The sequence below is a fragment of the Vibrio sp. 10N.247.310.17 genome (assembly GCF_041466605.1).
GTDB lineage: Bacteria > Pseudomonadota > Gammaproteobacteria > Enterobacterales > Vibrionaceae > Vibrio > Vibrio tasmaniensis_A.
In genome coordinates this window covers 115,344-160,143 of the sequence record NZ_JBFSTC010000002.1, presented here as the reverse complement: position 1 = coordinate 160,143, position 44,800 = coordinate 115,344, and the positions used below count along the sequence as shown (strand labels likewise).

General features: G+C 44.6%; 39 protein-coding genes (1 of these 39 running past the window's edge). 20 read left to right on the top strand and 19 right to left on the bottom strand.

All coding sequences use genetic code 11. From position 1 onward, the window contains the following. Window positions 1-161: 161 nt before the first annotated feature. From fruA to fruB, 3 genes are read right to left on the bottom strand one after another with little or no spacing between them, the layout of a single operon-like run. Window positions 162-1,904 carry a PTS fructose transporter subunit IIBC gene (fruA, locus tag AB6D80_RS01440; RefSeq protein WP_372187604.1) on the bottom strand — a complete coding sequence of 581 codons (1,743 nt, stop codon included), beginning with the start codon at window positions 1,902-1,904 and terminating at the stop codon, window positions 162-164. A gap of 15 nt (window positions 1,905-1,919) precedes the next feature. Then, window positions 1,920-2,897: a 1-phosphofructokinase gene (gene pfkB / locus AB6D80_RS01435; RefSeq protein ID WP_054547030.1), complete on the bottom strand. Its 978-nt coding sequence runs from the start codon at window positions 2,895-2,897 to the stop codon at window positions 1,920-1,922. 9 nt (window positions 2,898-2,906) lie between these two features. Continuing rightward, window positions 2,907-4,040, bottom strand: coding sequence for a fused PTS fructose transporter subunit IIA/HPr protein (gene fruB / locus AB6D80_RS01430; protein WP_372187603.1), 1,134 nt, complete (start codon window positions 4,038-4,040; stop codon window positions 2,907-2,909). Between the two features lie 373 nt (window positions 4,041-4,413). Here fruB and cra point away from each other — a divergent pair, with 373 nt between their 5' ends. Next, window positions 4,414-5,418 carry a catabolite repressor/activator gene (gene cra / locus AB6D80_RS01425; protein ID WP_372187601.1) on the top strand — a complete coding sequence of 335 codons (1,005 nt, stop codon included), beginning with the start codon at window positions 4,414-4,416 and terminating at the stop codon, window positions 5,416-5,418. Window positions 5,419-5,491: 73 nt separating this feature from the next. Here cra and AB6D80_RS01420 read toward each other — a convergent pair whose 3' ends face one another. The 4 genes from AB6D80_RS01420 to nirB form a co-directional block, all read right to left on the bottom strand. Beyond that, window positions 5,492-7,282, bottom strand: a complete 1,791-nt coding sequence (locus AB6D80_RS01420; RefSeq protein ID WP_372187600.1) for a protein kinase domain-containing protein — start codon at window positions 7,280-7,282, stop codon at window positions 5,492-5,494. Between the two features lie 167 nt (window positions 7,283-7,449). Next, the gene (locus tag AB6D80_RS01415; protein ID WP_372187599.1) at window positions 7,450-8,919 is read right to left on the bottom strand and encodes a NarK family nitrate/nitrite MFS transporter; all 1,470 of its coding nucleotides are present in this window, start codon (window positions 8,917-8,919) and stop codon (window positions 7,450-7,452) included. A gap of 142 nt (window positions 8,920-9,061) precedes the next feature. Further along, window positions 9,062-9,406 carry a nitrite reductase small subunit NirD gene (gene nirD, locus AB6D80_RS01410; RefSeq protein WP_372187598.1) on the bottom strand — a complete coding sequence of 115 codons (345 nt, stop codon included), beginning with the start codon at window positions 9,404-9,406 and terminating at the stop codon, window positions 9,062-9,064. Window positions 9,407-9,545: 139 nt separating this feature from the next. After that, window positions 9,546-12,128, bottom strand: a complete 2,583-nt coding sequence (gene nirB / locus AB6D80_RS01405; RefSeq protein ID WP_076648524.1) for a nitrite reductase large subunit NirB — start codon at window positions 12,126-12,128, stop codon at window positions 9,546-9,548. Between the two features lie 472 nt (window positions 12,129-12,600). Between nirB and AB6D80_RS01400 the strand changes: the two genes are divergently transcribed. From AB6D80_RS01400 to AB6D80_RS01355, 10 genes are all read left to right on the top strand, one after another. Next, window positions 12,601-15,198 carry a molybdopterin oxidoreductase family protein gene (locus AB6D80_RS01400; protein WP_372187596.1) on the top strand — a complete coding sequence of 866 codons (2,598 nt, stop codon included), beginning with the start codon at window positions 12,601-12,603 and terminating at the stop codon, window positions 15,196-15,198. Window positions 15,199-15,595: 397 nt separating this feature from the next. Continuing rightward, the gene (locus AB6D80_RS01395) at window positions 15,596-16,087 is read left to right on the top strand and encodes a GNAT family N-acetyltransferase (protein ID WP_108099257.1); all 492 of its coding nucleotides are present in this window, start codon (window positions 15,596-15,598) and stop codon (window positions 16,085-16,087) included. 88 nt (window positions 16,088-16,175) lie between these two features. Further along, window positions 16,176-16,532 (top strand): DUF6404 family protein, encoded by a 357-nt coding sequence (locus AB6D80_RS01390; RefSeq protein ID WP_108099255.1) that lies wholly within the window; start codon window positions 16,176-16,178, stop codon window positions 16,530-16,532. A 192-nt stretch (window positions 16,533-16,724) separates the two neighbouring features. Next, window positions 16,725-17,306 (top strand): GNAT family N-acetyltransferase, encoded by a 582-nt coding sequence (locus tag AB6D80_RS01385; RefSeq protein ID WP_108193120.1) that lies wholly within the window; start codon window positions 16,725-16,727, stop codon window positions 17,304-17,306. Window positions 17,307-17,375: 69 nt separating this feature from the next. Next, window positions 17,376-17,774 (top strand): DUF952 domain-containing protein, encoded by a 399-nt coding sequence (locus AB6D80_RS01380; protein WP_372187594.1) that lies wholly within the window; start codon window positions 17,376-17,378, stop codon window positions 17,772-17,774. A 137-nt stretch (window positions 17,775-17,911) separates the two neighbouring features. Continuing rightward, on the top strand, window positions 17,912-18,262 hold the full coding sequence (locus AB6D80_RS01375) for a cupin domain-containing protein (RefSeq protein ID WP_065105466.1): 351 nt from the start codon (window positions 17,912-17,914) through the stop codon (window positions 18,260-18,262). 159 nt (window positions 18,263-18,421) lie between these two features. Next, a complete protein-coding gene (locus AB6D80_RS01370; RefSeq protein WP_108193122.1) occupies window positions 18,422-18,901 on the top strand; it encodes a lecithin retinol acyltransferase family protein in 480 nt (159 codons plus the stop codon). A gap of 85 nt (window positions 18,902-18,986) precedes the next feature. Beyond that, on the top strand, window positions 18,987-19,757 hold the full coding sequence (locus AB6D80_RS01365; RefSeq protein ID WP_372187592.1) for an alpha/beta fold hydrolase: 771 nt from the start codon (window positions 18,987-18,989) through the stop codon (window positions 19,755-19,757). A gap of 127 nt (window positions 19,758-19,884) precedes the next feature. Next, on the top strand, window positions 19,885-20,835 hold the full coding sequence (locus AB6D80_RS01360; RefSeq protein ID WP_108193124.1) for an RDD family protein: 951 nt from the start codon (window positions 19,885-19,887) through the stop codon (window positions 20,833-20,835). A 134-nt stretch (window positions 20,836-20,969) separates the two neighbouring features. Then, complete coding sequence (locus tag AB6D80_RS01355) at window positions 20,970-21,521, top strand: hypothetical protein (protein WP_108193125.1); 552 nt, start codon at window positions 20,970-20,972, stop codon at window positions 21,519-21,521. A gap of 67 nt (window positions 21,522-21,588) precedes the next feature. Here the strand turns inward: AB6D80_RS01355 and AB6D80_RS01350 are convergent, their stop codons facing one another. Next, window positions 21,589-21,987, bottom strand: a complete 399-nt coding sequence (locus AB6D80_RS01350) for a hypothetical protein (protein ID WP_371705960.1) — start codon at window positions 21,985-21,987, stop codon at window positions 21,589-21,591. Window positions 21,988-22,182: 195 nt separating this feature from the next. On the opposite strand from AB6D80_RS01350, the gene AB6D80_RS01345 reads away from it, so the two are divergent. Beyond that, window positions 22,183-22,662: an Sbal_3080 family lipoprotein gene (locus AB6D80_RS01345; RefSeq protein WP_372187589.1), complete on the top strand. Its 480-nt coding sequence runs from the start codon at window positions 22,183-22,185 to the stop codon at window positions 22,660-22,662. A gap of 133 nt (window positions 22,663-22,795) precedes the next feature. On the opposite strand, the gene AB6D80_RS01340 is transcribed toward AB6D80_RS01345, so the two are convergent. Next, a complete protein-coding gene (locus AB6D80_RS01340; RefSeq protein ID WP_102561386.1) occupies window positions 22,796-23,149 on the bottom strand; it encodes a hypothetical protein in 354 nt (117 codons plus the stop codon). 130 nt (window positions 23,150-23,279) lie between these two features. Between AB6D80_RS01340 and AB6D80_RS01335 the strand changes: the two genes are divergently transcribed. Continuing rightward, window positions 23,280-23,405 (top strand): hypothetical protein, encoded by a 126-nt coding sequence (locus AB6D80_RS01335; RefSeq protein WP_372187588.1) that lies wholly within the window; start codon window positions 23,280-23,282, stop codon window positions 23,403-23,405. A gap of 129 nt (window positions 23,406-23,534) precedes the next feature. On the opposite strand, the gene AB6D80_RS01330 is transcribed toward AB6D80_RS01335, so the two are convergent. Further along, complete coding sequence (locus tag AB6D80_RS01330) at window positions 23,535-25,112, bottom strand: EAL domain-containing protein (RefSeq protein ID WP_372187587.1); 1,578 nt, start codon at window positions 25,110-25,112, stop codon at window positions 23,535-23,537. Window positions 25,113-25,445: 333 nt separating this feature from the next. On the opposite strand from AB6D80_RS01330, the gene AB6D80_RS01325 reads away from it, so the two are divergent. Continuing rightward, a complete protein-coding gene (locus AB6D80_RS01325) occupies window positions 25,446-25,868 on the top strand; it encodes a lysozyme inhibitor LprI family protein (RefSeq protein ID WP_372187585.1) in 423 nt (140 codons plus the stop codon). 170 nt (window positions 25,869-26,038) lie between these two features. Then, window positions 26,039-26,830: a carbon-nitrogen hydrolase family protein gene (locus AB6D80_RS01320; RefSeq protein ID WP_372187584.1), complete on the top strand. Its 792-nt coding sequence runs from the start codon at window positions 26,039-26,041 to the stop codon at window positions 26,828-26,830. Window positions 26,831-26,939: 109 nt separating this feature from the next. Here AB6D80_RS01320 and AB6D80_RS01315 read toward each other — a convergent pair whose 3' ends face one another. From AB6D80_RS01315 to AB6D80_RS01280, 8 genes are all read right to left on the bottom strand, one after another. Then, window positions 26,940-29,399 carry a CHASE3 domain-containing protein gene (locus AB6D80_RS01315; protein WP_372187582.1) on the bottom strand — a complete coding sequence of 820 codons (2,460 nt, stop codon included), beginning with the start codon at window positions 29,397-29,399 and terminating at the stop codon, window positions 26,940-26,942. A gap of 224 nt (window positions 29,400-29,623) precedes the next feature. Further along, on the bottom strand, window positions 29,624-30,625 hold the full coding sequence (locus AB6D80_RS01310) for a substrate-binding domain-containing protein (protein ID WP_004730338.1): 1,002 nt from the start codon (window positions 30,623-30,625) through the stop codon (window positions 29,624-29,626). A gap of 153 nt (window positions 30,626-30,778) precedes the next feature. Then, window positions 30,779-31,723 (bottom strand): ribokinase, encoded by a 945-nt coding sequence (rbsK, locus tag AB6D80_RS01305; protein ID WP_372187581.1) that lies wholly within the window; start codon window positions 31,721-31,723, stop codon window positions 30,779-30,781. 216 nt (window positions 31,724-31,939) lie between these two features. Further along, window positions 31,940-32,818 (bottom strand): ribose ABC transporter substrate-binding protein RbsB, encoded by an 879-nt coding sequence (rbsB, locus tag AB6D80_RS01300; RefSeq protein WP_009844904.1) that lies wholly within the window; start codon window positions 32,816-32,818, stop codon window positions 31,940-31,942. A 149-nt stretch (window positions 32,819-32,967) separates the two neighbouring features. Beyond that, window positions 32,968-33,954, bottom strand: coding sequence for a ribose ABC transporter permease (gene rbsC, locus AB6D80_RS01295; protein WP_004730344.1), 987 nt, complete (start codon window positions 33,952-33,954; stop codon window positions 32,968-32,970). Next, complete coding sequence (gene rbsA, locus AB6D80_RS01290; protein WP_372187579.1) at window positions 33,951-35,456, bottom strand: ribose ABC transporter ATP-binding protein RbsA; 1,506 nt, start codon at window positions 35,454-35,456, stop codon at window positions 33,951-33,953. The genes rbsC and rbsA overlap by 4 nt, the downstream gene beginning before the upstream one ends. 89 nt (window positions 35,457-35,545) lie before the next feature. Further along, window positions 35,546-35,965 carry a D-ribose pyranase gene (gene rbsD, locus AB6D80_RS01285; RefSeq protein ID WP_029405037.1) on the bottom strand — a complete coding sequence of 140 codons (420 nt, stop codon included), beginning with the start codon at window positions 35,963-35,965 and terminating at the stop codon, window positions 35,546-35,548. Between the two features lie 279 nt (window positions 35,966-36,244). After that, window positions 36,245-36,559 carry a winged helix-turn-helix domain-containing protein gene (locus tag AB6D80_RS01280; RefSeq protein WP_009844908.1) on the bottom strand — a complete coding sequence of 105 codons (315 nt, stop codon included), beginning with the start codon at window positions 36,557-36,559 and terminating at the stop codon, window positions 36,245-36,247. Between the two features lie 392 nt (window positions 36,560-36,951). Between AB6D80_RS01280 and AB6D80_RS01275 the strand changes: the two genes are divergently transcribed. Next, window positions 36,952-37,587 (top strand): porin family protein, encoded by a 636-nt coding sequence (locus tag AB6D80_RS01275; RefSeq protein WP_009844909.1) that lies wholly within the window; start codon window positions 36,952-36,954, stop codon window positions 37,585-37,587. 150 nt (window positions 37,588-37,737) lie between these two features. On the opposite strand, the gene AB6D80_RS01270 is transcribed toward AB6D80_RS01275, so the two are convergent. Further along, a complete protein-coding gene (locus tag AB6D80_RS01270) occupies window positions 37,738-38,781 on the bottom strand; it encodes an endonuclease/exonuclease/phosphatase family protein (RefSeq protein WP_372187577.1) in 1,044 nt (347 codons plus the stop codon). Between the two features lie 392 nt (window positions 38,782-39,173). Between AB6D80_RS01270 and AB6D80_RS01265 the strand changes: the two genes are divergently transcribed. The 4 genes in view from AB6D80_RS01265 to yejF are tightly spaced (at most 31 nt apart) and all read left to right on the top strand, a layout consistent with a single transcriptional unit that may run on beyond the window. Next, the gene (locus tag AB6D80_RS01265; protein WP_269335102.1) at window positions 39,174-41,069 is read left to right on the top strand and encodes an extracellular solute-binding protein; all 1,896 of its coding nucleotides are present in this window, start codon (window positions 39,174-39,176) and stop codon (window positions 41,067-41,069) included. Window positions 41,070-41,081: 12 nt separating this feature from the next. Further along, window positions 41,082-42,170, top strand: a complete 1,089-nt coding sequence (locus AB6D80_RS01260) for a microcin C ABC transporter permease YejB (protein WP_372187575.1) — start codon at window positions 41,082-41,084, stop codon at window positions 42,168-42,170. A gap of 31 nt (window positions 42,171-42,201) precedes the next feature. Then, window positions 42,202-43,224, top strand: a complete 1,023-nt coding sequence (locus AB6D80_RS01255; RefSeq protein WP_012600800.1) for an ABC transporter permease — start codon at window positions 42,202-42,204, stop codon at window positions 43,222-43,224. A 9-nt stretch (window positions 43,225-43,233) separates the two neighbouring features. Continuing rightward, window positions 43,234-44,800, top strand: the 5' portion of a protein-coding gene (yejF, locus tag AB6D80_RS01250) for a microcin C ABC transporter ATP-binding protein YejF (RefSeq protein WP_371701076.1). The gene runs 86 nt beyond the window's last position; 1,567 of the gene's 1,653 nt are visible here — the first part of the coding sequence; the start codon lies at window positions 43,234-43,236; its stop codon lies off the right edge, out of view.

Below are 44,800 nucleotides of genomic sequence, written 5' to 3'. Positions count from 1 at the left end.
TCCCAGCCAAATATCCGTTCAGGTTCAAGCAATAATGCTTATCCGAACGGCATTACCTCAATTGAGGAGCCTTTTGCTTTACCAAGGAACAGTTTTAACAAGGGACTGTTTTATCAAGAGCCTCTGTTCGTCAGCCTTAACCGCTAAACAGAGTAGGGGGATTAAGCCTCTGCAGTCACTTTAGAATCGCTCATCTTTTTAAGAGCTGCATAACCAAAGCCTGTTACTGCTGTACCTGCTGCAATCGCCACTAGGTACATAAGCACTGGAGAGATAGCGCCAGGAATCAGTAGTACGAACAAGCCGCCGTGTGGAGCCATTAGCTGAGCACCAAACATCATTGATAGAGCGCCAGTTAGTGCGCCACCTGCCATACAAGCTGGGATAACACGCATTGGATCTTTCGCTGCGAATGGGATTGCACCTTCAGAGATGAAACATAGACCAAGAACGAATGATGCTTTACCTGCTTCACGCTCGCCTGCTTCAAACTTGTCTTTCACTAGGAAAGTCGCAAGGCCCATACCTAGAGCTGGAACCATACCTGCTGCCATGATTGCTGCCATTGGTGCGTAAGTTTGCGAAGCCAGTAGACCAACACCGAATGTGTAAGCCGCTTTGTTTACCGGACCACCAAGGTCGAAACACATCATAGCGCCTAGAATCACACCCAGAAGAATCGCGTTAGACGTTCCCATGTTGTTTAGGAAAGTTGTCATTGCGCTCATCACGCCAGATACAGGGCCACCCACGATGTAAACCATCACAAGACCAGTGAACAAACTCGCGATAAACGGAATGATCAGGATAGGCTTGAGGGCTTCCATGGATTGTGGAAGTTGAACCTTGTCGGCAATGAATTTCGCTGCGTAACCCGCAATGAAACCCGCTGCGATACCACCTAGGAAACCTGCGCCCGTTGAGCTAGCCAACATACCGCCGATTAGACCAGGAGCTAGACCCGGACGGTCAGCAATTGAGAATGCAATGAAACCAGCAAGAACAGGAATCATCAGTGCGAATGCAGAACCACCACCGATAGTCATCAGTGCTGCTGCTAACGTGCCTTCTTCTTTAAACGCTTCGATACCGAATACGAAAGACAGTGCAATGATCAAACCACCCGCAACCACCACAGGAAGCATGTGAGAAACACCTGTCATTAGGTGCTTGTACACGCCTTTCTTCTCGTCAGCAGGTGCTGAATTTGAAGAAGCTGTGTGTTGGTATGGTTTAGCTTCTGCGAATGCTTTTTCCATCTCTTGCTTTGTTTTCTTCAAAGCAGGGCTTGTTGTTGTTTTGTATAGCGCTTTGCCGTTAAAACGATCCAGTGGAACGTCGATATCTGCTGCGATGATAACTAGATCAGCGTCTGCGATTTCTTGGTCTGTCAGTTGGTTTTTCGCACCTACAGAACCGCGAGTTTCCACTTTGATTTGGTGGCCTAGGCGTTTGCCTTCAGCTTCAAGCGCTTCAGCCGCCATAAAGGTGTGTGCAACACCCGTTGGGCAAGCGGTAATCGCTACGATCTTTTTGCTGCCCGTCGTTGGTGAAGTGCCAGTAACCGCAACTGTTTTTTCAACTTGAGAAGCGTCTAATACTGTTGCTTCTGCTACCGCTTTCTCTAGGAATGCTTTTGCATCCGCAGTGCATTCAGATATAGCCGCTTGGTACACTTTTTTGCCGACAAAGCGCGCTTTATCAACGTTTGTGTTGGCTGCGATAACCACAACGTCGCTGCTGTCGATAGCGTCTTGCGATACGGTTGAGTCTGGTAGCACGCTTGATTGACATTCAATAGCGGCGTTCCAACCCAGTGCTTTTGTCGCTTGCTCTAACAAGCCTGCGGCGATGATGCTGTTTGCTACGCCACTAGGGCAAGCTGTGATAATGGTAATATTCATAATAAACCTTTTGTCCTATTTGCTTGTGTCTAACTGGCTAGTTGGAGCACTAAGCGACTGTAATTGGATATTTTGTAGTACTGAATCCAGCTCTTGTTGGCTGGTGATGCCCACGCCTACCTGTGAAACTGCTAGAGCAGATAGGGCGGTTGCGAATTTAATAAGTTCTGGTTTTGGCATCTGTTGCATGTGACCCCAACATAGGCCAGCGACTAATGTGTCACCTGCGCCTACCGTGCTTACCACTTGCATGCGTGGTGGTTGAGCATGTAACCATTCACCTTGGTTTAGCCACATCACGCCTTCTGCGCCAAGTGATACCACGATGTTATCGATGCCTTTTTCACTTAGGGCTTGGCCTGCGTGTTGGCATTGGTCACGAGTTGTCAGTTCTGCATTGAACAGCTGAGACAGCTCTTCATCGTTTGGCTTAATCAACCAAGGTTGCGCATTGATACCGGCTTTAAGTGCGTCACGGCTGCTATCAAATAGCACCTTCTTACCTAAATCGTGTAAGCGTTGAACCCAAGAAGCGCAAAGCTCAGGAGAGATGCCTTGTGGCAAGCTGCCTGCAATTACGAAGTAATCGTGTGTTTCAGCAAGCTCTAACAAGGTTTCTTCAAACGCTTTGATAGCGTCAGCATTAACAGGAACACCTGGGAAGTTGATGTCGCTTACTTGGCCTGAGTTCTCTACCAGTTTTACGTTGATGCGAGTTGCACCGTCGACACGGATAAAGCGGTCCGTTGCGCCCATCTGTTCAAACAGTTGGCAGAACGCTTCTTCGTTATTGCGACCAAGGAAACCCGTTACGGTCACTTTAGCGCCAAGCTCTGAAAGTACTTTTGCTACGTTTACGCCTTTACCTGCCGCGTGTAGAGAGCCTTTGTTTACTAGGCTCACTGAACCCACATTAAGTGCGTCGATAGCGCCAGTTAGGTCGAGAGCTGGGTTTAGCGTAACGGTAACGGCTTTGATTTGTTTATCAGACATATCGATTCCTTAACCTTCACTAAGGCCTGAAGCGATAGCTTTGCCAATCGATTCAAGTGCTTGTGCTGCATCTTCACCTTCAGCAACAAACTGAAGCTGGTGGCCGTGTTTAACGCCAAGCGCGATGACTTTCATCAAGCTCTTCGCGTTCACTTCTTTTCCGTCGCCATCTAGGTTTGAAACGCGGATAGTTGATTCAAACTTCTTCGCTTCAGCGACTAGCATTGCGCCCGGACGAGCGTGCAGGCCGTGTGCGTTTTTGATTTTGAATACTGCGCAGTTGTCATCGTCTTGAGAAGCTGTAGAAACCGCTTCACCTTTCAGAAGACCAATCACTTGCGCTGCGTCAGCGGTTAGCAGTTGTTGCTGTTTACCTTCGAAAACCATCTTGCTTAGGTTTGCCAGAATAGATTGGTGCGCGCTGTTACAAGCGGCGAATGCCACCAATGCTTTAACTGGTGTGCCTTCGAATTCACAATCGTTCGCTGTTGAAACGAACGATACGCCAGTGCGTGTTACGCCTATGTCGCTGCCCAACAACCACAGGCCTTGGCCTAGGTGAGTCGGTGTTTTCGTCACTAGGTCGGCAACGAATGCGTTGTCTGTGCAACCAGTGTTCTTAAGAAGGCCGCCCGCAACGGCAGACATTTGAATCATGTCGCTTGCAGGGAACAGTAGCTGAACTAAAGAAGCGTCTAGGTCGGCTTCTAGCTGAACTTCGCCGTTAAGTAGGGCGATGATTTCGTCTTCTGATTTCGCTTGCTTTAATTTCTCTTCGACACCGTCTGCCGCTAGCACTTTCGTTAGCTGCTTAAGAATGCCTAAATGCTCGTCAGATTTCGCCGCAATACCAATTGCTACGTAAACACGGTTGCCGTCTGCCCAATCAATACCTTCTGGGAAGTGGTGTACCGCAACGCCTGTCTCTTTTACTAGGCCACGCGTGTCAGTGGTGCCGTGAGGAATCGCGATGCCGTTACCTAGGAACGTAGAGTTCTGGTTTTCACGGTTCAGCATTCCTTCAACGTAGCCAGAGTCAACTAAGCCTTTCGCGGTCAGGTCGCCAGCAATGTTCTGGATAGCTTTGAATTTGTCTTCGGCAGTTTGGCCTAGAGTGATGTCAGATTTTGATAATTTAAGCATGGTGCCTCTTTAGCGTATCGCTTGAGAATTTGTGTATCGCTACGATTCAGTCTAGAGCAAGATTTATGGAGCTGAACTCTTCGCCTTACGCTTGCTGAATCGGTTCAGCATTCAGTGTAAAAAAATTCAGCAAAGCCGATTTTGGTTTTCAAAATAGTTTTGCTGCGTGTCGTAATTCCAGTTTCGTTAATAACGAGAAGTTGAATCACAACAAATGACGCTCAATCCATTCAAAAGGATGATTGAAGTCACTTTTCAGATTTTGCTGAATCCTTTCAGCTTTTATACTGAATCGATTCAGCATATAATTCAACTAATCCGAGGATCAGATCATTGGTTATATGATCCTACGCACAAAATACAGGTCACCCATATGACACTTGATGAAATTGCTAAATTGGCTGGAGTATCGAAAACCACGGCCAGTTATGTCATCAACGGCAAGGCGCAGAAATACAGAATCAGTGAAAAGACTCAGCAGAAAGTCATGGCGGTTGTGGAAGAGTATAACTACCGACCAGACCATGCTGCTTCGTCGCTGCGCGCTGGTAATAGCCGTTCATTTGGTTTGATTATTCCTGACTTGGAAAACAGCAGTTACGCGCGTTTAGCAAAATTGATAGAGCAGAACTCACGTAAAGTGGGCTATCAGATTTTGATTGGCTGTTCAGATGATGACGCTGAAACCGAACGTAAAGTTGCGGAAGCGCTTGTTAGCCGTCGTATCGATGCCTTGCTGGTGGCGAGCTCAATGCCAGACGCCAATGAGTTTTACTTAAAGCTGCAAAACTCAGGCACGCCAGTCATCGCGATTGACCGTCCTTTAGATGATGAGCACTTTGCCTGCGTGATCAGTGAAGATTTCGAAGCCGCATTTGAACTGACGCACTCGATTCTTGATGACAGCATTCACAGTGTTGGCCTTATTGGCGCACTACCTGATCTGAACATTTCGCGAGAACGTCAGTTGGGTTTTGAAGCGGCGAATAAAGCACATACTCAACAAACAGGGCTAACAGAAAACAAGCCGATGGTTGTCGGTTATGGTGAGCACTTTGACCGAGAATCTGGACGCGAGGTTTTTGAAGAGTGGATTGCTAAAGGCACAGTTCCTGATGCGGTCGTCACTATGTCTTATACCTTGTTAGAGGGTGTGCTTGATGTGATGGTCGAAAAGCCAGAACTGATCAGCCAAGTAAAGCTGGCAACCTTTGGTGATAATCGTTTATTGGACTTCTTACCTTTTAAAGTCCATTCACTGCCACAGCAATTCGAAGTGATTGCAGACAGCGCCTTTGCACTTGCTTTGAACGCGTCAGCTAAACGCTATCAAGCGGGTATTGAACTAGTGCCAAGAAGCTTAGTAAAACGAGGCTAATTCCAGTTAGTTTACACAAGCTAGGTTAGACTTGGACACTTAGCTCGAACTTGGCTTTAACTCGAACCTGTAATTAACTCGAGCTAAGCAATAAGCCCATTTCTACAATGGCAACAATGCCGAGTAACAAAGCCAACACCTTCCAAAACTGGATCGGGTTTCGGTTTATCAAAGGTTGCTTGGCTTTGCTTTTCACCAAGCTTTGGTTTGGTGTGTAAAGGTCTGCCACAAAATCTCCCAACACTTGATGACGTTCGCTTGGCGATTCCGCGCAGGCTTTTTGTAACACCAAATCTACCCAACTGGGTAAGTCCGCTCGTTTCTGAGTGATGGGTTGGTATTCCCACTGATGATGACGAGATTGCTTAAGCGATTGTGCCGTCATTTCAGAGTAGGGCAATGCACCGGTTAGCATCTCATAACCGATCACGGCGATAGAGAACAGATCTGAGCTGGTGGTCGCGCTGTTGTGCTTGATGGTCTCGGGTGCAATGTAATTGACCGCGCCTAATGGTGTGTCGTCTTTGTCGGTGAGCTCTCCCTCTTCAAGGCCTCTCACTAACACTGCACCAAGGTCGATGATTTTTACCTCACCATCACGTTGAATCATGATGTTCTCGGGCTTTAAGTCTCGGTGCACCATGTCTGCGCGTTGTAATACTCGAATACCTTGTGTGATTTTTTCTAGTATGTCGCGTACTTCATTGAGTGACGGTTTTGGATTGTCGTACATCCATTGTCTTAGCGTGATGCCTTCTACCCATTCGCAGATTTGATATAAGAATTGCGAGTTCTCTGGCGTAGGGTAGACCTTCATTACCTTCTTATTGTTCAGCAAGATCCCCGCCCATTGTTCATTAAAGAAAGCTCTGAGTTGCGAAGGGCTATCGTGATATTGAACGGAAGGGACTTTTAGCACGAACTCGGTTTGTGTCTCTTTCTGCATCACACGATACACATGGCTTCTAGAGCCTGCATACAACACCTCAAGCACCATGAAGTTGTCGATACTTTGCCCGAGCTTTAACGCGGGTGGGATGGCACGTTTAGCCAGCTTTTCATGGAACTCAATCAGCGAAGGTTTAGGTAGATGGCTGACTTGCACAATCAAACAGCTCACGTTATCTGAGCTATTGTGGCTTAAAGCGGTGTTACAGATCGTTTGTGCTGCGTATTCAAAATCCGCTCCAGGCTTATCGATGTGTTCATTGAATGTGTTGGGCGAGACAAACTCGTGCACACCATCCGAAGTGAGGATAAAGCAGTCGTTTTTCTTGATAGGCAGGGTTTGATAATCAACGTTGAGTTGGTTGTCCATGCCTAAGGCGCGTGTTAAGTAATGCTTCTGCCCCATATTTTTACGGGTGTGGTCGCGTGTCAGTTGTCGTAATTCTCCATCTCTTAGTAAGTAAATGCGACTGTCGCCAACGTGGAATATATGCGCGGTGTTTGATTTGAGTATCACGCTGCTGAACGTCGAAACGAGGGCGTTGTGGTTCACTTGTTGTGCAGGATGAATGTTAGAAACAGACGTGTTGAAGAGCCAAGAATTGAGGGACGTTAAGACTTTCTGTGCAGAGCGCTGAATGCTCCAGCTATTTGGCGTGGCGTAATAGTCGTCGATAAACTGCATCACGCTAGTGTGACTGGCTTTCTGGCCGTGTTCACTGCAACTTGCCCCGTCTGCTATGCAGGCGACACTGCCTTTCAACTCTTGCTCAGTACGAGTTTTGGGGTGCTTTACAATGATGGCGTCTTGGTTTTCATCACGTATGCCTTTATTCGAATAACCACCAAACTTAAGCGTTAACTGGTTGTTGGATTCTGGCGTGACGACTTGCCCTTGGCTGAATGAAATTGTCATAACTGGTCTTCTTTTAACTGTTCTTCTTCCCGCTTCCTTGACAGAACATCCTAGGAAGAACAAAAGCTCTAGTGAACTTAGAGCCTTTGAACGAAGCACCTAGCGTTGATGTATCCGCTAAGGTGCCTCTCCCGATTCAATAATATCAATGCTTCTTAGTACAGACCCTAGCTTGAAACATTAATTAGCGTGACACTGCCGTCGTCGTTTACTTCGGCGATTTGACCGTTAGGCTCTTCCATGAACAGTAGAGTTACAAAGCCAAGTACCGCTGTTGCAGCAATCACTAAGAAGAACGTTTGGTAGCTCACGAATGACAACACAGTTAGGTAAACTACCGCACCCACGTTACCGTAAGCACCTGTCATACCAGCAATCTGACCTGTCATACGACGCTTGATTAGAGGAACTGTTGCGAATACTGCACCTTCACCCGCTTGCACGAAGAAAGAACACGCCATCGCAGCGACAACCGCTAGCCATACAGGCCATGTGCTGTCGACTTGACCCATTGCGAAGTAACCCACAGCAAGACCAATCGTTAGAATAAGCAGTGTTGGTTTACGACCGAATTTGTCTGAAATCCAACCACCACCTGGGCGAGACATTAGGTTCATAAAGGCATAAGCCGATGCAACCATACCTGCAAGAACCGGTGTTAATTCAAAGGTGTCAGAGAAGAACAGTGGCAGCATAGAAACAACAGCCAGTTCAGAACCAAATGTCGCGAAGTACAATACGTTAAGTACCGCAACTTGCTTGAATTTGTACTGGTGAATCTCTGGTACTTCTTCTTTAAATACGTTCTTGTTTACTTTCCAAACTTGCGATACTTCGTACACGTAAAGCGCAGCCAAACCTGCGTAAACCGAGTTAACCGCCATGTCAGAAAGCATATTGATGTTGCTTGGTGATAGCTTCCAAGTCAGTAGCGCTAAAGCGGCATACATTGGGATCTTCATAATAAGTAGGAAGAAAAAGTCACCCTTTGATGTCACTTCCATTGCCGTTACTTGAGCTGGTTTGAAGTAAGTAGAACCTTTTGGTGTATCCGTTACGTTTTTGTAGAACACAAACGAGAACGCTAAGCTCATAAGGCCAGTAATACCAACCGCATAACGCCAGCCGTCTTCACCACCAAACGCTAAAGCCAGAGTTGGAAGTGTGAATGCTGCCGCTGCTGAACCGAAGTTACCCCAACCGCCGTAAATACCTTCTGCAGTACCCAATTCATTGTGTGGGAACCACTCAGACACAAGGCGAATACCGACAACGAAGCCAGCGCCAATGAAGCCAAGTAGGAAACGAGCAATTGCCGCTTGAATGAAAGAGTCTGCCATGGCAAACATAAAACAAGGGATTGAACAGACAGCGAGTAGCGAAGAGTAGACCAATCTTGGGCCGTATCTGTCGGTTAACATACCAATGGCGACACGCGCCGGAATGGTCAATGCGACGTTGAGAATAAGCAGTGTTTTGATCTCTTCAGTGGAAAGACCAAGCGACGTTTTTACCATTTGCAGTAGTGGGGCAAAGTTGAACCACACAACAAAGGTGATAAAAAAGGCCATCCAACTTAGGTGTAAGGTTTTCATCTTACCCGTAAATGAAAGCAGCGAAAATTTTGTGTTATCCATGGTTTAAATCCTTTAAATCTGGAAAATTACCCGGCTTTAGCTCGTGCGTTACTTCCGAAATTCGAACGCATTAATGTGGCTAAACCCTGTGCCGAAATTGCTCACGCCTATAAAGCGTTTACATGATGATGTCGGCGATTAGTTAACTGGCGATAGCAAGCGGTGCGAGAACCTGAACCTGTTCTCCTTGCGTGCGAACTTCAAATTTCACGAGCTTGAGATCGGGTTGTTCAAGGCACGCGCCAGTTTCTAAGTGGTAATGCTGCTTGTATAAGGGTGAGGCTACGTAAGGCTCACCGCTTAATGAACCAATGATACCACGTGACATCACATTCGCCTTGCCAACAGGATCGTAATTAGAGAGTCCATAAAGCGTGTCACTGCGCTTACAGTAAAAAATAGCCACTTGGTTATCGTCTACTTTGGCGCAAATACCACCGTTTGGGGTTAAGTCCCGGGTGTTGCATACGGTTGTCCAATTTTCCATGACTTTCTCCTAGTCAAAACATAAAACTAATAATCAATTTAATTAGGGTGATAGCCGACAGCAGTTTTCTTGGGCTGCGCCGCTGTCGACTCTCGATATTGGGTTTAGTTGTTACTTATTCACTGACCGTCAATTCGGCTTACGAAACTTCCGTGACTTCGATTTGGTCGGCCTTGGTTAGCATTTCATCTCGTTGTGAATCTGAAGAAGAGCTCAAGCTCGGCTTAGGAAAACGCTGCTCTCGTTCTTTGATGAATGACAGGCTAGTGTCCATTTCTTCGCTGTTGATGTAGTGCTGGAAACGCTTCATTTTTTCAGGGTTTTCGATGGTGGTTTTCCACTCACATTGGTATTTTTCGATGTTAAGGGCGATATCGGCTTCAAGTTCTTCAGCAACGTTGAGCTTGTCTTCAATCACGACTTGTTTGAGGTATTCAATGCCACCTTCAAGGTTTTCCATCCATACCGATGTGCGCTGTAGGCGATCTGCGGTACGTGTGTAGAACATCAGAATACGGTCGATGTATTGCAGCAGGGTGGTTTCATCAAGGTCGGTAGCGAAAAGGTCACCATGGCGAGGGCGCATACCACCGTTACCACAGATGTAGAGGTTCCAGCCTTTGTCGGTAGCGATAATGCCAAAGTCTTTTGATTGAGCTTCTGCACATTCACGAGTACAGCCAGAAACCGCAAACTTGATCTTGTGTGGTGAGCGTAAGCCTTTGTATCGGTTCTCAAGTCGAATCGCTAAGCCAACACTGTCGTCGACACCGTATCGACACCATGTGCTGCCTACACACGACTTAACAGTACGTACTGACTTACCGTAGGCATGGCCAGTTTCAAAACCAGCATCAATCAGCTTTTTCCAGATGATTGGCAGTTCGTTAAGTTGCGCGCCAAACAAATCGACACGCTGACCACCGGTGATCTTGGTGTAAAGGTCGAACTCTTTTGCGACTTCGCCTAAAACGATCAACTTGTCGGGTGTGATTTCTCCGCCAGCAATACGCGGAACCACAGAGTAGGTGCCGTCTTTTTGCATGTTGCCGAGGTAGATGTCATTGGTGTCTTGCAGTTCGATGTGTTGATCTTCGAGGATGTAATCGTTCCAGTAAGAAGCCAAAATAGAACCCACAGCAGGCTTACACACGGTACAGCCCAACCCGTTTCCGTGAGAATCTAACAGCTCATCGAAGGTCTTGATTTTGTTGACGCGGATGATGTCAGTTAGCTCTTGACGAGAATAAGCAAAGTGCTCACAGATATCGTTAGAAACCTCGACACCTAGGTTACTCAGCTCACTATCCAGAACCTGTTTAGCAAGGGCAGAACAACCGCCACAACCTGTCGACGCATTAGTGGTTTCTTTCAATGCGGCCATCGTGGTGCAGCCTGCTGAAACGGCGTCTTTAATGTCGCCTTTGGTTACATCAAAACACGAACAAATCACTGCGCTATCGGGCAGAGCTTCAACGCCCATTGCCGAACCTGAATCATCGGCCACGTTAGGTAAAATCAATACCGATGGGTTTTCAGGAAGGGGCATATCGTTTTGTTTGATTTGCAGTAGCGAACCGTAAGCCTCTGCATCACCGACCAATACTGCACCGACAATCTTTGTGCCATCTGCCGAGATGATCAGGCGCTTATAAACTTGTTCAATTTCATCGTTGTAGGTATACGACTGAGCGCCTTCCGTCTTGCCGTGTACTTCACCAATACTGGCCACATCGACGCCAAGCAGTTTGAGCTTGGTACTCATGTCAGCGCCAGTAAATGCAGCATCGTCAGTACCGCCGGAGACAATATGCGAAGCCGCGACTTTCGCCATGGAGTAACCGGGGGCGACTAAGCCGAAGATCTTGTTGTCCCAAAGCGCACATTCACCAATCGCATAGACGTTGTCGATGTTAGTTTGGCAGTGATCATTAATCACGATGCCGCCACGTTCACCAATGGCGATATCAGAGCTGCGAGCTAGGGCATCTTGAGGGCGAATACCTGCAGAGAACACGATCATATCGGTTTCAAGGTGGGTGCCGTCTGCAAAGTTCATTCTGTAGCGAGCGTTCTCACCGGCGACTATCTCAGAGGTGGCCTTCTCGGTATGAACCTGCACACCAAGATCTTCAATCTTTCTGCGCAGTAGGGCACCGCCACCGTCATCCAATTGAACGGCCATTAGGCGAGGCGCGAATTCAACCACATGGGTTTCCAAGCCAAGGTTTTTGACTGCGTTTGCGGCTTCTAAGCCAAGCAGGCCACCACCAATCACTACGCCAGATTTGCTGCCTTTGCTAGATAGTTCAATGGCGTCTAGATCTTCGATAGTGCGATAAACGTGGCAGTGTTCTTGGTCGTTACCGGGAATTGGGGGAACAAAAGGGAATGAACCGGTCGCCAGAATCAAGGTGTCATAACTCTCAGTATGTCCCGATTCAGTCACAACGCACTTATTTTCAGTATCCAGTTGAGCGACTCTCGCGTTGAGAAGGTAATTGACGCCATTGCTTTGGTAATACTCTTCGCTGGTTAATGCCAAATCATCAGCATTTCCGCGCTTGAAGTAAGCCGTCAACTGAACTCGGTCGTATGCCAGCCTTGGCTCTTCACTAAAAGTAATTACATCAAACTCATCACTGTCTGATTGCAGGATGTTGTCGATAAATTTGTGTCCAACCATGCCGTTACCAACAACGACGATTTTCTTCTTGCTCATAATCCATTCCTTATTCTCGGCGTCACCATCACTAGCATCTAATTTCTAGTCGTTAGCAGATGAATACCGGGTTGAGATTCCACTCAATTCATAATCATCAAGAAAAACAAAAATGTTTTTTCTAAGTCTTGGTTTCTAGTGGATCAAGGAGGGTGCCAGATTGCGAGTTGTTCATCCAAATAAAATTTAATCTATATATTTCAGATATTTAAAAATTTAAGGTGGCACGTAATTACCCCTAAAGTGGTATGTAAAATTTTTGTTAGATTTATATAAATGAGCGTTTGTGGTGCAACTTTCCGCAAGATGGTGCAAAAATTAAGTTTCTATCTTGGTTAAGTTCGATTTTGTTCAGCGTTGATATTTTATCTTTAATTAAGTTGTTGTTTTTAATTGGAAATATTTCAGTTTGGTCGGCTGGTATTAAGTGGCGTGCTATTTGCTTGGTTTGAGTTATTACAATTATGGATAATTGAGCGAGAAACGGATGACCGATTCAAACAGCGGCTGGATAAAATCAACCTGTGCTTATTGTGGTGTAGGGTGTGGAATAGAAGCGAGACCGACATCGTTAGGAAAACTAGAAGTGCGTGGTGATAAAGATCATCCATCAAACTATGGAAAGCTATGTACTAAAGGGATTGCGCTTGGTGATACCGTCACGCCTTTAGGACGCCTAACACAGCCTGCTCATATTCAGAATGAGCAAAAACAAGAGCTGGATTGGAACCGTGCCACTCAGTTGGTCGCAGACAAATTCAATCAAACCATCGAAGAATTTGGGGCCGATTCGGTTGCGTTCTATGTGTCTGGTCAGCTTCTTACCGAAGACTATTACGTTGCCAATAAACTGATGAAAGGCTTCATCGGCAGTGGCAACATCGACAGTAACTCTAGGCTGTGTATGGCTTCAACCGTGGTCGGGCATAAGCGTGCATTTGGCGCAGACACAGTACCGGTATGCTATGAAGATCTCGAGCAAGCCGATCTAGTCGTGATTACTGGCTCAAATCTAGCTTGGTGTCACCCTGTGTTATTCCAAAGATTAAGAGCCGCAAAACAAGCCAACCCTGCATTGAAAGTCATCGTCATCGACCCGCGTTATACCGACACCTGTGAAATCGCAGACATTCACTTGGCATTGGAATCAGGCTCAGACGTGGCGTTGTTCAATGGTTTATTGGGCTATCTCGACGATAACGACAAGCTAGATTCAGACTATATAGAAAACCACACTCAAGGCTTTACTGAATCGATTCGATCTGCAACCCAATATCGTTATACTGAATCAGACTATACCGAATCAAGTAAGGGAGACAAAAGCGTTTCTGAGCTAACAGGGCTTACCGAGCAGCAGCTAAAACAGTTCTACAGTTTGTTTGCATCGAATGAGAAGGTGCTGACCATTTACTCTCAAGGCGTGAACCAATCCACACAAGGGTGCGATAAGGTAAACGCCATTATTAACTGCCATTTAGCGACCGGGAAAATCGGTAAGCCGGGTATGGGGCCATTCTCTGTAACGGGCCAGCCGAATGCAATGGGCGGACGTGAGGTGGGCGGTTTAGCTAATACCTTAGCGGCGCACTTTGAATTTGGTGACCCGCAATCACACCAAACCGTCAGCGAGTTCTGGCAAACCGACAGCTTAGCCACACATGCGGGTTTAAAAGCGATTGACCTGTTTGATGCCATGAATGAAGGCAAAATCAAAGCGGTGTGGATCATGGCGACTAACCCAGTCGTGAGTTTGCCAGATAGCGAAAAGATCAAAGCCGCATTAGAGAAGTGCCCATTTGTGGTGGTGTCTGATTGTATTGCCGATACGGAAACCACGCGCTTGGCCGATGTGGTGCTGCCCGCGCAAGGGTGGAGCGAGAAGTCGGGCACCGTGACTAACTCTGAACGTCGAATCTCACGCCAACGCCGTATATTACCAAGCCCAGGGGAAGCCAAACCCGATTGGTGGATACTAAAAGAAGTCGCGCAAAAAATGGGATTCAAAGAGCAGTTTGATTACCGCCACGAAGGTGAGATCTTTAAAGAGTATTGTGAGATGACTGCGCTTGGTAATGAAACAGGTAAAGCGCGTGACTTGTGCTTAATCGGTCTGACTCAGTTAGATGAGAAAGGCTATGGCGAACTTACTCCACAGCAATGGCCAGTGCTTGAATATCAACCAGAGATCATTGAGCAGCGTATGTTCACCACTGGCGAGTTCTTTACCGAATCTGGTAAAGCGCAGTTTATTGCGGTTGAGCACGACAAACCGATTGCCGACACCAGCCTTGAATTCCCACTTATCATGAACACAGGTCGAATCCGAGACCAATGGCACACCATGAGCCGCACGGGCTTGGCCGCAGGTTTAGGCGAACACACACCAGAACCCTTTGTAGCCATGCACCCAGATACCGTTGCAGAGCTTGGTTTAGATGAATTTGGGCTAGATGCCTTCAACCACGCCACTATTAATCCTGTAGTGAAAGTGCGCAGTGAACAAGGGGAGTGCCAAGCCCGCCTAGTGGTAACCAAAGAGATGCGCCGCGAGCAAGTATTCATGCCTATTCACTGGAATGCACCGACTGCCAAAGACAGTAAGCCATGCGACCTGATCTTGCCTCATACCGATGCGGCCTCTGGACAGCCAGAATTCAAACACACCCCTGTGGTGGTCGAGCCGTGTGGTTATCGCAGTGAAGCCGCACTGGTCAGCGACAAGGTGATAGATTGCAGCGGCTTTGATTACTGGGTTCGCCAAAGAGTGGAGGGCGGTTTTCTGTATCGTATTTCATCATCGAAGAACCCAATGGAGTTGGTGATTCAGCTTGCCAACACCCTCGATGCTTTACCAGAACCGAATGCAGAGGCGATTAAATCACTCCATTACCACGGCAATAAATCATTCAAGAATTACGGCTCTGCCAAGCTGGATCAATTTGGTGTGAAGCAAGCTTTTGTGGTGAACAGCAAGCTCGACCATCAAAGCATCGAATGGCTGGTGGCATGCCTAACCCGAGAGGCCGATGAAGAGTTCGAAGCCGAGTTTTTGAGTACCATGGCGAAGTAGTTACTACCTCTTACTCACCGTACCTATAGCAAAAACGCCGACAATCATGTCGGCGTGTTTTGGGAAAATTAGGCAGAAATTATATCAACGATCACGTCATCCATAATTTACTAACCATCACGCCTCATACAAATCTAGAACTAACCATTTTGTTTGGGTAAAGAAATACATGAGGAAAATGATAAGCAATACACACATTTACATAATTTCCGCATTCAATTTTGGCTATACGGAATACTTCTGCTTTTCGTCATGTATGATGCGGTTATCTTGGTAAGGTGCTGTTATTAAATGAGTTATTTAACTAAGTATGAGGTGGTTTGATTACTAGACAGAAATGCTCTAGTGATAAAATTAATAATTATTCAGTTTAATAACTGCTGTGCTTGGAGAGGAAATGGTCAGGGAAGCGACAAAAGACGATTGTGTAAAATTAGCGGCATTGTCCATTAAAGTCTGGCTAGACACATATGCGAGAGAAGGGGTCAAAACTGAATACGCTGAGTATGTCTTGTCTACTTTCACGGCAGCCTACTTCTTTGAAATATTGAATACCACTAAATATCGTGTGTTTGTAAGTGAAGAAAATGAGGTTATTCAAGGCTACGTAATGATTAACCTTGAATCGCACTACCAAACGCCTGGCAATGGCTTTGAAGTAGAAAAACTTTATGTAGATAACATTTTCAAAGGTAAAGGGATAGGCCGAAAGCTTTTGAATGGAATCGAGAATCAGTTTGGTAATAAATACTGGCTGTACACTTGGGTAGAAAATGAATCGAATGGCTTTTATGAACATTTAGGTTTTAGTCGAATAGGTTTACTGACTTTTGAGTTTTCTGGAGCGTTGATAGAAAACAATGTGTATCAATCAGCCCACACACATTGAATCAAGTTAGTCCTTTAGTGGGTAACACTTCTCGATAAATCGTCGCATAGTCATAGAATTCAAGTGACATAGGCATAGTGAGGTAAAGATGGACAAGGCGAAATTCATTCAGCAGCACCTTATTGAAAAGGGCGTCCCTGCAGACTTAACGAGGCCAAATACCTTTATTTGGTCAAAATACACTAACGTGTCTCAAACGCCTCTGGTGTTTCAATCGCTTCAAAAAGTATTCTTGATTTATGGATTATCGATGGCCGTAATTTGGGGGTCTTTGATGTGGATGTTTACTTGGCACTCAGAGCCTGAACATTGGAAAAATTACCTTATTTCATCTGCTATTTTCGGTTTCTTTATGGGACTTGTTAATGTGTTCAGAATCGTCAAGGCACGAAAAAAATTGGGTGAAAAGAGTTGGGGAAATTGGAGTAAGAAAAACTACGGATAAGCGCGATAACAAGCAGTTAAAATGATTCGTAATACTTGGCATTTAGGAGTTTACTCTTCTTCTTGATATCTACAAAAGCTATAGCCAAAGATTTGCCAGATGAATACGTTACACCTTGCAATTTTTGTGAAACGGAAAACGTTACACAACACTTAACACACCGTGTTGGCGATAAAAGGAAAATTGAGAGTTATGTGGATAGAACAGAGCCTGATTGAAGGTGAGCATGTGGATCTTGAGCCTCTTACTATAGGGCATGTATCTGAATTAATTGAGGCGGTGAAAGATGGAGAGCATTGGAAGCTATGGTTCGCTAATGTACCGAGCCCAGAAAAAATGGAACGATACGTTAGTGACGCTATCGCTCAAATGGACCTAGGTAATGTGGCTTATGCTGTGCGAGTTAAATCCACTAATCAAGTCGTAGGGACTACCCGCTACTATGGTGTTGATGGTCCAAATAGACGTGCTTTAATTGGTTATACTTGGTATTCAAATGTGGCTAGGGGAACACTGATAAATAAAGAGTGTAAATACCTTCTCCTAAAACAATTATTTGAGCGCTATGAAGCCATTGCCGTCGAGTTTCGCACTCATGTTGGGAATACCATCTCTCGAAGAGCGATTGAAGGGCTTGGTGCAAGTATCGATGGTATCCTGCGTAATCATCAAATCTTAAAGGATGGCTCTGTAAGAGATACGGTTGTGTATTCAATTATTGACTCGGAGTGGCCAGAGGTTAAGCAAGGATTTCTTAAAAAACTCAGCCAATAAATACTATTATTTACGATTCACAATCCATGGCATTTAAACTTTGCGTTGGTTTGTAATTTAAATGAGTTGATGCGGCTTGGTTTTGTGTCTCTCTCCTTGCGCAAGGCTTATAAAACAGGAAAAATAAAAATGCTATACCACTTACTTACCGAAAGTGATTACAGAGAATACGAAAGCACTGAAATCTATGAACCAACATCCTTTAAGGACGAAGGTTTTATTCATTTGGCTTATAAGCAGCAACTGCAAAAAATTGTAGACTGTTTCTTTGAGGGAGTGGCGCAAGTATATCTTTTAGAAATCGACAAAAGCGCGGTTGCCAAAGACTTAAGAGATGAACCTCCAGTAGGGGCTGAAGATGATGGGTCACTTTACCCTCATTTATACAGTCCACTTTCTAAGCAAGCCGTGGTTAGAACAATAAAGCTAATCGCGGATTCATCAGGCACGCTAAAAGTAAACCTGTAAGACTCTAGATTACGGTATTTACCCTGGCTCAGAGTGATTCTAAACACGTGGAATTCAACCATGTAGTGCCACTTCTTACCGTAGCGTTTTATTGTTTAACAGAGTAGCGGAAACTAGTTAGAGAGATTCAGAGAGTTATGATACGTAATTTTTATACTTGCGATAAAGAAACAGATGAAAGCAGTCATGATGGAGAAGGGGCGATAGACATCTATCGTGCGTTCAGGCGTAAAGACTTTGATGGTGCTTGGGATTTTGCCATCCGTGTTGTCATGCCATCGGGAAGCTCTATGGGGGAGCATTCTCATGGAGACGATGAAGAAATGTATATTATTCTGAAAGGTGAAGGCACGATGATCATTGAAGGCGTCGAGACAAAAGTGACAGCGGGAGACATGATAGTAAATAAACGTTTTGGTACCCATGGCTTGGCTAATACATCAAAAAATGACATTGAGTTGTTAATCATTCAAGCCAGCCTGAAGTAAAGCGTCAAGCTAGAAATGTTGGTACGGCCGCAGAGCGGTTTTAGTAGAGCCGATGTGGGTTGTTGCTATTTTTATAAAGTATTGGGATATGCAACCACTTGAAATTTTAAAACATGCCTACATATTGATACCATCAATCAATTAGATGTAGGGATACACATGTCAATTAAAAATCTGAATGCTGGCGATATTGTTGTCAGTAACTTTGGTGTTTATCAGCACTGGTCTTTGGTCTCGGACGCACTATGTGAAAAAGGGCTACCTATGCTCATTTCTGCAACTCAGCGAAACGGTACAGTCCAAGAAGAAAGCTGGGATATAGTCACTAAGGGTGAGCATACTTACTTAACGGAAGTTACATACGACCGACCTGTGCCAGAGGTACTTGAAGTGGCGCGTTCTCAAATTGGAAAGTGGAAATATTCTTTGACTGACAGAAATTGTGAGCATTTTGCTAAATGGGCTACGGGGTTAAAAATGTCTTCGACCCAAGTTGTTGCGGGCGCGACAGGTGCTGTTTTAGGCGCAAGTTTAGTTGGCTTATGCTCTGAAAATCCTAAGTTTGCTAAATTCCTTGGTGGTGCCTTAGCTTTAGGTGGTTTAGCTGTTTTAGCGACCAAGGCTGTTGAGAAAAAATAACAATGCTTAGGTAATGATTCTACACACTTGGTATTTTAACCATGCATAAGTTCAGTGTCGTGTTGAGTTGGTTTCAGAGGAATAAATGAAAGAGTTTAAGGTTAAGGGGAGCAACGTGATACTCAGGTATCATGATCTTCCCGGTTCGGAAGTGCCTATTATTTTTATACACGGTATTGGCTGTGCTTCCTCATTTGATTATCCGGCCGTTGCAGCTAGTGATTGGTTGCTTCCTCATCGGCGCATTCTTGTTGATTTATTAGGTTCTGGGTTTAGTGATAAACCTAAGGACTTCGATTATTCCATCGGTAGCCACGCGGCTTATCTTGGGGCGTTTATTCAATCTTTGGGTTTGGATAACTTTGTTATCTATGGTCACAGCATGGGTGGCGCTGTGTCGGTTGTGTTGGCTGAAAAAGTTCAACCACAACTACAGGCCTTGGTGTTGAGTGAGGCTAACCTTGATTCAGGTGGCGGGTTCTTTAGCAAGAAGATTGCGAGCTACACCGAGCTTGAATATACCAATCACGGTCACGCCCAGATAGTGCAACACAGCATCGATGACCAAAATACTCAATGGGCTGCCAGTTTAGCCGTGAATTCAGCGATAGGTACACACAGGCAAGCCGTGTCCTTGATAGAAGGGCAACTCCCGAGTTGGCGTGATAGGTTGTATTCTCTGAACGTAAACAGAACTTATATATTTGGTAGTGAATCTTTGCCAGACAGCGATACCGACGAACTGAGTAACCACGGTATAGCGATCAGCCTTGTTTCTGATGCCGGGCATTCAATGGCGTGGGAAAACGCCGATGGGCTAGCTGAAGCTATTAAGCGAGCGATACCAACAACCTAATCAGTAATTCAAGTAGACATGGTGTGTCCGGTGTGATTGAGCACCACATAAGTGTGGCAGATCCTCGGTAGGGGGAATCCATGTCATTCGTTAGATTACTTTCAAGCATCATAGTAAGGATTATATTTTGGAAGAAGTACAAGAAAAATGGATTTGTGGTTTCTGGACGAGAATCGGAGCCTTGTTTATTGACACAATATTTTTAGGTGTATTGGGGTATGTTGTCGGCTTATTTCTAGAAGATGTTTTCGTCCAGCTTGGTGAGTGGGGAAGGTTGATTGGCTTTGTTGTGTCAATTACATATTTTGGTGTAATGAATAGCTCTTTATTAAATGGCCAGACAATAGGAAAAAAGCTTCTAAATATAAGAGTTGTTGACTCATGCAATTCAACTATCAGCCTACCGAAGTCCTTTTTGAGGTATAGCTTCCTTGCCGTTCCATTTTCTTTGAATGGAGCACAAATTACTAACGAAGCAGTAATCCCATATTTAATGTACCTGTTATCGTTTATCGTATTTGGTGGCTTATGCTCAATTACTTACTTATATATTTTTAATCGCGTAACCCGACAGTCATTACATGATCTTGCCGTAGGTACTTATGTCGTAAATGCAGAGGCTAGTTCTGAAGAGTTGCCATCAGTCTGGAGACCTCACTTAGTGGTGGTTACCGGCTTATTTGTTACTGCGGTCCTTGTCCCCGCTCTTACTTCTGACTTAACTGAATCAGAATCGTTCAAGGGACTGTTAGTAACACAGAAAGCAATCAATGATAATGAGTCAGTAAAATATGCAGGGGTCACAGAAGGTTCAACAACTTTTGCTTCATCAAACTCAAACTCTGGCAGTAAAACAACGACATATGTGAAAGCTCAAGCTTTTCTTTATAAAGATAGTGTTCGAGATTCAGAGATCGCAAAGCAACTAGTCCAAACTATAATTTATACTTACCCAGAGTCACTAAATAAAAACTTGATTAAAGTAACTCTTACCTACGGTTATGATATTGGCATTGCTTCAAAGTGGAATAGTTATAACTACAAGTTTAATCCGCAAGAACTCAAAAGTTCGGAGTAATCGTCATCTAACAAGGCTTTAAATTTTGTTTAAATGATAGCTTCGGTGCAATTAGGCACTGCACAATTGTGGAAGATCCTCGGAAAGGGGATCCCTGTTATTCGTTATAGCTCATCGATAGTCTAAGGAATCAGATGCACAAAATGCAAATAGGTTTAGTCATGGCCTGCATGACCACCCTTGGTTATATGATGGGGGGTGGCTTTAGTTTAGTAGAACAACACACAACCTCTCAAGATGAAGGTTTCCCTATATTTGAAGTTGAAGTAGCTAAACCTTTCCCAGTCGTACCTTTGAAAAACTTCAATATTGCCACTGATAGTCCAATTACTAATTTTCGAGTGCCTTTAGAGATAGATACTGACTCAAAGCTTAGTTTTGTCTCAGACTACGAAGTTACAATAGACAATGGCTCTGGATTGGTGGGACGAGTTAAAGTCGAGCGAGGTTTTATCAGTAAGAGTGAATGCATTTCAGCTTTAGGCTATTTGGTTGACAAGTTTCAGGAGTATTATCCAGCATTTCAGTTTGAAGCTGGTAAATCGAGCTACTCTAAAACCGTTGGAGATTTGCGAGTCGGTGCTTCATGTTTAGTTTATGAAAGCTCCCCATACGTTTCATTAGAGTATTACTTCGAAAGTAACTCTGTTGCAGATAACATTCTTAAAGCTTTCACCCGAAGATAAAGAGCTATAACAAACGTTTAAGAATCAATTCAACCAAACAGGGCGCCAGTAACAGGCGCCCTTTGTGTTAGTTGGCAACGCTATAAGTATCGTAGTCGCGCAGTAAGAAGAGTGCGACGCAGGCTGCGAGCATTGGCCAAGAGGCGAAGAACAGTAGGTTATTGAACGGGTCCATGTATTTAGCGAAAGAGGCGAAGGTGGAAGCTGCATGCAGGACTAAAATGGCACCGTAGGTGTACTTCTTCCACATGCCGACGACGAACGCGCCTAAAAAGCCGAGCTGAGCGACACCCATAGCCATTATTGCGTTGTCTGAGATGTTGATACCGTAAAAGCCAGACAGCACCTTTGTAGCGTGCTCTGGCACTAGAATCTTATCCAAGCCCCAGAACAAGAAGACGATAAAAATGCCAACTCTCAGCAACAGCAGGCTCGTCGCTAATTTCGTTTGAAGTTTCTTTTCCATGATATTCCTTTTAATGCACTCAACGTTGCGATGAATTAAATGTTCCTCCAAGGAGACCCATCGTCTTCGCGTTTTCTTTCGTTGTTTTTTAGTGCCTTATGTAACAAGGAATGTCTGATTAACTTTTGTTTATATAATATGTCATTTTTTTGATGTGGTATCATTCATGCAGTTAACTGTTAATGGATATATAACGTGAAAAAATACCTACTATTATCGCTTTCGGTTTTAATTTTGGCTGGTTGTGGAGCCCCTCGTTACACAGGGAGCGCGATTCCAGAACCTACGACTGAAGTGGATGTTGTTATTGTTAAAGACGCTGAAACACGTGAAGGCTTTTTAAATACCATGGAAACCTGGTTGCAAGATAACGATTATACCTACACCGTTGTATCTGATAAGTCGAAGCACGATCTTGATAAGCTAACATTGGAGTATGAAGGCCATTGGAGCTGGGACTTAGCGTTGTTCTTAAAGCAAGCGGAGATCAATGCTTATCAAAACGGGCAAAGAGTAGGTGAAGTAGAGTTTAAAGTTCCATATACGGCTAACCCGAACAAGTTTGGTGATGCATCTAAGCGTATTGGTTTCATGATGGATACGGTATTTGGTAAGAAAACCGCTGAAGAAGCGACGAAAGCGGCCAATTCATCAGATTCAAAAGCGACGAACTAGTCTAAATAGCTGACTAACTCATCCCTTTGTTCGCTTTCTATTTCTCTTTAAGCTCAGCTCGAAGAGACCAAGAGACCAAGAGACAAAGATGTGAAGCCGTGGTTTTTACCGTTACGGCTTCACATTGTTCATATTAATTAAAGCTCTTGTCTGAAGTGATTTTTGCTAAACCAGCAATCATCTTCCAAAGCGTGTAGATCGCGGCAACAAGAAGTACAACATAGCCAATAATAAAAACGGCTGTTAGTGCGCCGATAATAGTAAGCACAATCGAAACAAAGAATGTTTTGGTGATGTTGTCGTAGTGATCCGCAAAGACAGTCCCTTGAGCATCGGACTTTTTAACGATGCCCCAAATACCACCTGCAAGAAAACTAATACCAGTAAAGAAGCCTAATAGCATTAACGCATACGCGATGATGGCATGAGTTTTTGCATTTTTGTCCTTCTCTGAGAGCCCCGTATTAATTACTTCAGTATTTTCCATGTGATTGATTCCTAGGTTAATTTAATCACGCACATGCTACGGTATTATGTTGTTGATGGTCACGAATTAGTTGCTTGTTGCATATGTTACATGCTGCGTTGTGATGTGTTTGGTATTGTGTGTAGAGTGTATGTCTCACTGGGTCTTTATTGATAAAAAAGAAATTAATGAACAGATTGATTGGAACAAAAATCACGCTGATAGCGTGCTAGCGATTACGAGTAGTCATAAAACCAACCAAGACACGCGTCGATAATTTAAGTCACAAATATGGTAAAAGCCTGCCTGGGAGTAAGAGTGGGGAAACGTGCCGTAAGCTAAAGTGACGCGTTGTACTAAGCATCATTCTGAACTGTATCTTCAGCGCTTATCCCATCGAACCTGTTTAAAGCTGCTCACATTTTGGTGTTGAAAAGGATGATTCTTCAATGTTATCGGACTCAAAATGTTGCTGTCTGAGCAAACTTATCGTCAAGCTTATTGGCATCGGCTTATAAAAATAGAAGCCTTGGATATAGTCGGCGCCCAGTTTAGACAAGATGTTCACTTGGGATTCGTACTCAACCCCTTCGACGATGACTTGCATACCTAAGGTGCGGGACAACTGAAGCATGGACTCCAGCAAAGGGATACCAATGCTTGATTCGTCTGAAATGTTTTTCACAAACACGCGATCGATTTTGAGAATGCTAAACGGGAACTGTCTCACAAAGTCTAAGCCCGCATAGCCCGTACCAAAATCATCAATCGCAACTCTTACGCCCATATTCGATAGTTTAGTCAGGTTGTCTTTAATCTTAACCATATCGGCATCAGAACATTCACCATCCTCTGTGACTTCAAAAACCACCTGTTTGAGAATGTCTGGGTTCTTCTTGTATATATGACTCACCTTGCTTGCGAAGTTGCTATTTGATAGCACATTCCGGCTTATGTTGACGCTGACATACCTTGATTGAAACAGGTGTTGGTTGCTGTTGATCATGGCTAATACTTCACGTAACACGAAGTACGTGAGGTCTTCTATTAACCCTAAGCTTTCTGCAAGAGGGATGAATATTGCGGGAGAGACGTTACCTTCAATTGGGTCATGCCACCTCAACAGAGACTCACAACCGACTATTTCATGAGTATTATGGTTAACGATAGGCTGCAAGTGGACATGCAAGTGATCGTTTCTTAGCGCATCAGATAATGAATACTCTAAGCTTCTGTGGTTTTGTTTATTGTGCCTGATAGACACGGCGATAATTGTCGCGATTCCCGCAAATAGGAAACCGAACCAAGAGTAACGTAAGAGGTAATTAAAGTAATATTGATACCCAATATATGAGGTAACGGTTAGTGGGTATTTATCAGAAACAATGACTACTTTCTGCAAATATGTCCCTTCCTTTGGTAAGGATATGTTTTTATCAATTACTTTTACTTTTGATTCGATACCAAAATTGGATAGATTTCGATTTACTATGTCGTACAGGAAATGAGGAGGGATCATTAAGCTAATTCCCGCATTATCTTCGTTAGAAGAAATGAGCATGATGGAATTGACTTTAGTGATCGCAGCATTGGTATAAGACAACGTGGTCATGTTTGGATCGGAATTCAAGCGCTCTCTGATGGATTTAAAGAGACGGAATGAGACGTCACCTTCTGTTGTTGAACAATAAAATTGGTCATTTTTATTAAACAACGCCGCTTCTTTAATCCAGTCGGTATCAAAAACCGTTTGTCTCAGCCGAGTAACCACGGACTCGCATGATTGCCCGTGCTCAACCTCAGTCAAAAAGTAATCGAATTGAGATTGAATGTGCCTCAGTTTTTGCTCTAGTTGTTTGGATGAGTCTTCAGTCAACGTTTGGTAATGAAAAGGCGTAGCCGGAATGAGCATTGCCATTGATATACAAAAGGAAACAACGAAGCATAAAGATGTTTTAGCAATATTCGGGTAATTGATATCCATAGTTGGAGTAAGACTACCGATCTAAGTGAGCATTCGATTTAATTTATAAATTTAACGATTAGGTAGCAAGGAAAATGATAAATATTGTGAATAAACGCATGAATTATTGATGAAGATAATGTTTTTTCGATTTTACCAGTAACATATTGATGTTTAGCCGATTTTTCTTTGTAGATTTTACTTGGTTTTGCAGTACTAATACGAATAAAAGATATTTATAACCCTATAAAGACTAGAGTTATATACGATTGGGATATTGAAGGAAATTGACTCAATAATCTGTGTTTCAGTTAACCGAAACACAGATTATTGATGACAGAATCAAGGATTTTTATGAAAAGAGTGATAGCACTGTTCGGTTTGGTTTACTTCTCGTGCTCTGTGCTCGCTGTTGAAAAGACAGTCGATTGCAAGAATGCGATGAATACCATAGAGATCAATCACTGTGCCGCAATTGAGTTGGAATCCGCACAAGCGGAACTGGATAAATACCTTGCAGCCAGCTTTGAGCACAACGATTATGATGCTGAGCTGGTGGCTTCAATTAAGAAGGCTCAAGACAGCTGGCAGGCGTACATGTCGGCTCATTGTAACTCTGTGTACACCCAATGGCGTGATGGTTCCATTCGAGGGGTTATGGCGCTTTCCTGCAAGACGACGTTAACCAAGCAGCGCACGCATGAGGTGTGGGTGAATTTCTTAACTTATATGGATAGCACGCCTCCCGTTTTACCAGGGCCTAAATTAGCGCCGTAGGCAGATTTGAAATGCGTACAGGACTGTGCTCCTGCTTCAACCTTTGGCGTGCTAATAAGAAAGCGATAGGGGATTGTCTTACTCTGTCGTTCTTAGTTCTTAGTCTCTAGTTTGAAGTATTACAGCTTGAAGCGTTACAGTTTGAAGTATTACCTAGCAAGGATTCGATTTTGAATAATGCCAGCATCACTCTTATTCAGCTTGAGGTTGAATACAAAAACAAACAAAAGAACATTGAGTCGGTCTCTGATCTTTTGGAAGCGGAATCGACAGTCGGGGATATCACTCTGTTACCTGAATTGTTCACTACTGGGTATATTTTTAACGATGCTGAAGAAATTCATGAACTGGCTGAAGACTTCAACGACAGTACTACTATTGATTCATTAACTCAGATGGCAGCGAAGCATCACACCTTGATTGTTGCTGGTATTGCCGAGAGAGATAGCGGGCAATATTACAATAGCGTCGTGGTGGTTGATGGTTCAGGTTTACGACACAAATACAGAAAAATCAGTCAAACCAAATTCGACAAACAGTATTTTTCACGTGGGTGTGAGCTCCTTACATTTGAGCACAAGGGCTTAAAGTTTGGTGTCGCAATTTGCTTTGATATTTGGTTCTCGGAGATCATGAGGGCGTATCAGTCGGTCGACGTTATTCTGCATCCCGCGAATTTTGGTGGTCATCATAGCTTTGCTATTGCTCAAGCGAGAGCTTTAGAAGAGGGGTGTCATGTCGTGACGTGTAATCGCGTTGGGCAGGATGTGGTTGATGCGTTTGCCGCGACTTATTGTGGTAGCAGTAGAACCTATTCACCAAAGGGTGACTTAATGCTTCAGCTCAACGACAAGCAATCTGTAGAAACTGTGAGTATTCAAGATCTCTCGATTGCGCCGCAATATAATGGTATTGATGTCGAAGATGAGATCCAGCAAATAACCGCCCTGTTAAACCGTTAAACCGTTAAACCGTTAGACCGTTAAATCGTTAGAACAAAGACTAGAGCGACATAAGATCGAAAAGCGTAAGGTGATTAAACCTTGCGCTTTGGTTTGAGAGTGACTTTTTTTAAGTTTTATAATTCATTTGAGTCTGGCGCTCAATCGAATTAACCGCTTTCATCCGCTGAGCTTGATGTATGTTGACCGTAAGTCGATTGAGCAGCTTTTGCAGCAGTTCAATATCAGGCAGTTGCTGGTCTTTTGCTTGCACTTCTAGCTCTAATGCCTGCTTAGAAAGCATGTTGAGACCTAAGTTTAACGACATACCTTTAATGGAGTGCAGGGTGCGACATAGTGGCTCTAACTCCTTCGATAAATAGTATTCGATGACTCGATCAACAGACTGTTCGAACTCAATAATGGTTGAATCGATAAGTAAGCTAAATCCTTCCGTGTCGTCTTTAAGTATGCGTATCACTTCTGACTGACTTATCTCTTCTTCTGTTAATCTCAGTGTTTCAATTGGCTTGCGATGAAGTTCGACGATGTTTTTGATGTCACTCGAGCTTTCGGTTTTTATTTGCTTAGGTAATCGATTCGAAAATTGTTGCAGGGCGTCGAAAAAGCTCTCTTGTTGCAGAGGTTTAGTCAGAATATGGTCGACACCGGCTTGAATGAAGTTGTCATGAGCTTCACGGAAAACATCGGCCGTGTAGGCGAATATCAAGGTGTCGAGTTTTAGTTTCTCGCGGATGTACTGAGTGGTCTCGATCCCGTTCATTTCCGGCATGTGATTGTCCATCAAGATCAGATCGTATTGATTGGTTTTGAGGCGTTCAATTGCCAATTTACCATTCTCCGAAAGATCAACATGATGGCCGAGCTTTTCACAGAAGCCTTGTGCCACGATCGCATTAATACGATTGTCTTCCACCAATAAAATACGCAATGAATCACAAGTCAGGTTTTCTGTATTGATTACTGGTGTGACGACATCGCCTGTTTTTCCTTCTTGCCAAGCGATAGGTAGAGAGACTTGGAATTTTGTGCCAAGCCCAACAGCGCTCGTCAGTGTTATTTCACCATTCATTAGGCTGACTAGATTCTTAACGATCGCGAGGCCAAGCCCCGTCCCGCCAAACTTTCTTGTGGTTGAGGTGTCAGCTTGTTCAAACGAATTAAAAATTTGCTCGTGTTTGTCCTTTGGAATGCCAATACCCGTGTCTGTTACAGTGAGAATAAGTTGGTTGTTTGGTCTGTTGAGATCCGCTTGAATGGATACGTGACCTTCTTTAGTAAATTTGGTCGCATTACCGCCCAAGTTGAACATGATCTGACGTAATCTTGCACAGTCTCCGATCAGCTGGATGCTTGTTGGTATATTATTTTCGATTAACAGGCGAATGCCTTTTTCATCGGCCAAGGGTTTAAGCGCGCTACGTACAGGTTGTATTACTTGGACAAAATTAAAGGGTGCAAAGTCTAACTCAAGTTTATTTTCTTCCACTTTCGAGAAATCTAATATGTCGTTGAGTATCGTCATTAAATGATGGCCAGAATCGAGAATGAGATTGATGTTCTCTTTTGTTTCCGGCTCTTGGGTTTGGCTGGCAATGATCTGGGAGATACCAAGTACTCCATTCATTGGCGTTCGAATCTCGTGGCTCATAGTCGACAGAAACTCGCTCTTAGCCTTTACCGCCGCTTCTGCTTTGGTTCTTTCTTCGACTAACTCCTGATTTTTCTCTCGCATTTCGCTGTCATTTTTTACGAGGTTTGTTGTCATTTTTTGAAAGCTTTGTGTGAGGAGAGCCACTTCGTCTTGGCTGTCGTTCTTTGAACCAAGTTCGAGAGTCGCAGCGCCTTGTTTCAAATGGCCAGCGGCAACTTGGTTCGCTGCTTGAAGTAGAGTGTGTAATCTTCGTTTTATTCGCTTGGACGACCACGTAGCGACAAGGAGTGAGATAAACACCGAAAACAGTGTTCCCAGAATGAGTACATAACTGGTTTGATTGGCTGAGCTTTCGGACTTGGCGACTCTGACACTGATAAGTTGTTGTTCAATTTCAATAAATTGAGCAATCTCTTGACGGACCTCATCAATCAGCTTTTTTCCGGTTTGCTGCTGAGTGAGATAGACAACACTCTGCATTTCAGCTTCACCTGTGTTCACGAGGTTGCGCTGCATGATCTCTTTCTCTCCTGATTTTTCTAGCCATGTGTTGTGGATAGCATCAATTCGATTAAGGCGTTCTACTTGAGGTGGGTTGTCACTCACTTGAGTCTCAAGGGTTTGAATTTTTTGAGGCCATACATCAAGTGCCAAGTAGTAGGGTTCTAAAAACACGAGGTCACCGGAGATCAGATAGCCACGCTGAGCCGTTTCCATGTCTACTGTTAGGCTGAGAAGTTCTTGAGCCCGAGCGATGGCTTTGTGTGTATGAACGACCCAATTATTGTCTTTCACAATATTTCGGGTGTTGTCATGAACAGAAAAAGCAACGATAAGCATCAAAGCGATAGGAATAAAAAAGCTAACCAATAGCTTCTTCTGTAGGGATATGTTGTCAAACCAACCCGCGATCATAAAACAGCGCTCTCTATGTCGATGTCATTTCATTGTTAGTGTAGATGATAATGAGTAGCTAAGTGCGTAAATAGTTGCTAAGCGCGCAAATGCATACGTTGGGGATGTAAGTCCTGCATATAAAGGGTATTTATGGAGCAAGTAAGAGTCGTAATTATGTGCCAAAGACAAAAAAGCTAGCCCGAATAAGCTAGCTTTCAACTGTATCATGGGCAGGTTGAGCCCTAAATCGCTTTTACGCTGCTTCGCTCTACAAGAGTCGGTTCTAGTTCAACGACTTGCGGGTAGGCGTCTGGCGTTTGTAGTCGGCTTAGCAGGGTATCGACCGCCGCTTTGCCTAAACGGTGCTTTGGCTGGTGGATTGTGCTTAAAGCGGGTGTCATGTACTTAGATAAGTGGATGTCATCGTAGCCAATGATAGACAGGTCATTTGGAATCAATGTGCCATCTTGAGCTGCCGCATGAATCACACCCATCGCCATCATGTCGTTACTGACGAACAAGGCCGAAGGCATTTGACCACGGGCTTTTAATGTTTGGTAAGAATCAAAGCCACCATCACATTCGAAGTTTGATTCAACAATCCACTTAGGGTTGATCTCTAAATTCGCTTCTTCCATTGCTTGCTTATAGCCTTGATAACGAGAAGAGGCTTGGTTGCGATGCAGTGGGCCAGTAATACAGCCAATATCCGAGTGACCATTATCGATCAGGTGTTTGGTCGCCATGTAGCCACCTTGATGCGAATTGTCTTGGATCTTATCACTTGCGAACAGCATTGGACCCCAGTCCATTACCACGACAGGTAACTCTGGGTAGCGCTCGAACACATCGATATGTTGACCTTCAAGCGTTGAACACATCAGCATCAAGCCATCGACACGCTTTTGCAGCAAGGTATCGATAGAGGATTTCATGCGTTCGCTATCGCCTTCGGTGTTGCATAGGATGAGGTTGTAGCCTTTTTCGTAGCAACGACGCTCAACACCTTTCACTACTTCACCAAAGAATGGGTTGGTAGAGGTGGTAACCAGCATGCCCAAGGTTTTGGTTTGCTTCATTTTTAAGCTGCGAGCTAATGCCGACGGCGCGTAGTTGAGTTCTTTGGCCGCACTGTTAACACGCTCAGCAATCTCTTCACTGACAAAACGTGATTTGTTCATCACATGGCTCACGGTAGACGTTGAAACCTTTGCAACCCGAGCGATGTCTTTCATTGTTGCCATATAAAATCCTTGTGGGAATCACTTTTCCACGTTGGGCGATATTCTGCCTGAAAACAGGGGCTTATGCTTGATATTTGTTGTTACCGAATTTGAAGGCTTACATCCGTTAACTACGGTTTAGCTCAGGAGTTAACCCTTCAAATAGGTATCAAGCTAAGCCGACAGTTGTTCTGCCAAAAACGCATCGGTTTCAGCACGGCTTGGAATCGACGTTTGAGCGCCAAAGCGAGTCACTGAAATGGCAGCGGCAGCGTGAGCAAACTTAATCGCGCGTTCTAATGGCATGTCTTCAAGCAAGCCTGTGACTAATGCGCCATTGAAAGTATCACCAGCAGCGGTTGTGTCCGTTGCTTCAACGCGGAAGCCTGCGATTAATTCACCTTCGCTAGCTTCATTACCTTGACCACGATGACTCACCCACACGCCTTTTGCACCTAGCGTGATCATTACAGTCTCGATGCCTTTAGCATGCAGAGCCAAAGCTGCCTGATGAGCAGATGCATTGTCCGTCACGGTAATGCCCGTCAGCACTTCTGCTTCGGTTTCGTTGGGTGTAATCACATCAACACAAGCAAGCAGTGAATCCGATAATGGACGAGCAGGAGCCGGGTTAAGAATCACTTCCGTGCCGCTCTCTTTTGCTACTTTTGCTGCGTATTCAATGCCTTCAATTGGCGTTTCAAGCTGAGTCAGCAGGTACTTAGCACCGCGAATCTTCTCTAGATGCGGTTCGATTTGATCGCAAGTCAGCTTGTTGTTGGCTTCCGCAGAAAGACAAATACTGTTTTCGCCTGTTGCTGACACTTGGATCATCGCGATGCCCGTCGGTGTGTTTTCTGCAACGATCACACCGTCGATGTTGATGCCATCTTTGGCAAAGTCTTGACGAATATTGATCCCAAATGGGTCGTCACCAACACAGGCGATAAAACCAATGTCTGCGTTTAATCTTGCTGCAGCGACCGCTTGGTTTGCGCCTTTGCCGCCAGGGATGACCTGATAGTTACCGCCAATCAAGGTTTCACCCGGACGAGGGAACGAAGGAACTTGCAGTACGTGGTCAGCGTTAACGCTACCTAAAACAATCAGTTGAGTCATGATACGAGCCTTATGATATATCGTATTTGAAAATGCATGGGTCTTTCTCATTACGCAAATTCTTGTTGCGTTAACTGCTCGCCTTGTTAGACGGCTTATGAGAAACAGCGATGCACTGTCGGTTTTTTTGTTTTTTCTTGAGTCAGTGAGTCAGTGAGCTAATGAGCAGGGAGATAGGGGACTCCCTGCTTAATTAGATCTCAGCGCTAAACTGAATTACTTAGCGATGATTTTTAGAGGTACTGGTACGTACTCGTCTACTGTCTCGCCTTTTAGTACTTTGTCTGCCATTTCAACACCTAAAGAACCGATTAGGTCAGGTTGTTGTGCAACCGTTGCGCCAAGTAGGCCACGGTTAACAGCAGCGATGCCGTCTTCAGTGCCATCAAAGCCAACGATCATTACGTCTTTACCTGAAGCTTGAACTGCGCGAAGTGCACCCAGTGCCATTTCATCGTTTTGAGCGAATACTGCTTGTACGTCTGGGTTTGCAGCAAGCAAGTTTTCCATTACGTTCAGGCCTTTAGTACGGTCGAAATCAGCAGGTTGGCTTGCTAGAAGCTCTAGGTCGCTGCCGTTTACTGCGTTCATGAAGCCTTCACCACGTTCACGAGCAGCAGAAGTACCAGCAATACCTTCAAGTTGGATTACTTTCGCTTTCTCGCCTACTTTTTCCATGATGAAGTGACCTGCCATTTCGCCGCCGATTACGTTATCAGAAGCAATGTGGCTCACTACATCACCACGGCTCGCGCCACGGTCTAGCGTTAGTACAGGGATGTTTGAACGGTTAGCAATACGAATAGCGTTAGATACTGCATCTGAATCTGTAGGGTTAATCAGGATTGCCTTAACACCACGAATGGTTAGATCTTCAATGTTCGAAAGCTCTTTGCTTGGGTCGTTTTGAGAATCAAGAACGATAAGCTTGTAGCCTAGCTCTTCAGCTTTCGCTTCTGCGCCATCTTTCATGGTTACAAAGAATGGGTTATTCAATGTAGATAGAACGATTGCCATTGTATCTTGCGCCTGTGCAGACACAGATACCGTTGTAGAAAGAAGAGCAGCAGAAATAAGAGTCGCTAATTTTTTCATGGTGTAAGTCCTTTGTGTAGGGTGAGCTAGGAGGTGAGTCCTAACTCGTAGTTACATTATTTATAGATTCTAATATTTTAAGGTAAAACAAACTGTTACTTTTATTAAACTAGAGTGTTACTTGTATTAACCTAGAGTGTGAATAGGTTTTATTTGTTTTTGTTGTCGACCAATACCGCCAGAAGAATAACCACTGCTTTTGCAATCATCTGGTAGTAAGAAGATACGTCTAATAGGTTTAGGGCGTTGTTTAGGAAGCCGATAATCAATGCACCAATTAATGTGCCCATGATGCGACCACGACCGCCGGCTAAGCTTGTGCCACCCAATACTACTGCGGCGATAGCGTCTAATTCATAACCCATACCTGCGGTAGGTTGAGCTGATGACAAACGAGATGCCACGATGATGCCTGCAACCGCTGCTAGCAGACCACAGATTGCGTAAACGCCGATTTTTACTTTGTCTACGTCGATGCCTGATAGGCGAGTTGCTGATTCGTTACCACCCAGTGCGTAAACGTAGCGACCAAAGCGTGTGTGGTTAAGTAGGTACCATACTGCAGCGAATACCACGGCCATGATCCATACTGGAACTGGAATGCCCATTGCGTAGCCTGTACCGAACCAAGCAAACGCGTCTGCAGTGTCAGTAAAGCCAGTCGAGATAGGACGACCATCTGTGTAAACCATGGTTACGCCGCGCAATAGAGTCATTGTTACAAGCGTTGCGATGAAGGCTTGAACCTTACCCTTGGCGATAATCACGCCACTGATCGCCCCCAATGCTGCGCCTGCTACTAGAGCGGTTGGCACTGCGATCATCACTGGGATTTCCATGCCAATCATGCTGGCTGCGAAAGCACCACAAAGTGCCAGTACAGAGCCGACACTCAAGTCGATACCTGCGGTTAAGATAACCAGTGTCATACCTACTGCGATAATGGCGTTAATCGAAGTTTGGCGCAGGATATTCAGGATGTTATCGACGGTGAAAAAGTTTGGGTTTAAGAATGAAACGACAACAATCAGGAAGATCAAAGCAATCAATGACTTTTGATCAATCAGCCACTCTTTGCTGATTAACGGTTTTTTCTTTGGAGCTTCAGTTGTTTTGCTCATGGTTTTAGTACTCATGCTGCGTCCTCGTTGATCTTTTTACCGACCGCACACGCCAGTAATAATTCTTGGTTTGCTTCTTTAGCATCAAATTCACCGCTTACACGGCCTTCATGCATCACCATGATGCGGTCAGTCATTCCTAACACTTCTGGCATTTCAGACGAGACCAAAATGATGCTCATGCCGTCGGCTTTAAATTTATTAATGAGTTGGTAAATCTCTTTTTTCGCACCGACATCGACACCACGAGTGGGTTCATCAAGAATCAGTACTTTTGGTTTGGTCATCAAGCCTTTAGCAATTGCCACTTTCTGTTGGTTACCACCAGAAAGGTTGCCAATAATTTGTTCGCGAGTCGGGGTTTTGATGTTGAACAGCTTGATGAAGTCATCGACTGCAATCACTTCATCTTTATGTTGGATTTGACCTTTATTAGTCAGCAGATCCAGTGCACATAACGACATGTTTTCTTTTACTGAAAGTCCTAGCACAAGGCCATCGCCTTTACGGTCTTCAGAGATGTAAGCAATGCCATTGACCAAGCCATCTTTCGGGCTTACAGGGTTGATGGTTTTGTTTTCTAGGTTGATGACGCCGCGCTCACTTGGAAGGGCACCGTAAATCACTTTCATCAGTTCAGTTCGGCCAGCACCCATAAGACCAGATACACCCAGGATTTCGCCGCGCTTTAGAGTAAAGCTCACGTCATGAACACCAGAACCCGTCAGGCCAATCACTTCAAGGCAGGTTTCACCGTGGCTCTGGCCGATACGTGGATATTGCTCGTCCAACTTACGGCCAACCATCATTTCGATTAAGCCATCTTCGTCAGTGTCTTTAACTTCACACTGACCAATGAACTTACCGTCACGCAGCACGGTGATGTCATCGCAAATTTCGAAGATCTCTTTCAAGCGGTGAGAGATGTAAACAATGCCGCAGCCTTCAGAACGTAGCTCGTTAATCACCTTAAATAGCGACTCAGTTTCGGTATCAGTGAGCGCATCAGTTGGTTCATCCATGATGATGACCTTAGATTCAAACGATAGGGCTTTTGCGATCTCTACCATTTGTTGCTCACCAAGGCTCAACTGGCCTAAAGGTGTTTTCGAGCTGTGTTTCACGTTAAGGCGTTTAAGTAGCTTGTCGGCTTCTTGGTACATCTCGTTCCACAAGATGCGACCCATGGTGCCCGTGATTTCACGCCCTAAGAAGATGTTCTCGGCGATGGTTAACTCAGGAATTAGGTTCAGTTCTTGGTGAATGATACTAATGCCTGCTTGTTGAGAGTCACGCGGTCCTTTAAATGCAGCCGGTTTTCCTTGGTAAGCGATAGTGCCGCTGTCCAAGTGATAGATACCCGTAAGCACTTTCATAAGCGTGGATTTACCTGCACCGTTTTCACCCATTAACGCCATTACGCGTCCTGGGTAAACGTTGAGGCTTGCCTTATCCAGTGCTTTCACACCAGGGAAGGCTTTCTCAATTGAGCTAAGTTCTAAAATGGCTTGAGTCATGTCGGTTCCTTTACTCGGGGCCAGTTGTATTTGGTTGTGTCTATCTTTTTTCAGCAATGACGCTGGACTGTCGTTGCGTTTCGCATGAGCTAAAACGTTACGCCAGCTTGGAAAATAACATTTGCGTATGGTGTGCATTCACCAGTGCGAATCACCGCGCGGCTTTCATGCGTACGCTCTTTGAATTCTTCATGAGTGATGTAAGTAATCGAAAGCGGTTTGCCGCAACGCGCTTCTTCTGTCTTGATCAAATCAATCAGCGCAGCGTGATGGTCTGGGCTTACTTTCGCAAACTCTTCTGCGATTACAACGCCTTCAATTTGAGATTCATCCAGCATGGTTTTTACTGTCTGCTGAAAACTTGGAACACCGTGAGTCAAAGCAAGGTCTATGCGAGTCACATGATCCGGAATCGGCAACCCTGCATCACAAATCGTGATTTCATCTGTATGGCCAAGAGTCGCCACTAGGTAAGAGAGCTCAGAGTTTATTAGGGTACTTTTTTTCATATCACGACCTATCGAAAAATAACGTTTAATGGGTTGAGAACAACTCAAGAAAAGCCATCGAAACGTTTCGATAGTGATAATAGTGTGTGATTTATCATTTGCACGTTTGATTGTTTTAGAGTGTGATAACGATCATCGAAACGTTTCGATGGGGCGTTTTTTGGTGATCTTAATCAACGCCATTGATTGCATAAATACGTTCACAATGGAGATATAAAGAGTGCGCTACGGCTTGTTGCTCATACAGTTTTGACACAATGTAGTGTCGCTTAAATTTAATTAAGTGGGGTCAACCGACAAAATGTAGCCAAACTTGGTGATTGTGGTTATCTGAATGTCTGGTGTTCTTAAGCGCGTAAAAACATTACGCAGATTATAGATGACGTTAGCAAGTATGTGAGGAGAGGTGAGTTCCCCTTCCCAGCACATATCAATAATATCTTCCCTAGAAACGGGGTCCCCTAGATTTTCTGTTAGTAAACAGAGCACCGAAAGTAGGTGAGGGCGTAAAGTAATTTTATTCCCCTGTTCATTAGTAATCGTTCGAGAGTCAGTATCAATGATTAAGCCGTTAAGCTCTATTGTGTGGTTCATCGTGTTTCTATTCGTCTTATTCTGAATGGTTGAGATTGAGTTAAGTCGCAAGCTACTAAAGCGTGTGGATTATGCAAAATCACGCCACTCTTGAAAGTAAGCTTGCGTAAGTGCGAGGTGGAAAAACCTAAAAACCGGATGATTTGGAAGGGAATAGATTGTTCAAACAAACGTTAGGTGTTTTTTTATTTCTTTTTTATTCAGGCTCTTATGGTGTTTTAACTAATTCTGTTGTCTGGGGTTATAAAGTGATTACATTTTTATTTATTTTTTTGTTTTCTGTGAGCCTATCATGTTCGCGAATTCGACGGGGTGTCGGGTAACTCTAACAAGATTGTGCAGCACAGGAAGGCGTAACAATCTTGATTTGCATTAAGTAAGGTCAAGTAGTAATGGGCAATAAATTAATTCTAAGCATCGCAATGATGTCAGCATTTGCAGCAAACAATGTAATGGCAGCGGACAGTGGTTTGTATCTAGGTGGTGCCATTGGTACTTCTGGCGTCGATGATGGTGGACTATTTTCATCAATTAAAGAGCCAGTGACGTTTGAAGCAGAAGACAATGCTTACCGTATCATTGCTGGCTATAAGTTTAACCGTATTGTATCACTTGAGCTTCAGTACACGGATTATGGTGATGTGGTTGCTAAATATCCTTTAAGAAGCAACGCTGGCTTTACATGGACTCCTCAAGTCTTTTCGATTGCTGCAAACCTTGGTTATACGTTTGATAATGGCGTTCGCCCATTTGGTACAATTGGCTTATCTTCAATCGATCTCGATATGAAGTATGCAGACGGTTCACGTCCTTCAAGTTCTGATTTCGATGATTCAGGTGCAGGTGTACGAGTTGGTTTTGGCGTTGAGTACACCCCAGAAAAGCTATCTGAGTTAAGCCTGAGACTTGGTTATGAAGCCGATGCATTTACAGTAGAAGTTGACGAGGGCAACTCTTGGAACCGAAAAAAGGTAGAGAAAGATATCGTATTGGCTTCATTCTATCTTGGCGCAATGTACACATTCTAAGTTTCACACTTTGCTAAACGGTAAATCGGTTTCTAAATGGGGCGTCGGTTGGCTCAACCCGTTTGGCTAAAGTGGAAGGCCGCAGTTTTTGACTGCGGTTTTTTTCATGTTCAACTCAGGTAAGTCTCGCTTGAAGATGTAATCGAATAGCTAGGCTTCACGGATATGAGCGGTGACAGCAACGATGGCATGGTCAGTACTGAATTGGTCGTGTTCAAAGCTGGGATTGATGAGGTGATGGTCGAGCACTGTGTGGCGAGAGATCTCCATCAAGCTCGATGAGTTCTGACAATCGAACTCATTGGACATCAAAATGTAGTCCAGTACAGATCCAGACGCACCGTAGTAGTGCGTTGGTTTGCGTTGTTCGAGCAAATCTTGTTCATGCAATTGATGATAAATATCCCAGCTGTCTTTTAACCGGAAGTGGGAAAGCCAATGCTTGCTGTTTTCGTCTCTGTTTATTGAATAACTTAATAGCCCTTTAAACTCGTCGTTGAATAGAGGCTTATTAAAGTCACCCATTAACACAACAGGCTGATCGGTTTGGTAACGATGATTGGTGATGTATTGATGCAGCATCTGAGCTTCAAGGCCGCGCTGAACGCTAGATAACCAAGAGCCAAGTTGTTCTTGGTGGAAGCGAGTGAGCGTGTCACTTTGTGGTTTTTCACCTTGCTGAGCGTTATCCACATCGATAGATTCAATTCTTGGTTCCGTCGGACGTTGCGATTTGAAATGCACAACATAACAGTCGGTTGAACCTAAATGGGGTAACGTAATGGTGGCGTGAACAGGTGTTCGGTTGAATGAGAATTTGTCGCCAAGGTTGAAGGCTGAAAGTAGCTCTGAATCAGGCGTAACAGGCTGCACGTTTTCAATCGGGTAGCGGGATGCGATACCAACGACAGGTGAGGTGTATAGGTAATCATCTTCAACGTGTGCGCTATCGACCACAGCAAAGTATGGATAACCTAGCTTGTTCATCAATTGCTCTAAAGACTTCGGGCTAAATATCTCTTGAAAGCCAATCACATCACAATCTAATGAACGAATCGCTTCAGCCATCCAATGTTGCTTCTTCTGCCATTCTTCGAAGCTGTAGATGTTCTCAAAATCATAATACGCATTCGGCGGTTCGAGATAGTTCAGCAGGTTGAACGTTGCAAATGTTATGTGGTTTGGTTTGTTCAAAGTGTCATTCCATTTAGACCTAAGCAGCAAGGATACTCCAGTAAAGTATAGTTTGTTGATTATTTAGAACCTAAATTTCACTTTCAAAGCGAATCAAAGGGAATCTAAACCGTGGAGGCTTATGTCATTCTCGCTAGAGCAATCTCCTTCCCCCGTTCTTTCCAGCGCCACCAAGCTAATTAAAGGAATCAAAGCAATCAGCGCCAACTGCATCCAATAACTTCGAGCGGTGACGAGTTAATTGTAAATAAACCGTCAGAGATGGAGTGCTGATGGTTTTATTAGTTATTACATGATGTTAGATTTGAACCTATACTTGTTTTAACGGTGTGCATTCAAAGCCGGTTAATCAAGTTGAATATCGAATTCATAACATTTGAAGGGAGAGTCAAATGGGAACAGATTTCCGAAGCAAAGCCTCGCAGCGCACTCAGTTTTTCAGGTCTAATTTGAAGTCATGTGCAGTCATGCTGTCGCTAATTGCTCTATATCCCTCCGTTACACACGCCTCTGATACCGAATCAACTCCCGCTGTTACCGTTATTGAAACCACTCAACTGGTTGGTTTTGGTGAAGCAAAATATCCTGTCGACTTCACCCATTTCGATTACGTTAATCCGAATGCGCCAAAGCAAGGCAAAGTAACCTATGGCAGCATTGGTACCTACGATAGTTTTAATCGATTCGGTTCTCGCGGCGTTGCTGCCAGCTATACGGGTGAGATTTACGATACCTTGATGTTTTCTCCGAGCGACGAGATTGATGCGTATTATCCATTGATCGCTTCAAAGGTTCGCTACGCCAGTGATTTCACTTGGATGGAAATCGACATCAACCCAAATGCTAAATTCCAAGACGGTAAACCTATCACTGCGCATGATGTTGCTTTCACCTTTGACAAGTTTTCGAAAGAAGGTGTGCCTCAATATCGCGTGTATTACAAAGAAATCGAGTCAGTAACGGCTGTCTCTGATTCGGTTGTTCGTATTGAGATGAACAAGCCAAACCGCGAGAAGCTGTTTAGCTTTGCGCAAAGCACTCGTGTACTACCGAAACATTTCTGGAAAGACAGAAAGCTGTCTGAACCTCTAAGTGAGCCACCAGTAGGCAGTGGTCCCTATAAGATCATTAGCTACAAATCTGGTCAAAGCGTTACCTACGGTTTAGATGAAAATTACTGGGCTGCGGATCTACCCGTTAACGTTGGTCGCAATAACTTCAAGCAAGTGCAGTACGATTACTATCGCGATGACACCGTAATGCTGGAAGCCTTCAAAGCAGGGGAGTTCGATCTTCGAACTGAGAACTCGGCTAAGTTCTGGGCAAACTCTTACACGGGGGCGAACTTCGATAAAGGCTACATCATTAAAGAAGAGATCAACCATGAGAAGCCAGAGACGACTCAAGGTTTTGTCTTCAATATTCAATCTCCTGTGTTCTCAGATCCTAAAGTTCGAGAAGCGTTAACCTACGCGATGGACTTTGAGTGGATGAACAAGAACATGTTTTATGGTCAGTACAAACGTACTCGTAGTTACTTCCAAAACACCGACTATGAAGCGAAAGGCTTACCAAGCGCAGCTGAAGTTGAATTGCTGTCTCAGTACAAAGATCAAATCCCGCCAAGAGTTTTCACCGAAGAATTCCAGCCATCAGTCACCGATGGCAGCGGCCGTATTCGTAGCCAAATGCGTACTGCGTTCAAATTGCTGAAAGAAGCGGGCTGGGTATTGAAAGACAAAGTAATGACCAACGAAAAGACTGGCAAGCCGATGTCATTTGAGTTGTTGATTTACAGCCCAACCACAGAACGTATCGCAACACCTGTTCAAAAGAACCTGAAACGTATGGGGATCGAGATGAAGATCCGTACCATCGATACTACTCAGTACATCAAGCGTCTTCGTGATCGTGACTTCGATATGGTCTCTTCGTCATTTTCGGCAAACCCTTATCCTAGCCCGAACTTAATGATCGTTTGGAACTCTAACTACATTGATTCTACTTACAATACTGCAGGTGTAATGGATCCGGTGGTTGACGCGTTAACAGAAGAAATTGCGCGTAACCAACAGCATCCTGAAAAGCTTCTTACACTAGGTCGTTCACTTGACCGTGTATTGCAGTGGAATTTCTACAACATCCCGCAATGGCACGTTGGCGAGTACCGCGTCGCGATGTGGGACAAGTTTGAGCGTCCAGATGTATTGCCTAAATACGATTTAGGTATCGATACATGGTGGATTTCAGAAGAGAAGGCGGCATTGCTTCCTGAAAAACGTCGCTAGGAGTTAGTTAGCATGGCCGCGTATATATTTCGGCGTTTACTGTTGGTGATCCCCACGTTGTGGGCGATCATCACCATCAACTTTTTCATTATTCAGATCGCCCCGGGTGGTCCGGTAGAACAAGCCGTTGCTCAGTTAGAGGGGCATAACTCTGGAATCATGGAGCGCTTTTCTGGTGGTGGACAAGAAGTTGATTTAAGCGAAAGTGACCAAGCGTCTGCCAGTGGCTATAAAGGCTCGCGCGGGCTTGATCCTGAAGTGGTTGAAGAGATCAAAAAGCAGTTTGGTTTTGATAAACCGATTCACGTTCGCTACTTCGACATGTTGAAAAACTACGCGACCTTTAACTTCGGTGAAAGCCTGTTTAAAGGCGGCAACGTTATTGATCTCATCATCGAGCGTTTACCTGTATCCATTTCCTTAGGGCTATGGAGTACGTTAATCATTTATGTGATTTCGATACCCTTAGGCATTATGAAGGCGATACATCACGGATCTCGGTTTGATATTTGGTCGAGTGCGGTGGTGATTGTTGGCTATGCCGTACCGGGCTTCTTGTTTGCGATTATCCTGATTATTTTGTTCGCGAGTGGTAACTACTTCAGTTGGTTCCCATTGCGTGGGCTCGTGTCGAGTAACTTCGACCAACTCAACTGGTATCAGCAAATCGGTGATTACTTCTGGCATTTGGCTTTGCCTATTTTTGCAATGGTTATCGGTGGCTTTGCAACACTCAGCATGCTGACCAAAAACTCCTTCCTTGATGAAATCAATAAGCAATATGTGGTGACGGCGCGAGCGAAAGGTTTGGACGAGAGCAGCATTCTTTACAAGCACGTTTTCCGTAACGCGATGTTGATCATTATTGCCGGTTTCCCGAGTGCATTTATTAGTATTTTCTTCACGGGTTCTATGTTGATTGAAGTGATGTTTTCACTAGAAGGCATCGGTCTGCTTGGCTTTGAGTCGACCATTCAGCGAGATTACCCAGTGGTGTTCAGCTCTCTCTATATCATGATCTTGCTTGGCTTGGTGCTGAGCATTATCTCCGACCTGACGTATACCTGGGTTGATCCTCGAATTGATTTTGAAGCGCGTTAATGGCGAATGAATAAAAAGGTATTGATAATAAATGTTTAACAACCCTTTAGCTGAAGCTCGTTGGTTACGTTTTAAAGCAAACAAGCGTGGTTTTATCTCCCTTTGGATATTTACCATTTTGTTTGGATTGAGCCTGTTCGCTGAGATCATCGCCAACGATAAGCCACTCCTGGTTTCTTATGATAATCAGTGGTTTGTGCCGGTTATCAATGAGTATTCCGAAACCGAATTTGGCGGCGAGTTTGAAACCGAAGCGGATTATAAAGACCCTTATGTTATCGAACTCATTGAAGACAGCGGTTACATCGTGTGGCCCATCATTCCGTTTAGCTACGACACAATAAACTTCGATATTTCGGGCGCGGTGCCGTCGGAGCCTGACTCGGTGAACTGGTTAGGAACCGATGATAAAGGGCGAGATGTATTAGCTCGCATCATTTATGGGTTCCGTATTTCTGTCTTATTTGGCTTTATTCTGACGATTGTATCGAGCGTGATTGGTGTGGTTGTTGGGGCGACCCAAGGTTACTACGGTGGTTGGGTGGATCTGTTTGGTCAGCGCTTCATTGAAGTTTGGTCGGGCATGCCGACCCTGTTCTTGTTGATCATTCTATCGAGTTTTATCGAGCCGAACTTCTGGTGGTTGCTCGGGATTATGGTGTTGTTCAGTTGGATGAGTTTGGTTGGGATTGTGCGAGCTGAATTCCTACGTTGTCGAAACTTTGATTATGTAAGAGCCGCGCAAGCCATGGGCGTTGACGACAAACGCATTATGCTTCGCCACATGCTACCCAACGCGATGGTGGCTTCGTTAACCATGATGCCGTTTATCCTTTCAGGCTCGGTCACCACATTAACGTCGTTAGATTTCTTAGGCTTTGGTTTGCCTGCGGGTTCGCCTTCATTAGGTGAGCTATTGGCGCAAGGTAAAGCTAACTTGCAAGCGCCTTGGCTTGGCATTTCTGCTTTCGTCGTACTTTCATTGATGTTGACGTTACTTGTCTTCGTTGGTGAAGCGGTGCGTGATGCTTTCGACCCACATCAACAGAAGTAAGGATAGGTTATGACTTCAAATACAGTTCCTGCTTCAGGGTCAACAGCAGAGGCTTCGAATGCATCTCCAGTTCTGACCATAGATAAATTGTCTGTCGGGTTTGGGCGTAAAGACTCGATAGAACAAGTGACGCAAGACGTCTCGTTGGAGATATACAAAGGTGAGACACTCGCGCTGGTGGGCGAGAGTGGCTCCGGTAAATCGGTCACGGCTAACTCGATTTTAAAGCTGTTACCTAAAGGTTCATCGCACTACTTAAACGGTAAGATTAACTTCTCTGGCACCGATATTCTGAGTTGTTCTGAAAGGCAATTGCGAGGGATTCGTGGTGGTCGCATCGGCATGATCTTCCAAGAGCCTATGGTGTCGTTGAACCCACTTCATAGAGTCGGTAAGCAGCTGGTTGAAACTCTTTCTATTCACCGAGGAATGCGAACCAATAAAGCGCAAGCCTTGGCGATAGAGTGGCTTTCAAAGGTGGGTATTCGTTACCCAGAGCAAAAGATTTCAGCCTATCCTCACGAGCTATCTGGTGGAGAGCGTCAGCGTGTGATGATTGCGATGGCACTGATCAACGAGCCAGAGCTGCTTATCGCTGACGAGCCGACGACTGCGTTGGATGTATCAGTACAAGCGCAGATTCTCGACCTGTTAAAAGATCTGCAACAAGAGCTGGGTATGGCGATGCTCTTTATCACACACGATTTGAGTATCGTTCGTAAAATTGCCGACAGAGTGGCGGTAATGAAAGATGGTCGCTTGGTTGAAAGTAATGACTGCCATACCCTGTTTAATGCACCAGCTCACCCTTATACGCAAAAGCTTATCAACTCTGACCCGAAAGGTTTGCCCGTTCCAGTTTCTCCGGAAAGTGAACCTCTGCTCGATGTTAATCAACTTCGTGTTTGGTTCCCGATTACGGGCGGTTTATTCAAGCGAACCATTTCTCATGTCAAAGCTGTGACCGATATGGAGTTCACTTTGAAGAAAGGGCACTCAATCGGTCTAGTTGGAGAGAGTGGCTCTGGTAAATCAACAACTGGTATGGCGATATTGAAGTTGGTGGAGAGTGAAGGTTCAATTACCTACGCTGACGAACAAATTCAAGGCTTAAACCGTCAACAGATGCTACCGTTTCGAAGCCGTATGCAAGTGGTCTTTCAAGACCCATTCTCGGCGTTGAATCCAAGAATGTCAGTCGCTCAAGTGATTGGCGAGGGTTTGTTAGTGCATCAACAATTGGATGAGAACGAGCTTGACCAACGCATCTGCGACGTAATGAAAGAGGTCGACCTAGACCCAGAAACTCGTCACCGTTACCCAAATGAGTTCTCTGGCGGCCAAAGGCAGCGTATCGCGATTGCTCGTGCTTTGATTCTGAAGCCAGAGTTTATCTTGCTAGATGAACCTACGTCTTCGTTAGACAGAACCGTTCAAGCGCAGGTGCTGGATTTGCTGAAGTCACTTCAAGAAAAGTATGGTCTGACTTATCTCTTTATCAGTCATGATCTGAATGTCGTGAAATCCTTGTGTCATTACACCATCGTCATGAAAGCGGGCGAGGTAATAGAGAAGG

Bases quoted from the DNA above. Each gene is read 5' to 3' on its own strand.
- AB6D80_RS01375 (WP_065105466.1), top strand. From the start codon at position 17,912: ATGATACGTAATTTTTATACTTGCGATAAAGAAACAGATGAAAGCAGT.
- AB6D80_RS01325 (WP_372187585.1), top strand. From the start codon at position 25,446: ATGAAAAGAGTGATAGCACTGTTCGGTTTGGTTTACTTCTCGTGCTCT.
- AB6D80_RS01355 (WP_108193125.1), top strand. From the start codon at position 20,970: ATGCACAAAATGCAAATAGGTTTAGTCATGGCCTGCATGACCACCCTT.
- AB6D80_RS01315 (WP_372187582.1), bottom strand. From the start codon at position 29,399: ATGATCGCGGGTTGGTTTGACAACATATCCCTACAGAAGAAGCTATTG.
- AB6D80_RS01280 (WP_009844908.1), bottom strand. From the start codon at position 36,559: ATGAACCACACAATAGAGCTTAACGGCTTAATCATTGATACTGACTCT.
- rbsC (WP_004730344.1), bottom strand. From the start codon at position 33,954: ATGAGTACTAAAACCATGAGCAAAACAACTGAAGCTCCAAAGAAAAAA.
- AB6D80_RS01365 (WP_372187592.1), top strand. From the start codon at position 18,987: ATGAAAGAGTTTAAGGTTAAGGGGAGCAACGTGATACTCAGGTATCAT.
- AB6D80_RS01255 (WP_012600800.1), top strand. From the start codon at position 42,202: ATGTTTAACAACCCTTTAGCTGAAGCTCGTTGGTTACGTTTTAAAGCA.
- AB6D80_RS01370 (WP_108193122.1), top strand. From the start codon at position 18,422: ATGTCAATTAAAAATCTGAATGCTGGCGATATTGTTGTCAGTAACTTT.
- nirB (WP_076648524.1), bottom strand. From the start codon at position 12,128: ATGAGCAAGAAGAAAATCGTCGTTGTTGGTAACGGCATGGTTGGACAC.
- AB6D80_RS01380 (WP_372187594.1), top strand. From the start codon at position 17,376: ATGCGGCTTGGTTTTGTGTCTCTCTCCTTGCGCAAGGCTTATAAAACA.
- fruA (WP_372187604.1), bottom strand. From the start codon at position 1,904: ATGAATATTACCATTATCACAGCTTGCCCTAGTGGCGTAGCAAACAGC.
- rbsK (WP_372187581.1), bottom strand. From the start codon at position 31,723: ATGACTCAACTGATTGTTTTAGGTAGCGTTAACGCTGACCACGTACTG.
- AB6D80_RS01260 (WP_372187575.1), top strand. From the start codon at position 41,082: ATGGCCGCGTATATATTTCGGCGTTTACTGTTGGTGATCCCCACGTTG.
- AB6D80_RS01350 (WP_371705960.1), bottom strand. From the start codon at position 21,987: ATGGAAAAGAAACTTCAAACGAAATTAGCGACGAGCCTGCTGTTGCTG.
- rbsA (WP_372187579.1), bottom strand. From the start codon at position 35,456: ATGACTCAAGCCATTTTAGAACTTAGCTCAATTGAGAAAGCCTTCCCT.
- AB6D80_RS01415 (WP_372187599.1), bottom strand. From the start codon at position 8,919: ATGGATAACACAAAATTTTCGCTGCTTTCATTTACGGGTAAGATGAAA.
- AB6D80_RS01340 (WP_102561386.1), bottom strand. From the start codon at position 23,149: ATGGAAAATACTGAAGTAATTAATACGGGGCTCTCAGAGAAGGACAAA.
- AB6D80_RS01395 (WP_108099257.1), top strand. From the start codon at position 15,596: ATGGTCAGGGAAGCGACAAAAGACGATTGTGTAAAATTAGCGGCATTG.
- AB6D80_RS01390 (WP_108099255.1), top strand. From the start codon at position 16,176: ATGGACAAGGCGAAATTCATTCAGCAGCACCTTATTGAAAAGGGCGTC.
- AB6D80_RS01420 (WP_372187600.1), bottom strand. From the start codon at position 7,282: ATGACAATTTCATTCAGCCAAGGGCAAGTCGTCACGCCAGAATCCAAC.
- AB6D80_RS01265 (WP_269335102.1), top strand. From the start codon at position 39,174: ATGGGAACAGATTTCCGAAGCAAAGCCTCGCAGCGCACTCAGTTTTTC.
- AB6D80_RS01330 (WP_372187587.1), bottom strand. From the start codon at position 25,112: ATGGATATCAATTACCCGAATATTGCTAAAACATCTTTATGCTTCGTT.
- rbsD (WP_029405037.1), bottom strand. From the start codon at position 35,965: ATGAAAAAAAGTACCCTAATAAACTCTGAGCTCTCTTACCTAGTGGCG.
- cra (WP_372187601.1), top strand. From the start codon at position 4,414: ATGACACTTGATGAAATTGCTAAATTGGCTGGAGTATCGAAAACCACG.
- AB6D80_RS01310 (WP_004730338.1), bottom strand. From the start codon at position 30,625: ATGGCAACAATGAAAGACATCGCTCGGGTTGCAAAGGTTTCAACGTCT.
- fruB (WP_372187603.1), bottom strand. From the start codon at position 4,040: ATGCTTAAATTATCAAAATCTGACATCACTCTAGGCCAAACTGCCGAA.
- rbsB (WP_009844904.1), bottom strand. From the start codon at position 32,818: ATGAAAAAATTAGCGACTCTTATTTCTGCTGCTCTTCTTTCTACAACG.
- AB6D80_RS01335 (WP_372187588.1), top strand. From the start codon at position 23,280: ATGTCTCACTGGGTCTTTATTGATAAAAAAGAAATTAATGAACAGATT.
- AB6D80_RS01275 (WP_009844909.1), top strand. From the start codon at position 36,952: ATGGGCAATAAATTAATTCTAAGCATCGCAATGATGTCAGCATTTGCA.
- pfkB (WP_054547030.1), bottom strand. From the start codon at position 2,897: ATGTCTGATAAACAAATCAAAGCCGTTACCGTTACGCTAAACCCAGCT.
- AB6D80_RS01385 (WP_108193120.1), top strand. From the start codon at position 16,725: ATGTGGATAGAACAGAGCCTGATTGAAGGTGAGCATGTGGATCTTGAG.
- nirD (WP_372187598.1), bottom strand. From the start codon at position 9,406: ATGGAAAATTGGACAACCGTATGCAACACCCGGGACTTAACCCCAAAC.